This window comes from Pseudomonas sp. SJZ074 (assembly GCF_007828215.1).
GTDB lineage: Bacteria > Pseudomonadota > Gammaproteobacteria > Pseudomonadales > Pseudomonadaceae > Aquipseudomonas.
Genome location: NZ_VIUE01000036.1, coordinates 1 through 56,373 on the forward strand (window position 1 = coordinate 1; position 56,373 = coordinate 56,373).

The 56,373-nt window shown below is 59.9% G+C and carries 55 protein-coding genes; 20 read left to right on the forward strand and 35 right to left on the reverse strand.

Annotation, left to right across the window (positions count from 1 at the left end):
- Together FBX99_RS25575 and FBX99_RS25580 are read left to right on the forward strand one after the other, a co-directional pair.
- Positions 1-1,290, forward strand: a 1,290-nt coding sequence (locus FBX99_RS25575; protein ID WP_145133301.1) for an RHS repeat domain-containing protein, incomplete at its 5' end; no start/stop codon positions are given.
- A 24-nt stretch (positions 1,291-1,314) separates the two neighbouring features.
- Complete coding sequence (locus FBX99_RS25580; protein ID WP_145133303.1) at positions 1,315-1,737, forward strand: hypothetical protein; 423 nt, start codon at positions 1,315-1,317, stop codon at positions 1,735-1,737.
- A 9-nt stretch (positions 1,738-1,746) separates the two neighbouring features.
- Here FBX99_RS25580 and FBX99_RS25585 read toward each other — a convergent pair whose 3' ends face one another.
- Both FBX99_RS25585 and FBX99_RS25590 read right to left on the reverse strand, forming a co-directional pair.
- Positions 1,747-3,522 carry a bifunctional diguanylate cyclase/phosphodiesterase gene (locus FBX99_RS25585; protein ID WP_145133305.1) on the reverse strand — a complete coding sequence of 592 codons (1,776 nt, stop codon included), beginning with the start codon at positions 3,520-3,522 and terminating at the stop codon, positions 1,747-1,749.
- A gap of 118 nt (positions 3,523-3,640) precedes the next feature.
- Positions 3,641-5,722, reverse strand: coding sequence for a carboxy terminal-processing peptidase (locus FBX99_RS25590; protein ID WP_178112075.1), 2,082 nt, complete (start codon positions 5,720-5,722; stop codon positions 3,641-3,643).
- Between the two features lie 139 nt (positions 5,723-5,861).
- Between FBX99_RS25590 and FBX99_RS25595 the strand changes: the two genes are divergently transcribed.
- Positions 5,862-6,824 carry a zinc-binding dehydrogenase gene (locus FBX99_RS25595; RefSeq protein ID WP_145133309.1) on the forward strand — a complete coding sequence of 321 codons (963 nt, stop codon included), beginning with the start codon at positions 5,862-5,864 and terminating at the stop codon, positions 6,822-6,824.
- Positions 6,825-6,891: 67 nt separating this feature from the next.
- Here the strand turns inward: FBX99_RS25595 and FBX99_RS25600 are convergent, their stop codons facing one another.
- Both FBX99_RS25600 and FBX99_RS25605 read right to left on the reverse strand, forming a co-directional pair.
- Entirely contained in the window at positions 6,892-7,893 is a 1,002-nt protein-coding gene (locus FBX99_RS25600; protein WP_145133312.1) for a hypothetical protein, read from the reverse strand.
- A gap of 730 nt (positions 7,894-8,623) precedes the next feature.
- The gene (locus FBX99_RS25605; RefSeq protein WP_145133314.1) at positions 8,624-10,141 is read right to left on the reverse strand and encodes a hypothetical protein; all 1,518 of its coding nucleotides are present in this window, start codon (positions 10,139-10,141) and stop codon (positions 8,624-8,626) included.
- Positions 10,142-10,318: 177 nt separating this feature from the next.
- Between FBX99_RS25605 and FBX99_RS25610 the strand changes: the two genes are divergently transcribed.
- Positions 10,319-10,561: a hypothetical protein gene (locus FBX99_RS25610; protein WP_145133316.1), complete on the forward strand. Its 243-nt coding sequence runs from the start codon at positions 10,319-10,321 to the stop codon at positions 10,559-10,561.
- Positions 10,562-10,939: 378 nt separating this feature from the next.
- The gene (locus tag FBX99_RS25615; RefSeq protein ID WP_145133318.1) at positions 10,940-12,433 is read left to right on the forward strand and encodes an Ig-like domain-containing protein; all 1,494 of its coding nucleotides are present in this window, start codon (positions 10,940-10,942) and stop codon (positions 12,431-12,433) included.
- Between the two features lie 49 nt (positions 12,434-12,482).
- On the opposite strand, the gene FBX99_RS25620 is transcribed toward FBX99_RS25615, so the two are convergent.
- The 6 genes from FBX99_RS25620 to FBX99_RS25645 form a co-directional block, all read right to left on the reverse strand.
- On the reverse strand, positions 12,483-13,136 hold the full coding sequence (locus tag FBX99_RS25620) for an HAD family phosphatase (protein ID WP_144929647.1): 654 nt from the start codon (positions 13,134-13,136) through the stop codon (positions 12,483-12,485).
- Positions 13,137-13,188: 52 nt separating this feature from the next.
- Entirely contained in the window at positions 13,189-14,178 is a 990-nt protein-coding gene (locus FBX99_RS25625; RefSeq protein ID WP_144929646.1) for an ABC transporter ATP-binding protein, read from the reverse strand.
- The gene (locus FBX99_RS25630) at positions 14,175-14,975 is read right to left on the reverse strand and encodes an ABC transporter permease (RefSeq protein WP_047700543.1); all 801 of its coding nucleotides are present in this window, start codon (positions 14,973-14,975) and stop codon (positions 14,175-14,177) included. Before FBX99_RS25630 ends, FBX99_RS25625 begins: the two co-directional genes overlap by 4 nt.
- The gene (locus FBX99_RS25635) at positions 14,962-15,798 is read right to left on the reverse strand and encodes an ABC transporter permease subunit (protein WP_178112077.1); all 837 of its coding nucleotides are present in this window, start codon (positions 15,796-15,798) and stop codon (positions 14,962-14,964) included. Before FBX99_RS25635 ends, FBX99_RS25630 begins: the two co-directional genes overlap by 14 nt.
- A gap of 5 nt (positions 15,799-15,803) precedes the next feature.
- On the reverse strand, positions 15,804-16,610 hold the full coding sequence (locus FBX99_RS25640) for an alkaline phosphatase family protein (RefSeq protein WP_145133320.1): 807 nt from the start codon (positions 16,608-16,610) through the stop codon (positions 15,804-15,806).
- 184 nt (positions 16,611-16,794) lie between these two features.
- Positions 16,795-17,862 (reverse strand): ABC transporter substrate-binding protein, encoded by a 1,068-nt coding sequence (locus tag FBX99_RS25645; protein WP_144929643.1) that lies wholly within the window; start codon positions 17,860-17,862, stop codon positions 16,795-16,797.
- 361 nt (positions 17,863-18,223) lie between these two features.
- On the opposite strand from FBX99_RS25645, the gene FBX99_RS25650 reads away from it, so the two are divergent.
- Positions 18,224-18,952 carry a UTRA domain-containing protein gene (locus FBX99_RS25650; protein WP_047700546.1) on the forward strand — a complete coding sequence of 243 codons (729 nt, stop codon included), beginning with the start codon at positions 18,224-18,226 and terminating at the stop codon, positions 18,950-18,952.
- Here the strand turns inward: FBX99_RS25650 and FBX99_RS25655 are convergent.
- From FBX99_RS25655 to minC, 6 genes are all read right to left on the reverse strand, one after another.
- The gene (locus FBX99_RS25655; RefSeq protein WP_144929641.1) at positions 18,944-19,126 is read right to left on the reverse strand and encodes a hypothetical protein; all 183 of its coding nucleotides are present in this window, start codon (positions 19,124-19,126) and stop codon (positions 18,944-18,946) included. The two genes, FBX99_RS25650 and FBX99_RS25655, sit on opposite strands and share 9 nt — an antisense overlap.
- Positions 19,127-19,263: 137 nt before the next feature.
- Positions 19,264-20,553, reverse strand: coding sequence for a M18 family aminopeptidase (locus FBX99_RS25660; RefSeq protein WP_144929640.1), 1,290 nt, complete (start codon positions 20,551-20,553; stop codon positions 19,264-19,266).
- 203 nt (positions 20,554-20,756) lie between these two features.
- Positions 20,757-21,392 (reverse strand): RluA family pseudouridine synthase, encoded by a 636-nt coding sequence (locus FBX99_RS25665; RefSeq protein ID WP_144929639.1) that lies wholly within the window; start codon positions 21,390-21,392, stop codon positions 20,757-20,759.
- Positions 21,393-21,569: 177 nt separating this feature from the next.
- Positions 21,570-21,824 carry a cell division topological specificity factor MinE gene (gene minE, locus FBX99_RS25670; RefSeq protein WP_007960071.1) on the reverse strand — a complete coding sequence of 85 codons (255 nt, stop codon included), beginning with the start codon at positions 21,822-21,824 and terminating at the stop codon, positions 21,570-21,572.
- A complete protein-coding gene (gene minD / locus FBX99_RS25675; protein ID WP_024779631.1) occupies positions 21,824-22,636 on the reverse strand; it encodes a septum site-determining protein MinD in 813 nt (270 codons plus the stop codon). Before minD ends, minE begins: the two co-directional genes overlap by 1 nt.
- Before the next feature lie 201 nt (positions 22,637-22,837).
- Positions 22,838-23,575 carry a septum site-determining protein MinC gene (gene minC, locus FBX99_RS25680; RefSeq protein ID WP_145133323.1) on the reverse strand — a complete coding sequence of 246 codons (738 nt, stop codon included), beginning with the start codon at positions 23,573-23,575 and terminating at the stop codon, positions 22,838-22,840.
- 118 nt (positions 23,576-23,693) lie between these two features.
- On the opposite strand from minC, the gene FBX99_RS25685 reads away from it, so the two are divergent.
- Both FBX99_RS25685 and FBX99_RS25690 read left to right on the forward strand, forming a co-directional pair.
- Positions 23,694-24,626 (forward strand): lipid A biosynthesis lauroyl acyltransferase, encoded by a 933-nt coding sequence (locus FBX99_RS25685; protein ID WP_144929637.1) that lies wholly within the window; start codon positions 23,694-23,696, stop codon positions 24,624-24,626.
- 36 nt (positions 24,627-24,662) lie between these two features.
- Positions 24,663-25,823: a patatin-like phospholipase family protein gene (locus FBX99_RS25690; RefSeq protein WP_145133326.1), complete on the forward strand. Its 1,161-nt coding sequence runs from the start codon at positions 24,663-24,665 to the stop codon at positions 25,821-25,823.
- A gap of 123 nt (positions 25,824-25,946) precedes the next feature.
- Here the strand turns inward: FBX99_RS25690 and FBX99_RS25695 are convergent, their stop codons facing one another.
- The 6 genes from FBX99_RS25695 to puuE all read right to left on the reverse strand — a co-directional run bounded on the left by FBX99_RS25695 (position 25,947) and on the right by puuE (position 31,469).
- Positions 25,947-26,732: an outer membrane protein OmpK gene (locus FBX99_RS25695; protein ID WP_144929635.1), complete on the reverse strand. Its 786-nt coding sequence runs from the start codon at positions 26,730-26,732 to the stop codon at positions 25,947-25,949.
- A gap of 260 nt (positions 26,733-26,992) precedes the next feature.
- Positions 26,993-28,294: a urate hydroxylase PuuD gene (locus FBX99_RS25700; protein WP_145133328.1), complete on the reverse strand. Its 1,302-nt coding sequence runs from the start codon at positions 28,292-28,294 to the stop codon at positions 26,993-26,995.
- A gap of 52 nt (positions 28,295-28,346) precedes the next feature.
- Positions 28,347-28,850, reverse strand: a complete 504-nt coding sequence (locus FBX99_RS25705) for an ureidoglycolate lyase (RefSeq protein ID WP_047698874.1) — start codon at positions 28,848-28,850, stop codon at positions 28,347-28,349.
- 121 nt (positions 28,851-28,971) lie between these two features.
- Positions 28,972-29,967, reverse strand: coding sequence for an allantoicase (alc, locus tag FBX99_RS25710; RefSeq protein ID WP_144929633.1), 996 nt, complete (start codon positions 29,965-29,967; stop codon positions 28,972-28,974).
- 63 nt (positions 29,968-30,030) lie between these two features.
- On the reverse strand, positions 30,031-30,546 hold the full coding sequence (gene uraD, locus FBX99_RS25715) for a 2-oxo-4-hydroxy-4-carboxy-5-ureidoimidazoline decarboxylase (RefSeq protein WP_145133329.1): 516 nt from the start codon (positions 30,544-30,546) through the stop codon (positions 30,031-30,033).
- Positions 30,543-31,469: an allantoinase PuuE gene (gene puuE / locus FBX99_RS25720; protein WP_144929631.1), complete on the reverse strand. Its 927-nt coding sequence runs from the start codon at positions 31,467-31,469 to the stop codon at positions 30,543-30,545. Before puuE ends, uraD begins: the two co-directional genes overlap by 4 nt.
- 412 nt (positions 31,470-31,881) lie before the next feature.
- Between puuE and uraH the strand changes: the two genes are divergently transcribed.
- Complete coding sequence (uraH, locus tag FBX99_RS25725) at positions 31,882-32,235, forward strand: hydroxyisourate hydrolase (protein ID WP_144929630.1); 354 nt, start codon at positions 31,882-31,884, stop codon at positions 32,233-32,235.
- A gap of 95 nt (positions 32,236-32,330) precedes the next feature.
- On the opposite strand, the gene FBX99_RS25730 is transcribed toward uraH, so the two are convergent.
- From FBX99_RS25730 to FBX99_RS25750, 5 genes are all read right to left on the reverse strand, one after another.
- Entirely contained in the window at positions 32,331-33,686 is a 1,356-nt protein-coding gene (locus FBX99_RS25730) for a hypothetical protein (RefSeq protein WP_145133331.1), read from the reverse strand.
- A gap of 386 nt (positions 33,687-34,072) precedes the next feature.
- Positions 34,073-37,798 carry a calcium-binding protein gene (locus FBX99_RS25735; RefSeq protein WP_178112073.1) on the reverse strand — a complete coding sequence of 1,242 codons (3,726 nt, stop codon included), beginning with the start codon at positions 37,796-37,798 and terminating at the stop codon, positions 34,073-34,075.
- 96 nt (positions 37,799-37,894) lie between these two features.
- Positions 37,895-38,524: a LysE family translocator gene (locus tag FBX99_RS25740; protein ID WP_144929628.1), complete on the reverse strand. Its 630-nt coding sequence runs from the start codon at positions 38,522-38,524 to the stop codon at positions 37,895-37,897.
- 62 nt (positions 38,525-38,586) lie between these two features.
- Positions 38,587-39,936 (reverse strand): NCS2 family permease, encoded by a 1,350-nt coding sequence (locus FBX99_RS25745; RefSeq protein WP_144929627.1) that lies wholly within the window; start codon positions 39,934-39,936, stop codon positions 38,587-38,589.
- A gap of 252 nt (positions 39,937-40,188) precedes the next feature.
- Entirely contained in the window at positions 40,189-40,620 is a 432-nt protein-coding gene (locus FBX99_RS25750; RefSeq protein WP_144929626.1) for a MarR family winged helix-turn-helix transcriptional regulator, read from the reverse strand.
- Positions 40,621-40,702: 82 nt separating this feature from the next.
- Here FBX99_RS25750 and FBX99_RS25755 point away from each other — a divergent pair, with 82 nt between their 5' ends.
- On the forward strand, positions 40,703-41,869 hold the full coding sequence (locus tag FBX99_RS25755; protein WP_144929625.1) for a PLP-dependent aminotransferase family protein: 1,167 nt from the start codon (positions 40,703-40,705) through the stop codon (positions 41,867-41,869).
- 149 nt (positions 41,870-42,018) lie between these two features.
- Here FBX99_RS25755 and FBX99_RS25760 read toward each other — a convergent pair whose 3' ends face one another.
- The 5 genes from FBX99_RS25760 to FBX99_RS25780 all read right to left on the reverse strand — a co-directional run bounded on the left by FBX99_RS25760 (position 42,019) and on the right by FBX99_RS25780 (position 44,781).
- Positions 42,019-42,390 carry a glutathione S-transferase N-terminal domain-containing protein gene (locus FBX99_RS25760; RefSeq protein ID WP_144929624.1) on the reverse strand — a complete coding sequence of 124 codons (372 nt, stop codon included), beginning with the start codon at positions 42,388-42,390 and terminating at the stop codon, positions 42,019-42,021.
- 103 nt (positions 42,391-42,493) lie between these two features.
- Positions 42,494-43,039, reverse strand: coding sequence for a GTP cyclohydrolase I FolE (folE, locus tag FBX99_RS25765; protein ID WP_003204506.1), 546 nt, complete (start codon positions 43,037-43,039; stop codon positions 42,494-42,496).
- A gap of 77 nt (positions 43,040-43,116) precedes the next feature.
- On the reverse strand, positions 43,117-43,674 hold the full coding sequence (locus tag FBX99_RS25770; RefSeq protein ID WP_144929623.1) for a Smr/MutS family protein: 558 nt from the start codon (positions 43,672-43,674) through the stop codon (positions 43,117-43,119).
- A 74-nt stretch (positions 43,675-43,748) separates the two neighbouring features.
- Positions 43,749-44,069 (reverse strand): hypothetical protein, encoded by a 321-nt coding sequence (locus FBX99_RS25775; protein ID WP_139648980.1) that lies wholly within the window; start codon positions 44,067-44,069, stop codon positions 43,749-43,751.
- A gap of 121 nt (positions 44,070-44,190) precedes the next feature.
- Entirely contained in the window at positions 44,191-44,781 is a 591-nt protein-coding gene (locus FBX99_RS25780; protein WP_144929622.1) for a cysteine hydrolase family protein, read from the reverse strand.
- A gap of 253 nt (positions 44,782-45,034) precedes the next feature.
- Here FBX99_RS25780 and prmB point away from each other — a divergent pair, with 253 nt between their 5' ends.
- The gene (gene prmB, locus FBX99_RS25785) at positions 45,035-45,943 is read left to right on the forward strand and encodes a 50S ribosomal protein L3 N(5)-glutamine methyltransferase (protein WP_144929621.1); all 909 of its coding nucleotides are present in this window, start codon (positions 45,035-45,037) and stop codon (positions 45,941-45,943) included.
- A gap of 98 nt (positions 45,944-46,041) precedes the next feature.
- Here prmB and FBX99_RS25790 read toward each other — a convergent pair whose 3' ends face one another.
- Both FBX99_RS25790 and FBX99_RS25795 read right to left on the reverse strand, forming a co-directional pair.
- Positions 46,042-46,830 (reverse strand): hypothetical protein, encoded by a 789-nt coding sequence (locus FBX99_RS25790; protein ID WP_144929620.1) that lies wholly within the window; start codon positions 46,828-46,830, stop codon positions 46,042-46,044.
- Positions 46,831-46,929: 99 nt separating this feature from the next.
- Positions 46,930-47,895, reverse strand: coding sequence for an alpha/beta hydrolase (locus FBX99_RS25795; protein WP_145133340.1), 966 nt, complete (start codon positions 47,893-47,895; stop codon positions 46,930-46,932).
- A gap of 142 nt (positions 47,896-48,037) precedes the next feature.
- On the opposite strand from FBX99_RS25795, the gene aroC reads away from it, so the two are divergent.
- From aroC to mtnC, 5 genes are read left to right on the forward strand one after another with little or no spacing between them, the layout of a single operon-like run.
- Entirely contained in the window at positions 48,038-49,129 is a 1,092-nt protein-coding gene (aroC, locus tag FBX99_RS25800; protein WP_144929619.1) for a chorismate synthase, read from the forward strand.
- 34 nt (positions 49,130-49,163) lie between these two features.
- Entirely contained in the window at positions 49,164-50,309 is a 1,146-nt protein-coding gene (locus FBX99_RS25805; RefSeq protein ID WP_144929618.1) for an MFS transporter, read from the forward strand.
- Positions 50,306-50,926, forward strand: coding sequence for a methylthioribulose 1-phosphate dehydratase (locus FBX99_RS25810; RefSeq protein ID WP_145133333.1), 621 nt, complete (start codon positions 50,306-50,308; stop codon positions 50,924-50,926). Before FBX99_RS25805 ends, FBX99_RS25810 begins: the two co-directional genes overlap by 4 nt.
- Before the next feature lie 18 nt (positions 50,927-50,944).
- Positions 50,945-51,490 carry an acireductone dioxygenase gene (locus tag FBX99_RS25815; protein ID WP_041021543.1) on the forward strand — a complete coding sequence of 182 codons (546 nt, stop codon included), beginning with the start codon at positions 50,945-50,947 and terminating at the stop codon, positions 51,488-51,490.
- Positions 51,491-51,494: 4 nt separating this feature from the next.
- A complete protein-coding gene (gene mtnC, locus FBX99_RS25820) occupies positions 51,495-52,178 on the forward strand; it encodes an acireductone synthase (protein WP_144929616.1) in 684 nt (227 codons plus the stop codon).
- A 128-nt stretch (positions 52,179-52,306) separates the two neighbouring features.
- Here mtnC and FBX99_RS25825 read toward each other — a convergent pair whose 3' ends face one another.
- On the reverse strand, positions 52,307-52,585 hold the full coding sequence (locus tag FBX99_RS25825) for a DUF3509 domain-containing protein (protein WP_041021541.1): 279 nt from the start codon (positions 52,583-52,585) through the stop codon (positions 52,307-52,309).
- 349 nt (positions 52,586-52,934) lie between these two features.
- Between FBX99_RS25825 and FBX99_RS25830 the strand changes: the two genes are divergently transcribed.
- From FBX99_RS25830 to FBX99_RS25845, 4 genes are all read left to right on the forward strand, one after another.
- Complete coding sequence (locus FBX99_RS25830; RefSeq protein ID WP_145133335.1) at positions 52,935-54,761, forward strand: long-chain-acyl-CoA synthetase; 1,827 nt, start codon at positions 52,935-52,937, stop codon at positions 54,759-54,761.
- Positions 54,762-54,856: 95 nt separating this feature from the next.
- A complete protein-coding gene (locus FBX99_RS25835; protein WP_144929614.1) occupies positions 54,857-55,375 on the forward strand; it encodes an ankyrin repeat domain-containing protein in 519 nt (172 codons plus the stop codon).
- Positions 55,376-55,535: 160 nt separating this feature from the next.
- On the forward strand, positions 55,536-56,066 hold the full coding sequence (locus FBX99_RS25840; RefSeq protein WP_145133336.1) for a hypothetical protein: 531 nt from the start codon (positions 55,536-55,538) through the stop codon (positions 56,064-56,066).
- Positions 56,067-56,137: 71 nt separating this feature from the next.
- A complete protein-coding gene (locus FBX99_RS25845; protein ID WP_041021537.1) occupies positions 56,138-56,329 on the forward strand; it encodes a PLDc N-terminal domain-containing protein in 192 nt (63 codons plus the stop codon).
- Positions 56,330-56,373 lie beyond the last annotated feature (44 nt).

A 56,373-nucleotide genomic window follows, 5' to 3' on the forward strand; every position in this document is an offset into this window, starting at 1 on the left:
CACGACCCGGCCGGCAACCTGCTGATGCAGGACCGCCCCGGCCCGACCACCCTCAAGGGCAACCGCCTGCTGATGGAGGGCGACCGCCACTACGATTACGACGCCTTCGGCAACCTGATCCGCGAACGCCGCGGCAAGGCCCAGGTCCTCGTCACCGAATACCGCTACGACAGCCAACACCGCCTGATCGGCGTCACCACGGCGGACGGCCGCGAAACGTCCTACCGCTACGACGCCTTCGGCCGACGCATCAGCAAGACCGTGGCCGGCCTGACCACCGAGTTCTTCTGGCAAGGCGACCAACTCGTCGCCGAAAGCAGCCGCCAGCACCACCGCAGCTACCTCTACGAACCCGGCACCTTCCGGCCGCTGGCACTGCTCGACGGCAAAGGCCTCAACGCCTGCCCGTTCTACTACCACCTCGACCACCTGGGCACACCCCAGGAACTGACCAACTACGGCGGCCAGATTGTCTGGTCGGCGCGTTACCACGGCTACGGCAAGGTCCGTGCGATCGAGCACGGCGGCGGCGAACAGCTGGAACAACCGCTGCGCTTCCAGGGCCAATACCATGACTTGGAAAGCGGCCTGCACTACAACCGGCACCGCTACTACAATCCGGAAACGGGCCGCTACCTGACGCCTGACCCGAGCAAACTGGCGGGTGGGCTCAATGGGTATCGGTACACCCTGAACCCGACGGGGTGGGTGGATCCGTTGGGGTTGGTGGATTGTCCGGGGAAGGGTGGGTGTAGGCCGGCAGTTGGGGAGCAGGATCCGGCTGCCAAGGTTGGGGTGGATGAGGGGGAGCCGCAGCTGCCGATGACGGCGGAGCAGCGGCGGGCTCGGATTGATGAGTTAGCGGAGGCGAATGCTAAGCGACGTGTAGAGGAGTATGAGAGGAAATATGGCATGCATACTATCGCCAAGCACAATCCCGAGATAACAGATAGAGCGATAAGGCAGCGGCCAATTGACGGGAGTCATCCAACGATAAGCGGACAAATAGGCCCCGTGAGTTCCAGCTCCCAATTTAAAAGTTGGAGGATGCAGATGCATGCACTAAATGAAGCACTTACAAGAAAGGCTCGGGGGCTACCCGCGCATACGGGCTTCGACAGAAAACAAAACCCTATTGTTAGGATGGAAATGTCTGGCGCCGGCAGGGGATACAAACCCAACAGAAGAGATAGAGCCAATCCTATCTTGAATGAGCACATGAACGGTGCAGAAGTAAAATTTGACAAAATTCAAACGGATAAACCGTTTACTGCTTTTCCTGTTGACTAAGCTAGTCGAGAAATGGAGTTAATTATGTTGCTCGCCCCCTTTACTGAGTTGCCTTACCGGCCAACTGTTGACTCGCTCTTGGCTGGCATAGATACAGAATATAAAGATAATTTTTTTAGAGAGGAGCTGCTAAAGCTTGATCCAAATAGTACGGCGGATCGACAAATTATAATTAAAAATTACATAATTAAAGAGCAGGAGTATTTGTCGTATAGGCATAAGTTTCTGCTTTTGAAAAAGTTGGAGGAGGCGTTGGCGGATAAACTTTATGATTTTGGTGCGCTTTTTGAGTATGACTATGAGGCAAATGAATCTTCAGCCTCGCCTTGGTTGGCATCTGGCATCCATACACCACGTAGCTTTTTTGAGGATATATATGAATTGGCAAGCGAAGAATGGAAGCAAGATATCAACAAAGCCGCGCTCGAAGATCCATCCACTTGGTAATAGCCTACTTTATACCATTGCTCCAATAGGCTCGACTCCCTCAGCCTCCACCAAATACAAACTCCCCCCCGGCACCTCCTTGGCATGATGCTTAGCCTGCGAAGCCAGTTCCGCCAACTGGCTCGCATCCAGCCCTCCACACGCGTCCGACCTCAGATGCACCACCCCAATCGACAACGATAACAACGCGAACTCCTGCCGAACCCCCTGCCGGTTCAACGCCGTGAAGCACCCAGCCTCCAGATGCTCCGGCCGATAGAACCGGCGGCAATGGGTCTGGAAGTCGCTGAGCAGTTGATTCAGGCGCTTGCGCCAGTCTTCCGGGCCGAGGACCAGAAGGAAGTCGTCGCCACCGATGTGGCCGACGAAGTCGCGGCTGGGGTCGATGCGTTCGTTCAGGCATTGGGCCAGGCACAGCAGGACTTCGTCGCCCCGGCCGTAGCCATAGATATCGTTGAAGGGTTTGAAGCTGTCGATGTCGACGTAGCAGATCACCGCTTCCTGTCGCTGTTGCAGCAGGCGGGTGAGGCATTGCTGGATCGGGACGTTGCCCGGCAGCAGGGTCAGCGGGTTGGCGTAGCGGGCCTGTTGGATCTTCAGTTCGGTGATGAGCTTGAGCACGTCGATCACCCGGCCCAGTCCCAGGTAGTGACCGTTGAGGGTGATGATGAAGTCTTCTTCGATGCGTTGCCGGGCGCGGCTGGTGATGAGGCGGCTGACTTGCTGCAGCGACTGGCTCAGTTCCACGGCCAGGAAATCATCGCTCATCAGGCGGCTGATGGGTTTGCGGGCGAACAGGTCGGTGGCGAAGGGTTTGAGCAAGGCGTCCGAGAGCGAATGGCGGTGGACGATGCCGCAGGGGCGGTTCTGGTTGTCCAGCACGGCCAGGGAGTTGAGGTTGGCCTGGCGCCGAAAGGCGTCCAGGACCCGTGCCGTGGGGGTGTCATGGGACATGGCCGGTTGTTCGTTGAGCAGGGCGCTGAGGTCGTTGATCTCATCGCTTAACGGCACCGCGCCGCTGTCCTGCCGGGGCATCAGCGCCTTGGCATCCCGTGACGGCTGTTCCTGGGGGCGGGCGAGCAAATATCCCTGAACCAGATCGACGCCCATTTCCATCAGCACCGCCAGTTCTTCCGGCAGTTCTATGCCCTCGGCAATCACTTGGGAACGTGACGTTCGGGCGATCTTCAGGATCGAGCCGACGAATTCGCGCTTGAGGGCATCCTGGTGAATGCCGTCGATGAAGTGCCGGTCGATCTTCACATATTCAGGACGCAGTTCGGACCACAGCCGCAGGCTCGAATAACCGGCGCCAAGGTCATCCAGGGCGATGGAGAAACCCATGGCCCGGTAATGGTGCAGCGCATTCTGCAGGAGCTGGAAATCATCGATGGGGGTCTGTTCAGTCAGTTCGATCACCACCTGGCTGGGTGGGATGCTGAAGTCCTGCAGCAGTTGCAAAGTGCGTCCGGTCTGGTGCGCCGACTCCAGCAGCGACTCGGGCGAGACATTGAGGAACAGTTTGCCCGGCAGTTGTTGCTCGTTGAAACGTTGGCAGGCGCTGCGTCGGCAGGCCAGTTCCAGTTCACTGAGGCGTCCGGCCTGGCGGGCCACGGAGAGCAAGGCGATGGGCGAGTGCAAGGGGCTGTTGGACGGCCCGCGGGTCAAGGCTTCGTAACCCAGGATGCGCCGTTCGGACAGGCACACGATCGGTTGGAACAGACTGTGCAAACCGCTTTGAGTCAGGATTGAACTCAACGCACTCAGCTGTTCGGTCGTGGTCATGGCGATCTCTGGCGATAAAAAAAGGACCGGGTGCCGCATTGGGCGCCCAGTCCTGTATTTCACGACAGACTGATGTCAGTTTGATGACACTCCGACGAGAGTTACCATTAAATGGCCATCATCCCTGCTTGGCGACGGCTGTATTGAGTTTCAGGTAATCCAGCAGGATTCGCCCGGTCTCGCTCAGGTACGCATCGTCTTCCGGCTTGGTCTTTTCCGGCTCGGTAATCAGGTCTTCGTCTTCTTTCTTCAGCTCTTTGAGCGGCTCTTCGCCCTTGGCCTTGCGACGCAGGTTTTCCATCGCCAGTTGCTTGGCCTCGATGTCTGCATGCTGGGCGCGACGGTCGGCTTCGTTGAGGCTGACGGTTTTTTCCAGCATCAATTTCTGCGCCAGGGCCAGCTTGTCGCGGATGAACACGAACTCGGCATCCTGGGAAGTGCGGGCATCGTGATCGGACTTGAGCTGGGCTAGGAACGGTTTGAACGGGTCCACCGCCGGTTTGATCGCCGGCCGGATGGTGTCCCACGGCATGGCTTCGGGCAGGGCGCTTTCGCCGATTTCCTTGGTGTCGATGATCGACGGATAATCGATGTCAGGCAGCACGCCCTGGTGCTGGGTGCTCTGGCCGGACACCCGGTAGAACTTGGCCAGGGTCAGTTTCAGTTCGCCGTGGTTCAGCGGCTGGATGGTCTGCACGGTGCCCTTGCCGAAGGTCTGGCCGCCGATGATCAACGCCCGGTGGTAGTCCTGCATGGCACCGGCAAAAATCTCCGAGGCCGACGCCGACAGGCGATTGACCAGCAAGGCCATCGGCCCTTTGTAGAACGCGCCCGGGTTCTCGTCTTCGAGTACATCGACCCGGCCATCGGCGTTGCGTACCAGCACGGTAGGGCCCTTGTCGATGAACAGGCTGGTCAGCTCGGTGGCTTCCTGCAAGGAGCCGCCACCGTTGTTGCGCAAGTCGATGACGACGCCGTCGACCTTGTCCTTCTGCAGCTCGGTCAGCAGCTTCTTGACGTCGCGGGTGGTGCTCTTGTAATCCGGATCCCCGGCGCGGAACGCCTTGAAGTCCAGGTAGAAGGCCGGGATCTCGATCACGCCGAGCTTGTAGTCCTTGCCGTCCTGTTTCAGGTTGAGGATCGACTTCTTCGCGGCCTGTTCTTCCAGTTTCACCGCTTCACGGGTGATGGCCACGATCTTGCTGGTCTGGTCGTTCGGCGCATTGCTGGCCGGAATGACTTCCAGGCGCACCACCGAGCCTTTCGGACCACGGATCAGCTTGACCACTTCGTCCAGGCGCCAGCCGACCACGTCGACCATTTCCTTGTTGCCCTGGGCGACACCGATGATCTTGTCCGCCGGGCCGACCTGCTTGGTCTTGTCGGCCGGGCCCGCCGGTACCAGGCGCACGATTTTCACCTGGTCGTTATCGCTTTGCAGGACCGCGCCGATGCCTTCCAGGGACAGGCTCATGTTGATGTCGAAGTTTTCCGCGTTATCCGGCGACAGATAATTGGTGTGCGGGTCGTAGGACATGGCGAAGGTGTTGATGTACGCCTGGAAGATGTCTTCGGCGCGAGTCTGCTCCAGGCGAGCCAATTGGTTCTTGTAGCGCTTGGTCAGGGTTTCCTGGATCTGCTTGGGGTCCTTGCCGGCGATCTTCATGCGCAGCACTTCGTCCTTGACGCGCTTGCGCCACAGATCATCGAGTTCGGCTGTGCTTTTGAGCCAAGGGGCGTCCTTGCGGTCGACCAGCAGGGTTTCCTTGGTGCTGAAATCGATCTTGTCGACGCCTTTGTTCAGCTCGGCAATGGCGTAATCCAGGCGCGCCTTCACGCGGTCCAGGTAACGCTTGTAGATGACAAACCCGGCGTTCAGGTCGCCGCTCTTGAGGAAATCATCGAACTGGGTTCTCCACTTGTCGAATTCTGCAATGTCGCTGGCCATGAAATAGCTGCGCGACGGATCAAGCAGCTTCAGGTAGCTGTCATAGATGATGATCGAGCGCGCGTCATCGAGCGGTGGCTTGCTGTAATGATGACGTTTGAGCAACTCCACGACATTAAGGCTGGCAATCACCTCGTCGCGATCGGGTTGAAGCTTGTCCCAGCTGTTGGCTGCGAACGTATCGCTCGACATTGGCAACAGACCGAGGCCAATGACAAGTGCGAGGGCGGTGCTGGGGAACAGGTGCTTCATACTGATTCGACGCAGGGACAATTGATAACGCATATTAGGCCGTCTTTGAAGTCGCCGGTTCCATGTGGCCCGGGCGCAAAATGCAAGAAAGCCCGGCGTTACAGCAGCGGGCCCAGTCGAGACTCACTATGGAGGCACCGTGAAAGCATTGCAAGGCGTTGAAGGCCAAGTGGTATGGGCTGATGAGCCAAGTCCTACGTGCGATGTAGGGCAAGTTCGCATTCGTGTGGCGGCTGCCGGCCTGAATCGGGCCGATTTATTGCAGAAAGCCGGACTTTATCCGCCGCCTCCCGGGGCCAGCCACGTTCTAGGGTTGGAGTGTTCCGGGGTCATCAGCGAGGTTGGGCCGGGCTCGGCCTGGCAGGTGGGCGACCGCGTGTGTGCCTTGCTCGCCGGCGGCGGCATGGCCGAGGAAGTGGTGGTCGATGCCGGGCACGTACTGCCGGTGCCCGAGGGCCTGTCGTTGGCTGAAGCGGCCGCGCTGCCTGAGGTCTACAGCACTGCGTGGCTGAATCTGTTCAAGCTGGCAGGCCTCAAGCCGGGGGAGAAGGTGCTGCTGCACGCCGGAGCCAGTGGCGTCGGCTCCGCTGCGATCCAACTGTGCAAGGCGTTCGGCAACCCATGCTGGGTCAGTGTCGGTTCGGCGGATCGGCTGGCTTATTGCCAGGCGTTGGGAGCCCAGGGTGGTGTGGTGCGGGCTGATGACATCGAGCGCTTGAGCGACTTCGCGCCCTTTGACGTAATCCTCGATCCGGTGGGCGCCAGCTATGCCAAACTCAATGTGAAACTTTTGTCAGTTGACGGGCGTTGGGTGTTGATCGGGCTGATGGGCGGGCGCATGGCTGAACTCGATCTAGCCCAGGTGCTGGGCAAGCGAATCCAACTGCTCGGCTCGACCTTGCGCAGCCGCGATGAGCAATTCAAGGCCGACTTGATCAGCGAGTTGAGGCAACACGTGTGGCCGTTGTTTGCCGATCAACGCCTGAATCCGCAGCTGGCCAGGACGTTTGCGATCAAGGATGCCGAAGCGGCGTTTGCTGAGCTGGCGAGTAACAAGGTGTCAGGGAAGTTGGTGTTAGTGATTGATGAGAGCCTGAGCTGATTCTGGGGCGTCGCGCCCAGGCTTGCACGTGCTGCCTGAATGTGGAAAACACTGCTAAAGGGTTGACCTATAGGTTAACCCTCAGGACCTGGGAGAACATTCGTTGCTCGTTGCTGTTTTTACGGACAATCGAGTAGTTGATCAGAACGGTTTTTCCGCTGTTTTCGGATATCCAGGCACTGGGGATGTCAAAAACGTTGGCTTGACCGGACGTCACATCCTGGCTTTCAGTATCGTGGGTTGTGACACCGGCCCAACGAACCCTGACGGTGTAGCCTGTCTCACCGCCGTAGTTCACGCTAACCTTCGAGTTGGAATAACTCGGTGCCGGTAATGGATCCACCGCTTGCGGGTCGATATGCAGCGTCAATCTTGCCGACTCTATCGTCTCACCAACACCTTTCTCCTTGACTGAGTAGCCGACCTGGATAGATCGACCGATATTGTCGACGACTTCCAGACGAGGGATCGGGATCAATCTTTTCCCGGGCGGGTCGCCCACCTCTACTATCCCGCTGTTGTAGTTGACCCGGCCTTGCCAGCGCACCCTGATGGTATCGGTTGCATGCATACCGGTGTAGTGAGGTACTTCAACATCCACATGCGCGTCGGTGTAGATGTCGCTCATTTTCAGATGGTCGCCCGCTGCGTTATATGTTTTGGGAACGCTGGGTTTAAGCTTGTGGGAGGGAAGCACAGCCTGGTCCGCGACATCATAGACAAACGTGGCGTCCTCCGAGGGGGTGCTGGGTAAAGTCAGGCGAATGATTGGGACCACCATGCCTCCGGTGCGGTCGTAATATTTCTGTTGGTCGATTCGGGCATTTGCCAGCCCGGCGCCGAGATAGAAGAAGGCTTGAATCGGCAATACCCCTGGCTGATTCTCAGGCCAGGCTTTGATTCGAAGTTCGTTGTGGTCTCCGAAGGCTACGGTGGGAATCAAGGAGCGTACCCGGATGGCTTGATTGAAGGCGTTTACTGCTTCAGAGCCCAGGTTACTTTCCACCATAAAGGCACAAGAGTGCACCGTTGGATTCCTGGATTGAGGAACCGATTGATAGTGAGCCACCCACTGCTCCGCGGTGGTCACATTTTGTTCTCGACAAGGTTTACTGGTAGGGAACACGTATGGAGGAACAATGCTGTCCCTGCATCCGTACTGTCCCGCCGCGTCTCGATAAAAAGTAGCGCCGTCGAGTGGAAAGTAACAAATGACTTCTGGTCTGATTTTTTCCGCTGGGGCGCTGAAATAAGGGTAGAAGATAAAACCGTTGGCCCCATTCCAGGGCGCGCGGACAAATTTCGTATCGGCTCTTAAATAGGAAAAAGAGACCGCGTCGGTCGTTCTTGAGAAGTCGCTATGATCCCAGGGATCATAATTATTACTGGTTTTAGTGATGCGTAGCGTTACGCCTGAGCAAAGAAAGGCCGGTGTAGTGGGGGTTCCGCAGTCGGTGGCGGTATTGTGATAAGCCGTGGTCAGGTTTCTGGCGGTTTCCTCACCGGAGTGCTCATAAATGTTAGACGTCTGAAGGACGGCGGGTGGTGAGGCTGATTGAGTTGCGCAACCAAGTCATACGGCGAGCGTGAGGGCCGTTAATATCTTTATGCTAGCGTTGATATAAGTCCACCGTTCAAGGCGCTTGTCCATGAGGGCTCCCGTCGTGGAAGAAGTGTCGAGTTGATCAGACGTGGAGTGTATTAACCTGCGGACACAGCATTGCGTCTACTGTCAGAAATAACAGGTCAAAGTAAGAAGGCGCACCATCTGTCGGATACCTGGATGCGCGCCGCGTTGACTACGGAGTCATCCTTAACACCCCAGAGAACATCCGCTGTTCGCCACTGTTTTTACGAACGATGGAGTAGTTGATAAGGACCGGTCTTCCAGTGTTTTCGGTTATCCAGGCACTGGGAATATCGAACACGTTGGCTTCGCCGGTCTTCACATCCTGTGTTTCCGTGTCCCGGGTCGTCACCCCAGCCCAGCGAACCCTGACGGAATAGCCGGTCTGGCCGCCGTAGTTCACGGTGACTTTGGAGGCCGAGTAACTGGGCGCGGGTAATGGGTGAATTGCCTGAGGGTCGATATGCAAGGTCAGTTTCTCGGATTCTATTGTCTCACCCACGCCTTTTTCCTTGACCGAGTAGCTGACCTCAACCGAACGGCCGATATTGTCGACGACCTCCAGGCGTGGAATCGGGATCCGTCTTTTTCCAGGGGGATTGCCCACCTCGATAATGTTGCTGTTGTATCTGACCCGACCTTGCCAGCGTGCCCTGATGGTATCGGTGCCATCCATGCCTGGGTATTGCGGAATTTCCACATCGACGTGATCGTCGGTATAGATGTCGCTCATTCTCAAATGATTGCCCGCTGCGTCATAAGTTTTGAGCACTTTGGGCTCGGGTTTGGCTTGTGGCTCAGGAAGAATGGCTTGATCGGCCTCGCGGTACTCAAATGTCGCTTGCCCTTGGTAAGTGCTGGCCAGGGTGATGCGAATAATGGGTAAAACAATGCCGGTCAACTCATGGAAGCGTTTCTGGTCGTGTTGCACGGAAGCAATACCCGTGTCACGGGTATACATGAACGCTTCAATCGGCAATTTTCCAGGAATACCAGGAGTCCAGGTCTCCAGTTTCATGTCGTTGGGTACGTCGTAGGCGATGGAGAGTACCAAGGGGGCGGTCAATAAACTCTGATAAAAAACCGGTGCCGTTGGTACGGCAGACGACTTACTAACGTCAAAGCCACAACGTTGCTGTCCGTAGGGGTATTGTACGAAATGGGCAGCCCACTGTTCGGCGGTATTGATGCCTTGCAAGCCACAGGGGACACTGACGTCGGGATAGTCCTTATGGGCACCACAGCCTTTGTTGGAACGCAGATCCGATGCGCCGTCGAGAGGGAAAAAGCACAGGATCTCAATCGAGATTTTATCCGCTGGCGCCTCCAGTTTAGGGAAAAAAATATAGCCCTTGTCATAGGTATAGGCGAGGCGCTTTATATTGAAGTCCGAACGTAAATAAGAAAATGAAGTGCCTCCTACACGCACCGCCGTGTCGCTGGGGTCCCAGACATCATAGGGTTTTCCCTCCGCATGATTGGTGCCGCGCAATATAATCCCCGAGCACAGGAAAGCCGGCCTGTTGACCGTGCCGCAGTCTGCTCGGGTGTCTGCATATCGACGGCGTAGTTCGGTTGCCATCGCGTGCCCTTCGAGAGGTTGTGCGAGTGCCAGGACCGAACAACCCATCGACAATAAACTACCGATAATTGCAAAGAACAGTTTTTTAATTTTTTTGTATTCCTCCACGCACCTGAATATTAGGTGGCGGATGCGGCGCTGCGTCTACTGTCATTCCTGACAGTAGATGGATATACACCCTGTCAGGTCTGACAGTAGACGTTGCAGAGCCAGCCCTTCTAAATACCAGCATTCGAGAGCAATGGATCTCTCGCGGGTAGTTTCACTAGCAGAAGAGGTGTTGTGATGGCCAAAAAAGAACTCCGCCTGTCCAAAGAAGATATTGTCGGCGACAGCTCACCTGAAATTCTCTTGGAATTCTATAAAGGCAAGACCTTGCAGTTCGCGACCTTTCTCTCGGCTTCAAAAAAGAACGGCGCCTACGATACGGTCAACGTCAAGACCGACACCGATGGCGACGGTGATATGGACACCCAGGACGAAAAGGCCCTTCTGGAACTTGCCAAGGCCTTTACCCGGTTCAAGTAGCGAGGGACGTTGATGTCCAATTCCGCCGATTCTTGCTTGCGATAGGATCGGCCCCCTTGGCATCCCGGTTGACTGACCCACCGCCATCGCGAGCAGGCTCGCTCTCACAAGGAATCGGCGTTTGGACGCTGCTTTCGTGAATGCCTCGAACAACTGTGGGAGCGAGCCTGCTCGCGATGGCGGCAGCACAGTCAATATCGATGCCGAGGGGGCCGACACTATCGTGAGCAAGCTCGGTTCCCACAAGGTTTCGCACCACAGCGGCACGCAAGCGTTTTCATTGACCAGACAACTGTCCGAACTGTCGTTCCTGACAGTAGGCAGGCCCGGCGTTCGCGCATCTAATCGACCCCAGTATCGCCTGAGTGGAGTCGAGCCATGTTGCTCTCAATAACAGTAAAGAAAATACTGCCCATAGCCTTCGGTATTGCGCTGTTGCTGGGATGCAGCGCGACTTCCCAGCATCTACAACAGCTGCACGCGAATGATGCTGATGAAATAGGCAGGGTGACAGCGATCAATCTGACCGCTCGCTATCATAAAAAAGTATTCGATTGCGGTTCCAACTTGCCAGCGTACTTGTGTTCGGGGGTTGTGTTCAGGGGAACAAAGCCCTCCACGTCCTATTATTTCTGGAACCCCAGCCATTTTTCAGTGGCAAGCGGCGGTGTGTCCTTCTCGTATCTGCGGGAGGATTCGAAATTCACCAAGCTGGTCTATGGCTATAACAATGGCTTCATCTTTCGCCCTTACCAGGATTCCGGACAGACAGCGGTTCAGCCAGAGGTCCTGTGTTCATTTCCCGTGGACGCTTGGACATTCGATAGGGACGATAAAGGTTGTGGACAGTACTACACGTATCCGGACATAAGCCGGGAATGCCAATCCCAGGGGATCACCACCGCAACCCAGTGGCTGGCGCATTTTCAATCCGTTGAGTCGACGCAACGGCCACCTCACCAATGCGGTTTCAATGTGCGTGCGTCACTGGGTACGGCTGCGGCGCGTGCGTTTCACACCAGTCTTGAGGCGCGAACATTGGGCAGTAGCGATCCGGTCCTTGGCCCGATCCAGAACGAATTACGCCTGGCCACCTGGGAACAGAATGCAGGCCGCGACTTACCGATCGAAGCGCTTTTCTACACTTCGGGTGGTTTGCCTGGTGCCCAGCAATATCAGCGTGATTTCTACGCTGAAACCGACCGATGGCTGCCGATTATTATCTTGACGCTACCCACGACAACGACGGGCGACGCGAGATTTGGCTATCGCAGCGCCGACCAGGCATTTTTCCCCGGCGGACCACTGTCCATAGACCGAACGCCGTTGGCATTGGATGGCTTCAGAATCTTCGCTTCCTGGCCCGCGACGGGAGTTGAGGCACCCGGCAACACCGCGATCCGCCGGGCAGTGGGCGGCACTCCACCGTATCGGTACACATCCAGTAATACCCAAGTGGCGACGGTCTCGGGCAACGGTCAGGTGACAGGAATCAGACGTGGTAGTGCGGTGATCACCGTATCTGATTCGAGCACGCCGGTGCAGTCGGCAACGTATACGGCTCAGGTCAGCAACACTTGGCTGCTGGGGGTCGTAGTGCCCGGCACCTTCACTAGTCTTGCGGCTTTCCATCAATGGCTGGGAACCGTCGGCGGATACCTGATCAACAGCAGCGGGCAGTTCCAGACGCTGGAGAACCTGTATGCCCGACCTTTCCCGCTACCGCGTGGTAGATATTGGCTCGGTGAGCATGGCGGCGTTTGTCCGGCGGGTTATTACACTTACTATCATGCTGAAAACAGCCAAGCGCTCGCCTGTGCATTACCTGGCGAAAGCAGCGTGACCGGTGCGCTGTATGTCGTGCCTTATTGAGCAGATGCCATGAGAGCCGCTGCTCCGTGCTCCCCCGGTGAACGTCGGCTTATTTCCAGCTGTGAATTGGCCACCCCGCCAGTTCGGCGTGGGCCTTCAACACCGGGTCCGGGTTCACCACATGGGGGTGGTCCACCCGTTGCAACAGCGGCAGGTCATTGCGCGAGTCGGAGTAGAAGCTCGCCCCCTCCAGGTTTTCTTCCTCTGCGTCCAGCCAGTCCAGCAACCGCGCGATCTTGCCCTCACGGTAGGTCAGGGTGCCCACGGTTTTGCCGCTGTAGGCCCCATGGGCCACTTCAAGCTCGATCGCCAGGATCTCATCAATACCCAGGCGCTCGGCAATCGGCTTGACCAGATGCGTGCCCGAGGCCGAGATCACCAGGATCCGGTCGCCGGCCTTGCGGTGTTCGGCGATGGTCTTGGTGGCGTCGCTGAAGATGATCGGTTCGATGAAGTCTTCCACCCAGGGCGACACCAGGTGTTCGACTTCTTCCGGGGTGCGGCCGATCATGGGTTCCAGGCTGAAGTCCATGTACTCCTCCATGCGCAACTTGCCGTGGCTGTAGGCATCCATCAGCTCGTTGTTGCGACGCATGAACGACTCGGGATCGACCCAGCCCAGGCGCCCCATCTGCTCGCTCCAGAGGGTGGCGCAGTCGCCGTGGATCAGGGTTTCGTCCAGATCAAAAATTGCCAGGGCCATCAGCCTATTTCCCTTCTCAAGATCAGTTTCAAATTCAAAATCAACACAACCATCAGGCTACCTCACACAGGGCCGATGGCTCGATGGAAAGCGCCAGGCGGGCGCCATCGGGATGCAGGTCGGCCGCCGAACGGTTGAGCACGTCCACCACCAGTTCCACGCCGCGGGCCTCGACCCGGTAGCGGATCACGTTGCCCAGCAGGCTGTGGCTGCGGATCAACGCATCCGGTTCGCCGCTGCGACTCAGCTCGATGGCTTCCGGGCGGATGGCAATACGGCTGTTCACCGGCCGTTGCAGCAATCGGCTGGCGCTGTCGGCGTCCAACAGGTTGTAGTTGCCAATGAAGCCGGCGGCAAAAACGTCGACGGGCGCAGTGTAAAGGGTTTCGGCATCGCCGCTCTGTACGATCTTTCCCTGGTTCATCAGGAAAATCCGGTCGGACATGGTCAGGGCTTCTTCCTGATCGTGTGTGACGAAAATCGTGGTCAGGCCCAACTCGCGCTGGATCTGTCGGATCTGTTCGCGCAGGTGTTTGCGAATTCGCGCATCCAGGGCGGACAGCGGTTCGTCCAGCAGCAACAGGCGTGGCCGGGTCACCAGGGAGCGGGCGAGGGCAACGCGCTGGCACTGGCCGCCGGAGAGTTGATGGGGATAGCGGGTGGCGAAATCGTGCAGTTCCACCAGGCGCAGGATCTCCTGCACGCGTTGGCGGCTGTCTTCGGCCTGGATTTTTTGCATGCGCAGGCCAAAGGCGACGTTCTGTTCCACGGTCATGTTGGGGAACAGGGCGTAACTCTGGAACACCATGCCGATGCCGCGTTTTTGCGGGCTCAGGGGGACGATGTCCTGGCCGTCCAGCAGGATCTTGCCGGCATCCACCGCCGTCAGTCCGGCAATGCAGCGCAACAGCGTGGACTTGCCACAGCCGGAAGGTCCGAGCAGGGTGACGAATTCGCCCTTGCCGATTTCGCAATTGATGTCGCTGAACACCGGCGTGCCCGCGTAGCCTTTTTGCAGGTGTTGGACGCTGACGTAGCTCATTGGCTTTTGTCCTTGTTCAGAATGTTCGCCGCCCAGGTCAGGACCAGTACGAAGAAGAAGTAGGAAATCACCAGGGCGCTGGTGAAGTGGCCGCTGCTGTTGCGCATGTTGTTCAGGTAGACCTGCAGGGTTTCATAGCGGGTGCCTACCAGGATGTTGGCGAACACGAACTCACCGAACAGGAAGGAGAAGGACAGCAGCAACGCCACCATCAGGCCCTTGCGCAGGTTGGGCAACACCACCAGCAAGGCCGCCTGGAAGGTGCTGGCGCCGAGCAGTTGAGCGGCGTCCATCAGGTCGCGCAGGTTGATGGCTTGCAGGTTGTTGGTGATGGCGCGGTACATGAACGGCAGGGCGACGGTGAAGTAGCAGCCGATCAGGATCCACGGTGTCCCCACCATGGCCAGCGGGCCGGAGCCATAGAGTTGCAGCAGCCCTACCGACGACACCACCGGCGGCACCGCGAAGGGCAGCAGGATGAGGATGTTCATCAGCGCGTCGAGTTTCGGGAAGTGGTAATGCACCACGAACAGCAGTGGCAGGATCAGCACCACCGAGAGCACCAGCGCGCCGACGCAGACGATCAGCGACTGGCCGAAGGCGCTGAGAAAACGTGGATCGCTCCACAGTTGCACGTACCATTTGAAGGTAAAGCCGGCGGGCAGCACGGTGGCCGACCAACTGCTGGCAATGGAGTAGATCAGCGTGCCGGCCAGGGGCAGCAACAGGATGGCGAACAGCAAGTACACCACGGCCCGATGATAGAGGCCGGCAGGGCTCGATTCAGCGCGAGACATGGTAGCTCCTCTTGAGCAGCAACTGATGGACGACGGTCACCAGGGTCATCAACGCCACCAGCACCACGGCCAGGGCGCTGGCCATGTTCGGGTCGAGAGAGATGTCGCCGGAGACCATGGCGGCGATGCGAATCGGCAGCACGTTGAAATTGCCGGTGGTCAGCGCGTACACCGTGGCGTAGGCGCCAAGGGCGTTGGCCAGCAGGATCACGAAGGTACCTAGTAGCGCGGGGGTCAGCACCGGCAGCCCGATGTGCCGCCAGAACTGCCAGCCGTTGGCCCCCAGCAGCGCGGCGGACTCGCGCCAGTCTTCGCGCAGCGCATCGAAGGCCGGGTAGAGCAGCAGCACGCCCAAGGGAATCTGGAAGTAGGTGTAGAGGATGATCAGCCCGGTTTTCGAGTACAGGTTGAAGTCTTCGATGATTCCCGCCTGCTTGAGCATGAGGGTGATGCTGCCGTTGAACCCCAGCAGAATAATGAAGGCGAACGCCAGGGGCACGCCGGCGAAATTGCTGGTCATGTTGGCGAAGGCGTTGACGAAATTGCGCAGCTTCGAATCGACCCGGCGCAGCGAATAGCTGCCGAGCACTGCGATGATGATCCCGAACACACTGGACCAGAAGCTGATTTCCAGGCTGTGCTGGATCGCTTGCAGGTAGAACTTCGAACTGAAGATTTTGTTGAAGTTGGCCAGGCCCCAACCGAACTCTTCCGACTCCAGGCTGTTGATCAGCACCCAGAGCAGCGGGGCGATCTGGAACACGATGAAGAAAATCGCGAAGGGCACCAGGCACAACGCTGCCAGCCATTTGCCGCGGGTCATGGCATTCACTTGAGCAACTCCTGGCAATACGGTTTGTCGTGAGCCACACCGAGCAACTGGCAGAGGGTGCCGCACAGTTCGGTCTGCCGGGGCTTCGCGGCGGGGTCGAAGCTGAAGCTGTCTCCAAGCACGAACAGCGGTACCTCCCGTTCCTCGGCCAACAGGCCGTTATGGGAGCGGTCGTTGTTCATGCCATGGTCAGAAGTCACCAACACCTGGTAACCGGCGTCGAGCCAGCCTTGCAGATAGACCGCCAGGTTGATGTCCGCCGAACGGGCACTGTTGCGGTATTGCGGGGTGTCGAGGCCGTGCTTGTGGCCGGCATCGTCGATGTTCATCGGATGCACCAGCAAAAAGTTCGGTGAATGGCGCTGACGCAAATGTTCGGCGTCGGCGAACAGATGGGAATCGGGGTAGTGGTCGTTCCAGTAGAAATGCCCGTACTGGATAGGCAGGTCGGGGTTGTCGGTGTGACGATCCCGACCAGCCTCGAACGGTGAAGCGTTGTAAAGCTCGCTGACCCAATGGTACGCCGCGGCCGCCGTGCTCAAACCGCCTTCGGTGGCATAGTGGAAGACGCTGCGCTGGTTCGACAGGCGCGAGACGTTGTTGTGCACGATGCCGCTGTCAATGGGCGGGACGCCGGTGAGGATGCATTCATAGAGCGGGCGGGACAGGGCTGGCAGTTCACATTCCAGTTTGTAGAGAGCCGCGCGTCCTGCGCTGACGTAAGCCTGCAGATGTCCCATGGCATGTCGGGCGACTTCGTAGTTGAGGCCGTCGAGCACTACCAGGATGACGTTTTGCTTCATGGGTACCGGGACTCCGGACAGGAACCAGAAAGTTCGGATTCACCGCAGCCCCTGTGTGGGAGCGGGCCTGCTCGCGAAGGCTGACTGACACTCAACATTGACATTGGCTGACAGACCGCCTTCGCGAGCAAGCCCGCTCCCACAAGGGATTTGCATCGGATATCCGAGCGGGCTAACTACCGCCTCACTGCATATTGATGATCACTTCTTCCTGCCACTTCTGCGGCAGTGCCTTGGAGGTCTTCTCCCAGGCGTCCGCGTCCTTGATCGGCGTCACGTGCTTGTACTGTTCGTTCGGCAGCAGCTTGGCCTTGACCTCTTCCGGCAGTGTCAGGTGCTCGGCGCGGATCGGCCGGGCGTTGCCTTTGGCCAGGTTGATCTGGCCAGCGTCGCTGAAGATGTACTCGCGAGTGAGCTTGGCGGCATTCGGGTGCTTGGCATATTTGTTGATGATGGTGGTGTAGCCGGAGATGACCGAGCCGTCGGACGGAATCAGCACGACGTAATCATCCGGGTTGGCCATCTTGGCCTTGTAGCTCAGGCCGTTGAAGTCCCAGACCACACCGACTTCGACCTCACCTTTTTCCATGGTGGCGATGGTCGGGTTGGCCATGGACAGGCGCCCTTGCTTGGCGAGCTCGGCGAACATCAACAGGGCCGGTTGCAGGTTCTTCTCGTCGCCGCCGTTGGCCAGGGCCGCCGCCAGCACGCCATTGGCAGCCTGGGCCGCGGTGCTCACGTCGCCGATGGATACCTTGTACTTACCGCTCTTCAGATCAGCCCACTTGGTCGGTACTTCGGAACCGTGCAGCAGCTTTTTGTTGACGATGAAGGCGATGGTACCGGTGTAGGCCAGCGCCCAGTTACCTTCCGTATCCTTGGCCCAGGCAGGCACTTGTTCCCACGTGCTTGGCTTGTAGGGCAGGACTACGTCTTGCTTGACCGCAATCGGGCCGAAAGCCGCGCCGACGTCACCGATGTCGGCGCTGGCGTTGTCTTTCTCGGCGGCGAACTTGGCGATTTCCTGGGCCGAGCTCATGTCGGTGTCGACGTGTTTCAACCCGTAGGTCTTGGCCAGGTCTTCCCAGGTGCCTTTCCAGTTCGCCCAGTCATCGGGCATGCCGACGCTGTTGACGGCGCCTTCCGCTTTCGCAGCGGCTTCCAACTTTTTCAGATCGGTATCAGCGGCCATGGCGGCGGTGCACATGGCGATGGTCGAGCCTAACAGTGATGCCAGGAAAAGCTGTTTCATCCGAAGCTCCTTTGGGCGTTTTCAACGCTGCGATTGCGGTTGTGTTGGCGGTTATGTTGGTCTAGGTCAGCAATACCTGAGCCAATGTAGGCGAGCCCTGTGACATTTTGATGTCGGCAGTGGATGCACCGACACCGAGTCGGTTCGCGCGCAGTGACTGATAGCTAAGCGTAGACCATGGTTAAACGGCTGATATGAAAGGACTTGGCTGCAAATTTGCACGGCTGAGCATCGACCGTTCGGCGGTTCTGTCATCTGTCAGTCATGTGCAGTGCCTAGGCTTACAGAGATGGAAAATGGCTCGATGCATGACCGATTCCGCCCCGAAACAGTGCTGGTCTAGTCCAGATAGGTAACGCTGATGCGCATTGAGACAACCAAAGCGGTGACAACCATCGGCCAGGTCCTGCAGGAGCAGCTTGACCATGGGTTGCTGGCTCCCGGCAGCAAGTTGCCGGCCGAGCGCAAGCTTAGTGAGTTGTTCGGCACCACGCGCATCACCGTGCGCGAAGCCTTGCTGCAGCTCGAGGCCCAAGGGCAGATCTATCGCGAGGAACGCCGAGGCTGGTTCGTGTCGCCGCCACGCCTGGCCTATAACCTGATGCAGCGCAGCCATTTCCACGCCATGGTGACCGCCCAGGGACGGGTGCCTTCTACCCAGGTGATCTCGGCCCGTCTGCAACCGGCTTCGGCGGCGGTGTGTGCCTGGCTGCAATTGCCGGCCTTGTCGAGTGTGATCCAGATCTGTCGCGTACGGCGCATCGACGAGCGGCTGGTGCTGTATGTCGAGCATTACCTGAACCCACAGTATTTTCCCGACATCCTCGGGTTTGACCTCAACCAGTCCATGACCGAGTTGTACGCCCGCCATTACGACCTGCACTACGGTCGGGTGAAATTCGAAATCGTGCCCACGTCCCTACAGCCCGAAGCCGCGGCGGCGCTGAAGGTCTCGGTGGGCAGCCCCGGGTTACGGATCGCCCGGGTCAATTATGACCAGCATCAGCGGCTGATCGACTGCGACCTGGAGTTCTGGCGACACGATGCGATTCATGTCGGCGTGGACGTGCTGGAGGCGGCGTCAGATTGACTGGTTGAGTTTGGCCATGATCCTGAACAGTACGGTGGCGAGAATCAGCAGCATGCCGATCCACATGGCGAAGACCCCGACATTCTTGTCACGAAAATTGAAGCCGATGGCCAGCAGGATCATCCCGGCGAGGATGGGCACCAGCATGGCATGGAAGATGGACGAGGGAATCATGGTGACGGCCTTGTCGGGGGCGATAAGGTCAGTCTAGTTGGGTTTTGTGTGAGGTCGCGATGAGCTTGACCCAACGCTGTTGTGACGGGAGTTATCTGTGGCAAGGGGATAAATCCCCTCGCCACAAGGGATGGTAATCAGGGCAACTCCCGGCTGGCGTAGAACGCACTCAACACTTTCACCAGGTGCGCCAGGTCATGGCTGCCGCACAGCTCGCGGATCGAATGCATGGCGAAGGTCGGCAGGCCGATGTCCACGGTGCGCACGCCCAGCTGGCTGGCGGTGATCGGGCCGATGGTCGAGCCGCAGCCCATGTCGCTGCGCACCACGAAGCTCTGCACCGGCACTTCTTCGGCCATGCACAGGTGGCGGAAGAAGCCGGCGGTTTCGCTGTTGGTGGCGTAGCGCTGGTTGCTGTTGACCTTGATCACCGGTCCGGCGTTGAGCTTGGGCCCGTGGTTGGCGTCATGTTTATCGGCGTAGTTGGGGTGTACGCCGTGGGCATTGTCCGCAGAAACCAGCAGGGATTTCTGAATGGTCCGTACGAACTCTTCCCCTTCCGGCAGCAGTCGACGCAGGGTCTGTTCCAGCATCGGGCCGTCGGCACCGCAGGCCGAGCAGGAGCCGACTTCCTCGTGGTCGTTGCATACCAGCACGCAGGTTTCTTCCGAGTCGGCGTTGAGCAAGGCTTGCAGGCCGGCATAGCACGACAGCAGGTTGTCCAGGCGCGCGCCGGCAATGAAATCGTCATGCAGGCCGATGATTGCGGCGCTCTGGGTGTCGTAGAAGCTCAACTCGTAATCGAGTACCACATCGGCGTTCAGGCCGTGTTCGCGGGCTAGCTGGTCAGTGAGCACGGCACGGAAGTCGACGCGCTCGTCGCCGGCGAACTGGGCGAGGATCGGCGGCAGTTCGTTCTGCGGGTTGATGGCCCAGCCCTGGTTGGCTTCGCGATTGAGGTGGATGGCCAGATTCGGAATCGTGGCAATGGGCGCCTTGAAGTCGATCAGCTGGCTTTCGACCTTGCCGTCCCGGCGGAAGGTGACGCGCCCGGCGAGGGACAGGTCGCGGTCGAACCACGGCGCCAGCAGCGCGCCGCCATACACTTCCACCCCCAGTTGCCAGAATCCGTGACGTTGCAGCTCAGGCTGGGGCTTGACCCGCAGGCAAGGGCTGTCGGTGTGGGCGCCGACCAGGCGGATGCCGTCGTGTAGCGGTGCGTTGCGACCCAGCTTGAAGGCAATGATCGAAGAGTCGTTGCGCGTGACGTAATAGCGACCGTTGGCCTCGGTGGCCCAGGTCTCGCGTTCGTCGAGGCGCTGATAACCCGCCGCCTCCAGACGTTGGGCAAGGCTGGCGGTGGCATGGAACGGGGTAGGGGAGGCCTTGAGGAAGTCGATCAGGCCCTGGTTCAACTCTGCGCGCATAAATAGCTCCAGACAGCAATGGGCGGGAGTTTACCGTATTGGGGGGCGATGGGGAGGATGGCAGGCAGGCAACAAATTGTGTTTGTCGCGCAACCTTTGTGGGAGCGGGCTTGCTCGCGAAAGCATTGGATCAGCCAGGATTGATGTGACTGACACTGCGCTTTCGCGAGCAAGCCCGCTCCCACAAAAGTATGTGGCGTATTTCAAAACGGCGCCGGGCACTCGAAGCGCAGGCGTTCGCCGCTTTGCGGGTGGGTGAAGCTGAGCATGCTGGCGTGCAGGCACAGGCGGGGCCAGGCGGCCAGGGCTTGCGGGTGGGCATAAAGGCCGTCACCCAGGAGTGGATGGCCGATGGACAGCATATGCACGCGCAACTGGTGCGAGCGTCCGGTGATGGGGGTCAGCTCGACCCGGCACCAATCGCCACAGCGTTCCAGCACGCGCCAGAAGGTCAGGGCGTGTTTGCCGTGCTCATGGTCGACCACGTGACGAGGCTTGGTCGGCGGGTCGTAGCGCAGGGGCAGATCGATGCTGCCGCTGTCCAGTTCCGGTTGGCCCCAGCACAACGCAGTGTAGGCCTTTTCGGTTTCCCGGTCATGGAACTGACGGGACAGTTCACGATGGGTGTCCGGATCCCGGGCCAGCAGGATGATCCCCGACGTTTCCCAATCCAGTCGGTGCACGATTCGTGCTTCCGGATAGCCGTTTTCCTGCAGGCGGGTGATCAGGCAGTCCTTGTTATCGTCGGCCCGACCGGGCACCGACAGCAGCAAGGTCGGCTTGTCGACCACGAGAACGGCGGCGTCCTGATGAATGATGTGGATGTTGGAAAGGGGCATTGAAAACAGTCTCGGTACAAACGCCAACGGCGGCTCGGGCCCATCCCTGTGTGGAGCGGGCTTGCTCGCGAAAGCGGTAGTTCGGACACATTGTCATTGAATGTGCCGCCGTCTTCGCGAGCAAGCCCGCTCCCACAAAGGGCGAGGCCCGAGCCGCCGTGGCTCCCGCTGGATCGATCAGCGATCCGGCAGGGTGATATTGAGTTCCAGAATCGAGCAGCTACCCTGGCTTTCCAGTGCGACATGGACGTCATCGTTACCGATATTGACGTACTTGCGGATCACTTCGACCAGCTCCTTCTGCAAGGAGGGCAGGTAGTCCGGGGTGCTGCGTTGGCCGCGTTCGTGCGCCACGATGATCTGTAGACGCTCTTTCGCGACCGAGGCGGTACTGGGCTTTTTGTTGGCACGAAAGAAGTCAAAAAGGTTCATTACCTACCTCCAAACAGGCGCTCGAAGAATCCCTTCTTCTCGACGTTGAGGAACCGGTGTTCCAGGTCTTTGCCCAGCAGGCGGTCGACTGTATCGCTGTAGGCCTGGCCGGCGTCGCTCTGGTCGTCGAGGATCACCGGGACGCCCTGGTTGGAAGCCTTGAGCACCGCCTGGGATTCCGGGATCACGCCGAGCAGGCGTACCGCGAGGATTTCCTTGACGTCTTCGACACCGAGCATTTCGCCCTTTTCCACGCGCTCCGGGTGGTAGCGGGTGATCAGCAGGTGTTCCTTGATCGGCTCCTCGCCCTTCTCGGCGCGACGGGATTTGCTCGCCAGCAGGCCCAGCATGCGGTCGGAGTCACGTACCGACGACACTTCCGGGTTGGTCACGACAATCGCTTCGTCAGCGAAGTACATCGCCAGGTGGGCACCTTTCTCGATACCGGCCGGGGAGTCGCAGACCACGAACTCGAACTGCTCCTTGAGCTCCATCAGGACTTTTTCCACGCCTTCCTGGGTCAGCGCGTCTTTGTCGCGGGTCTGGCTGGCGGCCAGCACGTAGAGGTTCTCAAGGCGCTTGTCCTTGATCAGAGCCTGTTGCAGGTTCGCTTCGCCATTGACGACGTTGACGAAGTCATAGACCACGCGCCGCTCGCAACCCATGATCAGGTCCAGATTACGCAGGCCGACGTCGAAGTCGACGATGACAGTCTTGTGGCCGCGCAGTGCGAGGCCGGTACCGATAGCGGCGCTGGTGGTGGTCTTACCCACACCACCCTTGCCGGATGTAACCACGAGAATCTTGGCCAAGGTGTTTCACCCCTAAGGAAAAAGGACGTTGTCGGTCCCTGAAAAACATCTCTTTAAAACTGCTGCAATTGGACAGGCTTGGCTGGAATAGGACACGGGGCCGGGTTTACCTCCGGTAAACACTGCCTGATCCTTTTTCCTGCGTCGTTTTTAGCCGTTTTCGCTAGTTTTAGAGATGTTTGGAAAATGCGGCAGTATCCGTTAAAGCCGAATGATGTTCAACACGTCGCCCGACAGGCTGACCTGGACGCCGGCCCCCCACAGCGGGTCGCGGCGTAAATCTTCGGAAACCTTGTACTGCCCTGCGATGGAGAGCAGTTCAGCGCTCAATTGCTGACAGAAGATCCTGGCTTTCGTGTCGCCCTTGACACCGGCCAGCGCGCGGCCGCGCATCGGACCGTATACATGGATGTTGCCATCGGCCAGAAGTTCCGCGCCCGGGCTGACCGAGGACACCACCACCAGATCGCCACCCTGGGCATAAATCTGCTGTCCGCCGCGCACCGGCGAGGTAATGACCCGGGTCGGCTTGATTTCGGGCTCCGGTGGTTTTTCCAGTTTTTTGGCCGCTTCGGCCGGGACCGGTTCCAACAGGCGCTCCCGGGCGCCGGACGGCGGCAGCACTGGAATGTCCACGGCGATGGCGGCGGCGATGTCTTCAATGCGGCTGGCGCGGATGGCCAGGGTGCGCAGGCCGTGCTGGCGGCAGACGCGCATCAGGCCCGGCAGGTCCACCGAGCCTTCGTGGGCCGGCAACTTGTCCAGTGCCAGCACCAGGGGGGCATTGCTGAAGAAATTCGGCGCCTGGGCGACTTTGGCCGAAAGCTGCCGGTCAAGGCCCTCCAGGTCATTGCGGGCCAGCTCCAGCACCGTAATGGCGAGCATGCTGCCCTTCAGCTGGAACACGGGATCTTGGTCTAGCGATTCGGTTTGGCTCATGGTCGGCGTACAACGGCTTGTCACTGAAAGTGCCGAGACTTATAACGAGATCGTCCGCGAGCCGCAAGCCGGGTCGAACGATGTAGAATGCGCGGCCCATGTCTTTATGGAAGCTGTAATGGATCGCCCGCGTTTTCGAAGTGCTTTCTTTCACCCGCGTTTCTGGCTGCTATGGTGCGGCCTGGGGCTGTTGTGGCTGATCGTTCAGTTGCCTTACCCGTTGCTGTTGCGGGTCGGTCGTGTCCTGGGGGCGCTGATGTACCGGGTGGCCGGCGACCGACGGCGCATCGCCAGGCGCAACCTGGAGCTGTGTTTTCCACAAAAATCCGCGGCGGAACGCAAGCGTCTGCTCAAGGAAAACTTTGCCTCCACCGGTATCGCCTTCTTCGAAATGGCCATGAGCTGGTGGTGGTCGCGTTCGAGGCTGGCCAAGCTGGCTCATGTGGAAGGTCTGGAACATCTCAAGCAGGCCCAGCGCGAGGGCAAGGGCGTGATCCTGATGGCCCTGCATTTCACTACGCTGGAAATCGGCGCGGCCTTGCTTGGCCAGCAGCACACCATTGACGGCATGTACCGTGAGCACAAGAATCCGCTGTTCGACTACATCCAGCGTCGGGGCCGTGAACGGCACAATCTCGACTCCCTGGCGGTGGAACGTGAAGATGTGCGTGGCATGCTCAAGTTGCTGCGTGCCGGCCGGGCGATCTGGTACGCGCCGGATCAGGATTACGGCGCCAAGCAGAGTGTGTTCGTGCCGTTGTTCGGCATCCAGGCGGCCACGGTGACCGCCACCAGCAAGTTCGCCCGCCTCGGCAAGGCGCTGGTGGTGCCGTTCGTCCAGGAGCGCCTGGCCGATGGCAGCGGCTATCGTCTGGTGATCCAGGCGCCGTTGGACGATTTTCCAGGTGAGACCGAGGAAGCCGATTGCATCCGTATCAATCGGTGGGTAGAGCAGTCGGTGAGCGACTGTCCCGAGCAATACCTCTGGGCCCACCGGCGTTTCAAGAGTCGTCCGCCGGGCGAGCCGAAGCTGTACGGCAAGCGCGGTTGAGCCAGCAGTTCCCATCCCTGAGCACGGAGTGTTGCGATGATCCCAGCTGAACCGGTCACAGGTTTGATTCTTTCCGGCGGCGGGGCTCGGGCGGCATATCAGGTGGGGGTATTGGCGGCAATCGCCGAATTGTTGCCGGACGAGGCGCAGAACCCGTTTCCGGTGATCGTCGGCACCTCGGCAGGGGCGATCAATGCAGTCAGCCTGGCGAGCGGGGCGATGCACTTCAAGACGGCCATCGAGCGGTTGACTGCGTTCTGGCAGGCGGTGCGAAGCCATCAGGTCATGCGCAGCGACTGGTGGGGGGTTATTGCCCAGGCGAGACGTTTCCTTGGCCATGGCCTGCTCGGCCTAGGCGCCAGGTTGCCGGTGGCGCTGATCGACAGCTCCCCGCTGCGTGAGTTGCTTGAGGCACAGTTTCAGGCTTCGGGTATCGAGCAGGCCATCGCAGAACATCAATTGCGTGCAGTGGCGGTGACTGCGTTCGGTTATGAGTCCGGCCAGGCCGTGACGTTCTACCAGGGGCGCGGGACCATTGATGCCTGGTTGCGCCACCGTCGGATCGGCGTGCCGACGGTGTTGTCGGTCGAGCATCTGCTGGCCAGTTCGGCGATTCCTCTGCTGTTCGCGCCGGTCAAGATCGGCCCGCAGTATTTCGGCGACGGTGCGGTGCGCCAGTCGGCGCCCATCAGCCCGGCGTTGCACCTGGGGGCGAATCGGGTGCTGGTCATCGGAGTCAGTGGCAACCCCCGTGGACCCGCTGCGGCGGAGCCGGTGGCGCGCAGCTATACCGGTCTGCAACCGACCCTGGCGCAGATCGGCGGGCACTTGCTCAACAGTACCTTCATCGACAGTCTGGAAAGCGATATCGAGTTGCTTCAGCGTCTGAACGGGTTCAGTCATTTGCTGCCCGATGATGTGCCAGCCCACACCCTGGGCGCGGCACCGGTAGACGTGCTGGTGATTTCGCCGAGCCAGCCGATTGACGAAATCGCCGCCCGCCATCGCCAGGAGCTGCCCCGTGCGCTACGGCTATTCCTGCGCGGGCCGGGCGCGACGAAGACCAGCGGCGCCAGTGTGTTGAGTTATCTGCTGTTCGAGGCGGGGTATTGCAACGAACTGATCGAGCTGGGTCGCCAGGATGCGCTGGCCCAACGCGAGGAGTTGCGGCGGTTTTTGGGGTTGGCTCAGGGTTGATGCCCACTGAGCCATCGCCATCGCGAGCCTGCTCGCGATGGCGGCTTATCATTCAACATCAACGCCGACTGACCCACCGCTTTCGCGAGCAAGCCCGCTCCCACATGGCTTGCTGTGGATCAATCAGAAATGATACTTCAGCAAGAAGCTCGTATTGCTCTGGTTGGTCTTGAACCCTTCGTTGTCCTCGATCCCGTATTTGTTCTTCCAGTAGTCATATTCCACACCGATATACAGCTGCTTGGCACCCAGGTTCAGCGCCTTGCCCAGGTCATACTTGATCTGCGGGTTGATGTGCAGGTTGGCGTGGGAGGTACCCTTGGCATTGCTGTCGTTGTCCACCACCCAGTCGATGAAACCGTCGATCAGGATGTCGGATGAGCCCACGGGAATCGTATATGCCCAGACCGGGGTGATCTGCCAGACGTTGTCGCCAGCGCGTGGGCCTTCGGTCTGGCGGTTGTAGAAGTTCAGCTGGAAGTAATCGAAGCCAGGGATGGCCAGGTCGAAGCCCGGGCCGATCAGATAGGACTCGTTGTCGCCTTCACCGAACTCATAGGTCATGGCCAGCAGGACGTCCTTGATCGGTCCCGCTTCCAGTTTCTGGTCGAAGATCTTGCCGAACGACAAACGCGGGCTGAACTCGCCATAGTAGGTGTTCGGTCCCGACTGGCCGTCCTCCTTGCCGTTGTAGAAAATCCGGTCGAGGAAAAAGAAGTTATCGCCGTATTTCCAGGCATCGGCGTGTTCGAAGGTCACCGTCTGCTGGATGCGCGGGTTGACCTGGAAATCCTTACCGTACAGGTAGGTCAGGCTATTGTTCTGCCATTGGAACAGATCGTCGGCCATGGCCTGGCCGCCGGCCAGCAAGGATCCTGCGAGTGTCAGGCAGGTGCACGTACGTTTCATTCGGTTTGCTCCCAAGGTAAGTGGTACCGCTTTTTTGTCAGCGCTCTGGTGTGGCGCCTTTTTTCTCCAGTAAAACATCCGTTCGGTCAGGTTTTTGCTTGTGGCAAATCCTGGTGGCCGAGCCCAGGGAAAGATTCCCGAAGGGCTCGTTCAGCTGTCTGGAGCAATATTTGTCGAGATGCAGGGAGTGGCTGACAGGCGACCGGGTCGCCTGTCAGGTAGTGCGTGTAACGGGTTCAGTCGGACTGGGTAGGGGGGGCTCAGTTGGTCGGCGCGCCCTGGGTAATCCACGCGCCGATCAGGTCCCGTTCCTGTTGGGTCATCTGGGTGATGTTGCCCAGGGGCATGATCTGCGTGGTCACGGCCTGGGCCTGGATACGCGCGGCCTGTTGCTGGATCTGCTGTGGCGTATCGAACATCACCCCGGCCGGTGCCGCGCTGAACAGCGGACTGGTGGGCTTGGCCGAATGGCAGACCGAGCAGCGTTCCTGAATCACGCTGTGCACCTTTTCGAACGAAGGGCCCTGGGCGTTGGCGGCCTGGGCCGGCGCTGCGGCAGGTTGTGCCGGCGCGGTTTGCGGCTTGGCGCCACCGCCCACGGCGGTTTCCGGCAGTGGCTGGTACTCGATGACCGCTGGTGCCTTGGCCACGTCGGGGGCGGTAGACACAGGCTTGGGCCCGGTGACATACGCCAGGCAGATCATCGCCAGGGCGCCGACTGGCAGCGTCCAGGCAAACCGGTTGCTGTCGTGACGGGTGTTGAAGTAATGACGCACCAACACCGCCGCCACCGCGATCCCGGCGAGGATCAGCCAGTTGTACGGGCTGCCGTAGGTGCTCGGGAAGTGGTTGCTGATCATGATGAACAGCACCGGCAGGGTGAAGTAGTTGTTGTGGCGCGAGCGCAGCAAGCCCTTGGCCGGCAACGCCGGATCGGGCGTGCGGTTCTCGGCGATGGCGGCGACCAGCGCACGCTGTGCCGGCATGATGATACGGAACACGTTGCCCACCATGATCGTGCCGATGACTGCCCCGACATGCAGGTAGGCACCGCGACCGCTGAACACCTTGCTGAACCCGTAGGCCGCGGCGATCAGCAGCACGAACAGGATCGCACCGAGCAGGGCCGGGCGCTTGCCCAGGGCCGAGTCGCAGAGAAAGGAATAGACGAACCAGCCGACGAACAACGAGCCGATGCCCAAGGCGACGCCTTCGGGACCGCTCAGGCCGCTGCCGGGGGCCAGCAGGTAGACGGTCGGGTTCCAATAGAACACCACGCACAGCAAGGCGATGCCCGACATCCAGGTGAAGTAGGCTTCCCATTTGAACCAGTGCAGGTTGTCCGGCATGGACGGTGGCGCAAGTTTGTATTTCTCCAGGTGGTAGATGCCGCCACCGTGGATCGCCCACAGGTCACCGGCCAGGCCGCTCCTGGGGTTGACGCGATTGAGGTTGTTTTCCAGCCAGACGAAATAGAACGACGCGCCGATCCAGGCCACGCCAGTGATCATATGAACCCAGCGGATGCTCAGGTTCAGCCATTCCAGCAAATGTGCTTCCACAGTCGTTACCTCTCGCCCGTCACGCTTGTTCTCGCGTGATCGGACGCTTCTCTTATTGGTGGGGATCGAGGATCAAACACTCATCCTCTTCAAAGAAATGCTCATCGCAGTTATTGCCTGTGCCACTGCGATCAACCACCAGGAAGTCATCCCGCTTTTCGATCGTCAGCACCGGGTGGTGCCAGACGCCGCGATGGTAATTAATGCCCTGCCTGCCGTTGGTGACGAAGGCGCGGACCAAGCCTGATACAGGTGCATCGCCAAGTGGCGCGACCACGATCAGAAAGGGGTTGCCGAGCAGCGGAATGAACGCCTGGCTGCCCAGCGGATGGCGCTCCAGCATGCGCACGGTCAACGGCATCTCCAGTGCGTCGGCGCGGAAAATGCTGATGATCGCCTTGTCGTCCGGCGTGGCGGTTTCAACCGTTGCCAGGCGATGGAAGCGCATGGTCGAACCGTTGTTGATCATGAAGTGATCGCTGCCGTCGGTTTCGATCACGTCACCGAAGGGGGCGAAGGCTTCTTTGGTCAAGGGTTCGATCTTGAGTGTGCGCATGCTGGTCTTCTTAATCCAAAATTTTGTGTTGTTTGTTCTGGCGCCTTCGCGAGCAAGCCCGCTCCCACATTTGAAATGCATTCCCCTGTGGGAGCGGGCTTGCTCGCGAAGGGCGCGCCGCTTACTTCGCGACCTTGCCCAACACCCGCAGCCGACTCACGCCCCCATCCGGGAACACATTCAGGCGGATGTGGGTAATCGGGCCCAGGGCCTTGATCTGCTCGGCGAAGGTGTGTTCCGCGTGCATCTCCAGTTTCTGGCTGGGCAACAGCTCGCGCCAGAACAGCGACTGGGTTTCGATCTGGCTGTCGGTGCCGCCCTTGACGAAGGCACCCTGGATCGAGCAGCTGTCGGGGTAGTTACCCTTGAAGTGCAGGGTGTCGACGATGATTTTCTCGACCTCGCCAGCATGGCCCAGGGCGACGATGACCCAGTCGTTGCCTGGCGTGCGGCGGCGGGCGGTTTCCCAGCCGTCGCCCATATTGACGCCACGGCCCGGGTTGAGGATGTTGCTCATGCGCCCGAAATGTTCGTCGGAGCATGCCAGGGCACGACCGCCGTTGAGGGCGGCAGCCAGGTCGATCTGTTCGTTGTCGCCGACGGCCGACCAGTCGCGATACGGGATGCCGTAGACCCGCAACCGGGCCACGCCGCCATCGGGGTAGATGTTGAAACGCAGATGACTGAAGGCCTGGTCGTTGCTGATTTCGTGGTAGTGGTGGCTGTTGCCTTGTAGCTCGACGGCCGACAGTACTTCGGTCCACTGGGTGTTGTCGTCCGGTTCGCCCTCGGCCAGGAAGCAGGCTTCCAGGGACGCCGACGGTGGATAGTTGCCGGTGAAGAATGAAGTGTCGATGTCCACGCCCTTGATCGAACCCGGTACGCCCAGGCGAATCACGGCGCTGTCGTAGCCTTCGAAGCGCTTGCGACGCGACTCCCAGCCGTCCATCCACTTGCCGTTGTCATCGAACACGCCTTCCTTCCACACGGCCGGCGTTGGTTGGAACAGACGGTTGGCATCGGCGAACCAGTCATCGGTGACGCTGATGATCTTCGTGCCGAGACGGGCGTCGGCCAGGTTGACGAACTTCTCGAAAGGTACGGCGTAAGCTTTCATTCTTCTTGTCTGCCTTTAATAAGTTGGCTGGGGATGCTTGCAGGCCTGGACTCAGGCTGCTCGCTAAAGGGTCAGTAGTCGGAACAGCGCGATCTTGTTGATCTCCGCCAGCGCGCATTTGAACTCGGTGTCCACCGGGTTATGGATGCGGGTTTCGAACGCCGCGAGGATCTGGTGCCGGTTGCTGCCTTTTACCGCCATGATGAAGGGAAACTTGAACTTGGCCTTGTAGGCCTCGTTCAGCTCGGTGAAGCGTTGAAACTCTTCGACCGTGCATTGGTGAATACCGGCGCCGGCCTGTTCGTTCGTGCTGGCTTCGGTCAGTTGGCCCTGGACGGCGGCTTTGCCGGCCAGGTCCGGGTGAGCGTTGATCAGTGCCAACTGACTGGCATGGTCGGCGCTCAACAGGATGTCGCTCATGCGCTGGTGCAGGGTTTCGATCTCGTCGATCGACGGGTCCTGGCCCAGGTCGAAGGCCTTTTCGGCGACCCATGGCGAGTGTTCGTAGATGTCGGCGAAGGCATCGACGAACGCCTCGCGGCTCAAAGTCGACGGCTTGAGGGTCTGGAACGCGGTCATTGGGCGGCTCCAGGGTGCGGATGGGTCTGCTGCCAGTGGCGGGCGATGTCGACGCGACGGCTGAACCAGACCTGCTCATGGCCCCTGGCGTACTCGAGGAAACGCTTGAGGGAGGCGAGGCGGGCAGGACGGCCGATCAGGCGGCAGTGCAGGCCGATGGAGAGCATCTTCGGCGCCTCGGCACCTTCGGCATACAGCACATCGAAAGCATCCTTGAGGTATTGGAAGAAGTCGTCGCCGTTGTTGAACCCCTGTACCTGGGTGAAGCGCATGTCGTTGGTATCGAGGGTGTACGGAATCACCAGGTGCGGCTTGCCGTTGGGGGTGTTCGGTTCCCAGTAGGGCAGGTCGTCGTCGTAGGTGTCGCTGTCATAGAGAAAGCCGCCTTCTTCCATCACCAGCCGGCGGGTGTTGGGGCCGGTGCGGCCGGTGTACCAGCCCAGCGGGCGTTCGCCGGTGATCTCGGTGAGGATGCGGATCGCTTCGAGCATGTGCTCGCGTTCCTGGGCTTCATCCATGTATTGGTAGTCGATCCAGCGATAGCCGTGGCTACAGATTTCGTGACCGGCGGCGACCATGGCGCGGATCACGTCCGGATGGCGCTGGGCGGCCATGGCCACGGCGAAGATGGTCAGCGGGATATCGAATTGCTTGAACAGCTTGAGGATCCGCCAGACACCGGCGCGGCTGCCATACTCGTACAGTGACTCCATGCTCATGTTGCGCTCGCCTTGCAGCGGTTGCGCCGCGACCATCTCGGAAAGGAACGCTTCGGACTCCTTGTCGCCGTGCAGGATGTTGCGCTCGCCGCCTTCCTCGTAGTTGAGTACGAAGGACAGGGCGATGCGGGCATTGCCCGGCCAGTGGGGATGGGGAGGGTTACTGCCGTAACCGATCAGGTCGCGTGGGTAGTCAGCGCTCACTGCAGTCTTCCTTCTTGTTCGTACCATGTAGGTGGCGCCTGGGCGATGAGGCACAAGCTGGCGTCACGACGATGGGTTGATTGTATACAACTTTATGCGCGATTTGTAAGCCCGTTTTTCTGCATTTTTCATCACCCCCCTGAATGGTCCTACACTGCAAGAAATCTGCCGGTTTGGTCAATTAATCATTAGAAGAGCCGTGTATCCTTTGGTCTGGTTCGAACCTGAGCTTAAGGGCGAGCGGGCAAAGGGCAGGGCAGGTGTGTGTTTTTTATTGTGTACAATTTCTATTTAAAGTGTCTTAATTCGTCCATCGCCGCGGTGTTTCATGCTCTGAAACGGTGCGGCTTGTCTTTCAACTGATTCAGGAGGCGTCGGGCCGGGCTGCCCAGCAGCGAGGCGCGCACAATCAATGGGACGTTTGACTACTCACGTTTTGGATGCTGCACACGGCTGCCCGGGCAGCTCGATCAAGATCGAGCTGTACCGCGTGGAAGGCCCACAGTTGCACCTCGTCGCCAGCGCGTCGACCAACAGCGATGGCCGTTGCGATGCGCCGCTGCTGCAAGGGGAGGACTACCGTTCGGGGGTCTATCAACTGCAATTCCATGCCGGCGATTACTACCGCGCCCGGGGCGTGCAATTGCCCGATCCGGCCTTCCTTGATGTGGTGGTGCTGCGCTTCGGCATCTCGGCCGAGCAGGAGCACTATCACGTGCCCCTGCTGATTTCGCCTTACGCTTATTCAACCTATCGCGGCAGCTGACCCCAGGCGGCCGCTTGCTCCTGGAAGCGCCTGCGCATGGCGCGTCCTTGGTTTTTTTGCCCGCTCACACTGCGGGCTTTTTTTCGCCTGCCCGTTTACAGCCGGGCATTGTCGTCCCGGATGATAAAGACGGTGTCGGCGTAGCCTGGCAGGATCTGGGAGCCGCCCTTGAGCCAGATGATCTTGTTGGCCGCATGGGCGTCCTTGACGGCTTGCGCGGCGGCGTCGCCGACCTGGGTTTCCAGGTTAATGCCGGTCGTGTTGGGGTTGGTGTGGGTGGGCAGGGACAGCTTCGGGATCCGAGTGCGGTGCAGGCTCATGAAAAACAGATAGTCGTGCCCTGCGCGCCGAAATACCAATGCCGGAAAACTGTTGAAGTTGTTGGGCCCCATGACCGTATAGCCATTGCGGCTCAGAAGGCCGGCCATGAAGCGTTTGAAGTCCACTGTCGAATAGGTCGAGAGGAAGAAATCCCACTGTCGTCGGAATCGCATGGGGTCGAAATCCAGCCGACTCAAGGTGCCCGTCGTGGACGGGAAGGGCAGTTCGATTGCGCGCGAGGTGCTCGTAACGCCTGAAGAGGTTGGAAGAGTCGGAAGCATCAACAATGGATCGCTCCATTGCGGGTGCGGCGAAGGGGTACCCTGTTGCCAACTGTGAAAAATCTGCCTGAGGGCGGTCAGCCCCGCTGCGTCAGCGTAGGTCGAGCTGTTGACCAGTTCGAATTGCTTTCTGGCGATGTTCTCCAGGGTGACGGTCGTGACCTCCGGGAAAACGTCCCTGACGTAAGCCGTCAGTGGCTTTTCGAAGGGCAGCCTGGCGTCGATCTCCCAGTGATTATCCGGCGGAACGCGTATGACAGCCCTGGGTTGCTCGTCAGGCGTATGCCTGAGGATGGCCTCCAGCACGTCGAAATCATAGGCGGGATGGCTGGGAGGCTGGATGTAGGTGATCGGGTAATCTCGCGCTTGCATGCGGGTCATCACCTTGTAGTGAACATCGTTCACGGTGATGAAGTGCGGCCGTGTCAGCGTGGGCTCGAACGCCCAATCCCGTCTGAATACCGCCGGGCTTTGTACAGCGGCTTCACTTTGTGCGGGCGACGTCGTGCGCTGGCGTTTGGGCGCGCTGGCTTCGGACGATTCATCGTCCGACAGGCTGTGGAGGGTAATGGTCTGAGGGGAGTCACTGCTGTCTGGCTCGACCAGCTGGGGAGCCCGCCGCCACAGGAGACTGTCTTCCACTTGTTCCAGGCGTGGTCCGGAGGCAATAAGCTCGGTGCTCAATCGCGCCCGGTAGTTCTGTTCGGCATCGCGCCCCAGCAATACCGTTGCACCGTCTTCAAGCTCGACGTATGTGCGTGTCCTGAACGTCCGGATGCCAGAGGTCGGGTCTGGCGCCGATAACAGGGGGACCAGTTCGGGTGAAAGGTGGTAATTGTCCAGTGACACCGGGGCGGCTTCTCCTTGGGCGGCCCCCTGTTGGGGAATTTCAGATACCTGGAAGGTCGTGGGCTGGGATTCAGGCGCTTCGGTGTGTCTTCCCGACGGCGAGACGGATGCCTGGCCCGTTCCTTCCGTCCTCATGGGACTTCTGGGCGAACTTTCCGGCGTTGTATCGCGACTGGTACGGGATGTCTCGGAGGACGAAGTTGAAACATTGGGTCGGGTGTTTTTTCTTGGACTCATTGAATGTTCGGCTCTTGAATATCAATAATGAATATGACTTGTAACGGGTGGCTGATTGTCGCCTTGAAGATGTTCATGGAAAAAAACCGCACAGGTGCACTACATATATATTGCGTTGGAACTAAATATCAGGAAAAACCTGCATGAGGTTATGTTGGGTCGGAAAGGAGCTTGTCCGGCGAGAGTATCCAGTTCATATAAGGTAACTCTCTGGCAAACGTCGGACCCAAGGCGATCGCCTGGGCGAGCATCAACGACCTGCTCAGCGTTAAACCTTCTACCAACCTGGTACATTGTTCCCGCAATGAACGCAGGGCCTCGTCGCTCAGCGGGGGATGTTGGCTGAGGCCTTCCCGGGCCACCTCCTGATAGATCTTGAGATGATGGTCGCACAAGTTTGTTTTTCTAAGATCCAGTGCCGTGATGACACGGGACTTATTCGTGTCCAGGGTCCACTTGCGTGTTTTGAAGTGATAGCTGAGGGTGCCGGGAGCGCCATCTTTGACGGCAACATTGAAGACTCTTAGTTGTTCGGACGACAACTTGGAAAGTTCCACGGGTAACGTGACATCGGGGTCGAGTGGGGGCGCAAAGTACCGACCGTCCAGCGCTTCTACATAAACGCTTTCGAACAAGCTATCGACCGCATACACGATACCCTGTGCAGTGATGACGCGTATCTGGTCCACAAGGTCGTCCACTTCATAAGTGGGAAGATGAATGACCGTTCCGCCGATTTGCAACAGGTTGGATGCCAGTTTTATCTCGACCTGGCCGAGCTGCGTGGCGTCGAATTCCCACCGGGAGGCCTGGGGTAACCGGGGATTGGCGCTGGCCAGTGCGCCTGGCGTGGAGAGGCGTAGTGTCATGTTCGGGCCCAGGTGGACAAGGTAGCTGGAACCTTGGCCAATCAGGACTTCGACACCCGTTTGTACAGCGGCTGAAGTGAGCAGGGCGCAGGTCGCCCGGTTGCCCATGTAATAGGGCTTTTTATCCAAGGGCTGAAGATAGGCGTATTTCCTTTTTGTCGGCGTGAGTGGCAGTGGTATTTCCGTTTTCCACTTCACCGGATCCTTGTCTATGAACGTATTGTCCAGCAACAAACCATAGTCGGGAGACGGTAGGGCCAGACGGTAGGAGGACCCGTCATTCAAAATCAGGATGACCGTATGATTCGGACCGAGGGCGGAAAATGCACGTCGCCCCGTAGCGGGTTGTCGAGCGGTATAACGCTCATCGGAGCTGGCCAGGTTATTCACGATGATCCGGCGATTGCCACAGTGCAGCGTCAGGCCGCACGCTCCATACTTCACCGTGTCCGATTCGTCTTCCCGAATGACATGGGCGCTGTAGTGGGCTTCGATCCGTGTCAGTTCGGAGTGGGCGTAGTCCAGATGGAGTGTGGTGGAGAATTCACTTTTTCGTTTGACGTTGAGTGTGGTCAGTTCGATCAGACGGGAAACGTAATAGCTCGTATCTTTGTCGTGGGCGATCGATTGCTCGCTTTTGTCATTCAGGATGGCCGGGTTTCGTGGCGTTCCTTGTTGCACCATGACGGCTTCGATGGCGAGCCAGTTGCCGTTTTCGATGTTGTCGGGCAGGTCAGGTACCCAATGGAAACCATCTTTTGTGATGAACGTCAGTTTGTCGTTTTGTAAGGACCGCGGGTATGCAGTGTCGCCATAGACGTTGTTGACGGTGACCTTGCGCGCGTCCCAATCGTTCGAGTCGAAGCCCGAAACCAGCACCAGGTCGCCTGCTTCAATTGCCCAGCTTTCAATCAGGTCCGCTCGCCAGTCCAGTGCGATGACGCTGTTACCTACGCCGTCTTCGGTGATCGATACATGTCCCGGTTTATGAGCGATGGTGTAGACGTCCTCGCCAGGGCCTCCAGCGGCCTCGCGGTTATTACCCCCGAGGATGGAGATCTGGTCATCACCCGCGCCGGCCTCGATCGAATCGTTACCGCGGGATTTGATGATGTTCGGACCATCCGTACCCTTGATGACGTTCGTCCCGCCCTCAAGCAGTTCGACATGTTCAATGCTCTCAAGGACGCTAGAGCGATAGGCGCCGCTCGCTGTTCCATGAGCGGCTTGGGTGATGACGCTGACTTGCCCGGCGGCCAGGTCTACCTGATAACCCAGTGGTGGCTGCTGATTGTCGCTGGGACCGCCCGCTAGAATCAGCGTGTCATTGCCTGCTCCACCTACCAGGCGGTTAGGTCTGGGCGCCGCGTTCCCGGCGACGATCTCGGGCGCTCCCTCGAAAATGAACACATCATCCTTCGTGCCGCCGGTCAGTGCCTTGACGCCTCTTCCGTAATGGAAGACGTTGGGCTTGTTTTCAACGCCCAGAACAGTATCGTTGCCGCCGCCGATGGACCAGTGAATGCCTTTGTGGTCTGCCGTCGCTCCCATGACTGCGCCGGGTGTCTCGGCCGTAACGCCGCTGCGTGCATCGATCCAGTCATCGCTGTCCTTGAGCCGGGGACGCACGGCGGTTGCCTGATACCCTTCCCCGGTCCACCAATTCCAGGTGTTGTAGGTGACCCGTTCGAGTTCTACGGTGAACTTGCCATTTACGATCGCTTCAGTGCTGTCCTTCAATGGTCCCCTGAGGAGGTGCAAGGCATTGGCCTGGAGTCGCTTCGTCTGTTCTGCGGTGGCCTTGGCGACGGTGTAGCGCTCCTGGATATCGTCATCGGGGCTGATCGTCCAGAAGGCGAACCAGCCCGTGCGAAGGCGCTCGTGGACGGTGAGTTGTATGTAATCGTCGATTTCATCGACTTGGCGGATCGCGCCCCAGATCTGTGAGCCTATCACCAGGATAAGCCCGGCGGCCAAGCCCGCGGGACCCGCTGATGTGAACCCGGCCAGCGCCGCGACACCGAGGGTCACGGCCATGGCGGCACTGGTCACGCTCAAGGCTGCGTTGACGTAGTGGTCGGTGGCCTCGCGGCCGGTGGAGCCGGCGGCGGCCTTGAACGAGTCGACCGCAGCGATGATATCGAAAGGCAGTGTGAGCACGCTGGCAATCAGGCCGCTTCCACGCGCCAGCCGGATGGCAAAGGTCGTTTTGGCGAAATCCCCGAGGGAACGCTGGCCGGCCTTGATCATCTGGGTGGCTTGGCGAGTGACCAGTGCTTCGACACCGATGGACGCCACTTCGGCGGCCACGCTGGCCCCGTTGAAAACCGTCTGGTAGGCATCCTTGTCTCGGATGGCGTCTTGCAGACCCCGCAAGCCGCTGTAGATTCCGAAGGCTTGCAGCCCCAGGCCCGTGGGAATGAGGGCCTGGCTCTTGGCCTGGTTGATCCAACTGGATGACCGTTGCACCAGCGCTTGGGTGTCGAGGTGTCGGGCCGCGCTCAACAGCCTTTCAAGTGTGTTTCGATAACGCCCCGGCTCAGTCTGGGTTTCAGGTTCTTTGCGCAACAATGATTGCGCGGAGCGTGACCTCTGGCTGGCCAGTTCGAACAGCAACGTTGGCAGTCGATAGTCGTTTGCGTCGCCGGTGAGTCTTATACGGGTTTCGATGTCACTGGCATTGAACTGCAGTGAGTTCAGGAAAAAGCGATTGGGGATGCGAAAAAAAGTATTCTCGCCGTTCAGGGGCTGTCCGTCGGTTGTTGCGCCGAGTGCATTCAAAGCTGAACGGGTGACCGCCACGGAACCGATATGGAACGGGCCGTAAAGTTTATCCACAACTTCAAGTTGCGCCTGTCGTTGCTTGAGTTCTGAACTGAGCTGCGATTGATTGGCAACTTTGAAGTCGAGCGTTTCGGTTGTGCGCGCATTGGCGTGCAAACCTATATCCGTAATGACGATGCCTTGCTCGGCAAACACGGAGGGGGGTTGAATGACCTTGGCCATTGTGAACGTCCTTGTTCAACGATGATTGAATGGCCCTCTATGTAAGATGTTTTCCTGGACGGTGTATATCGATGGGTTGTTGCCTCGTTTTGCCACTCAGTGGGCGGACAATAACGACGCTGCGCCCGCGCCGCCAAACAAGCCTGCACTGATGCGATTGAACCAGCTCTGGCCTTTACCGGTACGCAGGTACCGCGCCGCGCCATGGGCGCCGAGGCCGTAGGCCAGCTTGCAGAGCAGGTCGAGGACGGTCCAGGTGGCGATCATGATCAGCAGTTGGGGCAGCAGAGGTTGCCCGGCGCTCAGGAACTGCGGCAGGAACGCGGCGAAAAACAGGATGTCTTTCGGGTTGCTGGCGCCTAGCACGAATGCCCGGCCAAACAGCGCGCGAAAGCGCGGGACGGTGGCGGCCTGGGGCACTTCGGCGCCTTGGGAGGGTTGTCGCGATTGCTGCCAGCTCTGCCAGGCCAGGTAGAACAGGTACAGCGCGCCGACGATCTTCAGGGCACTGAACAGTTTTTCCGAGGCCAGCAGCAGTGCCCCAAGCCCCAATGCCGAGGCGCTCAACAAGCAGATCGAGGCGATCACTCCACCCAGGAATGCCGGGTACGAGCGACGCAGGCCGTAGTTCAGGCTGTTGCCGATCATCAACAACGACAGGGGGCCAGGGATGAGAATCACCACCAGTGCGGCGCCACTGAACAACAGCCAGGTTTCCAGATTCATTGCTTTGCTCCTGATATACAAAAGCCTCACCCGATGGGTGAGGCGGGTGGACACGGTGTCGCTTACAAGAAGATGAACTTGGCGATAAAGATCGCGCAGAGCACCCACAGGCTGACGGAAATTTCCTTGCGTTTACCGGTGCCAGCCTTGAGTACCACGTAGGTGATGAAACCCAGTGCGATACCGTCGGCGACCGAAAAGGTCAGGGGCATCATGATCGCCGTGACGATGGCCGGAATGCTGTCGGTCGGCTCGTCCCATTCGATATGGGCCATACCGCCCATCATCAGCATGGCGACGTAGATCAAGGCACCGGCGGTGGCGTAGGCGGGGATCATCCCGGCCAGCGGCGCGAAGAACATAGCGGCAATAAATAGCACGCCGACGGTCACTGCGGTAAGCCCCGTGCGGCCACCTGCCGCGACACCGGCAGCGCTTTCCACGTAGCTGGTCACCGGCGGCACACCGACCATGGCGCCGAACACGCTGGAAGCGCTGTCGGCCTTCAGGGCGCGGGAGAGGTTCTCGATCCGGCCATCGGCCTTCACCAGCCCGGCACGCTGAGCCACGCCCATCAAGGTGCCGGCGGTGTCGAACATATGCACGAACAGGAAAGCCAGCACCACGCTGATCATGCTGACGTTGAACACCCCGGCCACATCCATCGCCATCCAGGTCGGCGCCAGGCTCGGTGGCGTCGACATCACACCGTTGTATTGCACCAGGCCCAGGCCCCAGCCGGCCAGGGTCACAGCGATGATGCTGATCAGGATCGCACCGAATACCCGGTGATAACTGAGCACGGCAATCATCAGAAAGCACACGGCGGCGAGCAGCGGGCCGGGTTCACGCAACGAGCCGAGCCTGATCAGGGTGGCGGGGCTGTCGACGATGATCCCGGCGGTCTTCAGGCCGATCAGTCCGAGGAACAACCCGACCCCCGCGCCCATGGCGAACCGCAGGCTCACCGGAATGCTGTTGAGCAGCCACTCACGGACCCGTGACAGGGTCAGGATCATGAACAGCACGCCGGAAATGAACACCGCGCCCAACGCGGTTTCCCAGTTATAGCCCATGGTGCCGACCACGGTGTAGGTGAAAAAGGCATTCAGGCCCATGCCCGGTGCCAGGCCCACCGGCCAGTTGGCATACAGGCCCATCAACAGGCAACCGAGGGCGGCGGCGATGCAGGTGGCGACGAACGCCGCGCCGTGGTCGATACCGGCATCGGCCATGATGTTGGGGTTGACGAAAATGATGTAGGCCATGGTGATGAAGGTCGTCAGGCCGGCGATCAGCTCGGTCTTCACCGTGGTGCCATGCACGCTGAGTTTGAAGATGCGTTCCAGCCAGCCACTTCGTAGTGGCGGCGAGAGGTCCAGCGTCCGGGCTTCGGGTTTGCGGCTTTCCACAGCGAGTACTCCTCAACAGTTTTATTGTTATTTCCGGCGTTGCAGGCCTTGCGGGGGGAGGCTTGCGCGCCTTGAGGCAGGTAAGGCTGGCGAAGTAGTTGACCTTTTGGTCAGAAACTCGCACGAAGCGGATTATGCTTTTGTATACAAATAAAGCAAATAATGTTTTATGGTTTGTGGGCGAAATGTCCGGCGATAGAGATATATCGCCTGGTAGGACGCTATCGCGAGCAGGCCCAGGCAATACCTGAGCTAAGCCTTCCCCAACCCCAGGTTCACCGCCAACCAGCCATTCACCGCTTCCTCCCCCGCCTCGGCAAACACCCGTTCCAGCAACTTCACCTGCTCGCGCCGCAACGCCTGTTCGAACCGCGCGCCTTCCTCCGTCAACGCCAGCAGCCGCTTACGTTTGTCGGTCTCGGAGGCGACGCTGTTGACCAGATGCATTTCCATCAACTGCCGCAACGGCATGTTCAGGGCCTGCTTGGTGACCCCCAGCAGGGCCAGCAATTCTTTCACGCTGAGGGACGGATACCGGGCAACGAAGAAAACGATGCGCTGATGCACCCGGCTCAACCCACGACGCTCGAGCATTTCATCGGCTTTGGCGGTGAACGCCTGGTAGCCGAAGAAAAACGCTTCCATGGCCATTTGCTGGGAAGTCGGGTTTTTAAGGTCAATCATATTGACGTATCCAGAGAGGTCGGAGTAATTTCAGTCAACAAGTTTGACTCATTTCCCCAATGCCTCGCTACAGGTGGTCCCCATGGCTTTTTCCGAACGTGTCTCGCGCCTCAAAAGTTCTTTGATTCGAGAAATCCTCGCGGCGGCCCAACGCCCTGAGGTGATGTCGTTCGCTGGCGGTCTGCCCGCCGAAGCCATGCTGCCGAAAGTGGAGTGGGACGCTATGCCCCTGACCATGGGCCAATACGGCATGAGCGAAGGGGAGCCGGCCCTGCGCGAAGCCCTGGCGGCGCAGGCACGGGCGTTGGGCCTGGCTTGCGAGGCAAGTCAGGTGCTGGTGGTCAGCGGCTCGCAGCAGACCCTCGACCTGGCGGCGAAGCTGCACATCGACGTCGGTACCGAGATCATGTTGGAAGCGCCGACCTACCTGGCGGCGCTGCAGATTTTCCAGCTGTTCGGCGCCGACTGCATCACCGTTCCCTTGCAGGCCGATGGGCCGGACCTGAGACAGTTGCGGGCACGCCTGGAACAGCATCGACCGGCGTTCATCTACCTGATCCCCACGTTCCAGAACCCTTCGGCAGTACGCTACAGCGAGGCCAAGCGCGACGCGGTGGCGGCCTTGCTGGATGAATTCGACGTGACCCTGATCGAAGACGAACCCTACCGCGAACTGACCTTCGACGGCGGCAGCGCCACGCCGATTGTCAGCCGCTTGAAGAAAGCCAGTTGGATCTACACCGGCACCGTTTCGAAAACCCTGTTGCCGGGGCTGCGGGTGGGTTACCTGATTGCCAGCCCGGACCTGTTCCCGCACCTGCTGCGGCTCAAGCAATCGGCGGATCTGCACACCAATCGCATCGGCCAATGGCAGGCACTGCAATGGATCGGCAGCGAGAAGTACCGCAGCCATCTCGGCGAGTTGAGGGATTTCTACCGGGATCGTCGTGACCGGTTCCAGGCTGCATTGCACACGCATTTTTCCGACATCGCGGACTGGAACATGCCCCAGGGCGGGCTGTTTTTCTGGCTGACCCTCAAGCAACCGCTGGACACCCGCACGTTGCTCGCTGCTGCGCTGGCGGCGGATGTGGCGTTCATGCCGGGAGAGCCGTTTTTCCCTGAGCCGGATCAGCATCCGGGGCACTTGCGCTTGAACTTCAGCCACATCGACCCGGCGCGGATGGATGAAGGGCTCAAGCGGTTGGCGGGGGTGGTGCGGGCGGCTATGGCTGCGCAAGCTGCCTGATATCAGGAAATCTTACAGTGGTTTTGCTGGCCCCTTCGCGAGCAAGCCCGCTCCCACAGTGGACAGGGTGAACACGAATGTGTATTCAACGACGATCCCTGTGGGAGCGGGCTTGCTCGCGAAGAGGCCCTGAACACACCACTCATCTATCAGGCTGCCGAAAACCGCTTGTCCAGGTAATCAATGATCACTTTGGATTCATACATCCAGGTGGTCTGCCCATTCTCTTCGATACGCAGGCACGGCACCTTGATCTTGCCGCCTTGCTCCAGCAGTGTCTGGCGATCCTGTTCGTTGTTCTTCGCATCGCGCAGGGCCACCGGCACGTTGAGGCGGCGCAGGGTACGGCGGGTTTTCACGCAGAACGGGCACGCGTGGAATTGATACAGCGTCAGGCTGCGGGCGGCCTGGTCGACCTGCGCCTGGGCATCGGCCGGGCGTTGTTTCTTGCCAGGACGGGTGATGAAGTCGATGAAGATGATCAGTTGGCCCAAACCAACTCGAAGCGCTTTGACGATCACGGTATAAGCCTCGCGGCAGGGAAGAAGAGGGCGCGCAGCTTACCTGATTTTTCACGGGCGAAAAAAAACCGGCGATCGATGCCGGTTTTTCTCGAACGACAGCTTACTTGATGAGGCTGAGGAACTCGCTGCGGGTCGCGGCGTTTTCACGGAACTCACCGAGCATCACCGAGGTGATCATCGAAGAGTTCTGCTTTTCCACACCGCGCATCATCATGCACATGTGCTTGGCCTCGATCACCACCGCCACGCCCAGAGCGCCGGTGACCTGCTGGACCGCGTCGGCGATCTGGCGGCTGAGGTTTTCCTGGATCTGCAGGCGACGCGCATACATGTCGACGATCCGCGCTACTTTCGACAGCCCCAGCACCTTGCCGCTCGGGATGTAGGCCACATGGGCCTTGCCGATGAACGGCAGCAGGTGATGCTCGCACAACGAGTACAACTCGATGTCCTTGACCAGCACCATTTCGCTGTTGTCGGAGCTGAACAAGGCACCGTTGGTGACTTCTTCGAGGGTCTGTTCGTAACCACGGCAGAGGTACTGCATGGCCTTGGCAGCGCGCTTGGGCGTGTCGAGCAGACCCTCGCGGGAAACGTCCTCGCCCAGTTGGCCGAGAATCGCGGTGTAATTCTGTTCCAGAGACATGAAACTACCTGTGGGATTTTACGCAAAGGGCAAGGGTACGGTGGCGGACACGGCGCTGCAAGCTCGGCAATCGAGGGCTACTCGTCGCGGCCTTCCATCATGGTGCGCTTGAGCATCACGTACACCGCCCCGGCGCCACCGTGTTTCGCCTGGCAGGAGGTGAAACCCAGCACTTGTGGATGCTGGCGCAGCCAGGTGTTGACGTGGCTCTTGATCATCGGCCGCTTACCATCCAGTCGCACGGCCTTGCCGTGGGTGACGCGCACGCAGCGGATCTCGAACTTCGTGGCTTCGGCGAGGAAGGCCCAGAGGGTTTCCCGGGCTTTTTCGACGCTCATGCCGTGCAGGTCGAGGCTGCCTTCGAAGGGAATCTGGCCGACCTTCAGCTTGCGCATCTGGCTTTCCTGGACGCCGTCCCGGGCCCACATCAACTCGTCTTCGGGACCTACGTCGATCACGAACTGATCGGACAATCCGTCCACGGCCGTGGCATCGGCGCGCACGGTGGCGGCCTGGCGCAGCTTGGCGATCTGTGCGCGGTCGGCTTTGGGTTTGCCGGTGTCGGCGCGATCGTGTTTGATCGGTTTAACGCCCTGGATCGCACTTTTGAACAGGGAAAAATCGTCGTCTTGCATGTCAGCCTCCGCGAAGGCCGATCAGTTTACCGAAGTCCGGCGGGATCGGGCGCGACAAAACGTCGGATGGCGGGTCAGTCGTGCTTTTTCATCAGGTGCGGAGCCATGGCCAGTTCCAGGGACTGGCGGGCGCGACGGCGGCAGCGGCGCCAGAACCAGACACCCAGCCACAGGACCAGGAGACCCACGGCCAGAATGATCGCCGAACCAAGCGGGGTGGCATTCAAGTCGCCCAGCGCGGGCGGGCGGCCCAACAGGCTGGCGGCACCGGCCATGGCCAACAGGACGCCGAGTGTTGCCAGAAGCGCCGCGATGGCCGCGCCAAAACGAAACCGCCAGTTGCTCGGGCCTTTGGGCCGCAAGCGACGTGCGTCAAAACCATCGGATAACTTCATTCCGATCTTCCTCAGTGGGTATCGGCCCTTCGACCGGAAGATGTTCGGGTTGTTCCTGAGGCTAGAGCTAATGAGAGTCTTTTGCGGATGAGCGGCGGACGCGGCCGCTCATCGAGGGCAATCAGATCAAATCGTGGGTCAGGGCCAGGGTGGCGAAGTTATCCGCCATGATCGCCATTTCGGTCTGATGCACGTGTTCGGCGCTCAGGACGCCGCCCTTGTGGGGCAAGTCGCGGGTGGCGCAGGCGTCTTCAACCAGGGTGCAGCGAAAGCCCAGGTTCTTGGCGGCGCGAACGGTAGTGCTGACGCTGGAATGGCTCATGAACCCGCAGACGATCAGGTCCAGGGGGCCAAACTCTTCCAGGCGCTTTTTCAATTCGGTGCCATGGAAGGCGCTGGGCAGCAGCTTGCCGATAATGGTTTCGTCACCCTGGGGTTCGAGGCCTGGAATGAATTCGCCGCGCTCACCCTGTGGATCGAACAGCCCGCCATGGGTGCCCAGGTGGCGCACGTGGACGATCGGCCGGCCGGCGGCACGGGCCGCGCCGAGCAATTGCCTGATGTTCGCAACCGCTGCATCCATGCCGCTCAGGGCCAGGGGGCCGGCGAGGTATTCTTTCTGGGCATCGATGATGATCAGGGTCGCTTGACTCAGGTTGGCCGCTGCGTAACCACGACCGCTGAGTTGAAACATCGTTTTTGGAACGGACATTCTGGGGCTCCTTCGGGTGGGGCTTTTGCGACATTGTCCTCTGGCTGAGCGGTTCTGTGAATCGCTTCCATCGCAAGCGCCGTCGTTGCTGGCCTACAGCCTTGTCAAGATGGCTGTCTTGTTCAATGGTGAGTGCAAAAAACGGAAGGTTCCTACGAGTGCTCTGGCGTTTTCAGTCGTCCTTGAGGCACGTTTGGGTGGCGGCGCGTTTGGCTGTTAGACTCGCCAGTCGTTTTTTCTGGAGTTTGCCGCCGTGATCACTTCCCGTCTTCGTACCCTGCGCGACCATATCCGTTGGGCCGTCAGCCGTTTCCATGGGGAGGATCTGTTTTTCGGCCATGGCACCGACAATGCGTGGGATGAAGCCCGCCAGTTGGTGTTGGGCGCGCTGCACCTTCCGTGGGAAATCGCCGACAGCTACCTGGATTGCAGCTTGGAAGACGACGAATTGGTCCATGTGCAGCGCCTGTTGCAGCGACGTATCGCGGAGCGGATCCCTGCGGCCTACCTGTTGGGCGAGGCCTGGTTCTGTGGGATGTCATTCATTGTCGACGAACGCGTGCTCATTCCGCGCTCGCCCATCGGTGAACTGATCGAAAAACGCTTCGAACCCTGGCTGGCCCAGGCCCCTGCGCGAGTCCTCGACCTGTGCACCGGTTCCGGCTGCATCGGTATCGCTTGTGCCTATGAGTTTCCTGAGGCCGAAGTGGTGCTGGCCGACCTGTCGTTCGAGGCGCTGGAAGTGGCCAACCAGAACATCGAGCGCCATGGCGTCGATGAGCGGGTATTCACTGTCCAGGGCGATGGTTTCGACGGTCTGCCGGGGCAGCGTTTTGACATGATCGTGTCGAACCCGCCCTACGTCGATGCGGAAGATTTCGCCGACATGCCCCAGGAATACCAGCATGAGCCGGAGCTGGGTCTGGCCTGTGGCGATGACGGCTTGAACCTGGTTCGCCGGATGCTGGCCGAGGCGGCTGATCATCTGACCGAGAAGGGGTTGCTGATTGTCGAGGTGGGCAACAGCCAGGTGCATGTCGAGGCGTTGTACCCCGAAGTCGATTTCGCCTGGCTGGATTTCGAACGCGGTGGGCATGGCGTGTTCATGCTCAGCGCGGAGCAGTGCCGCCAGCATCAGGGGCTGTTTGCTTCGCGGGTTTGATCCACAGCTTTTGGGATTTATCCCAAAGCCTACTGGCGGAACACAATACCTGTGGGAGCGAGCAGGCTCGCTCCCACAGGATCACCCAGTGCGCCGTCTTAATGCCGCGTCGCAATCCAGATCAGCAAACCCGCCTGGAACATGGCGAACGCCACAAGGCAGGTGATGGTGAAACGCAGGCCGGTGTCTTCGCGCTTGAACTTGTTGACCTTCTCCTCCTGCTGCTTGAGCTTGACCTCCTGTTCCGCCAGGTTCTGCTCGGCCTGTTGCAGCATTTGCGCGGCTTCGAGGATTTCCACGAACTGCAGCTTTTCGGTATTCCAGTCACCTTTCAGGTCACCGACCTGGGCATCCTTGACGCTGCCCTTGAGGTGCTGGGCGTCGGCATACACCACCTCGAAGCCATGGGCTTGCAGGAATCGGTCGCGGCGCAGTCGGGTGTCTTCGTTCAGCGCGTCCTTGTTGTTCAAGTCGGTGCCGTCGACCCGGTAGCTGGACCAGCGCTTCTTGGCCCACGTAATGGCCTGGGCCGCGAGGAAGCGGCCGATGCCGCGGTTCATCGGCTCCGTCTGCAGGCTGTCCGGGGAAAAATGCAGGCGCTTTTCGACGTGATCGGCCCAGACATCCAGGTGGTTCTGTTCCTTGCGCACGCGCTGGCCCGGCAACTGGATGCTCATGCGCAACAAGCTGCGTTCCTTGCTGTGGCGCTCGGCGTAGCTGAATTCGACAAACCGCAGCGGCCGCGCGCCCGTGGCACGGTCCGTCTTGAGCGGGGCCAGCCGGAGCATCTTGTGGTGCTCGGCTTGCACGTCCGCCCATGGCAGCTCCGCCGCCGGTGTGGCGGGCGTTTCGGCGGTGGTGTCGGGTGAAGTTTCAGTCTCAGTCATAACGGCGAAATCCTGTCCTGGCCGGCTCGTCGGCAGCCAATGCGCTGTCCGACACCGGTCTATCGGCCGTTTTTTCCAGGACTGGAGGGCTAAAAGCGTTTAACGGGCCGCTATCGAGTCAATAAAGGTCAGGATATGAGTGCCGAGCGCCGCCGCCAGGGGCAGGTCGGGGCTTTTATAAGATGCCAGTTGCTGTTTCTCGTCGTTGGGCACGATACGCAACACGTGGTTCATGCCCCCGATCAGCGCCAGTTCGGCGTCGGGTTTGGCCGCCTTCAATTGCCGGGCGTCATCGACGCTGACCTGGATGTCATGACTGCCCTGGATGATCAAGGCCGGCACTTTCAGCGCCGCGAACGCTTGGGACGGATCCTGGCGGAACAGCGAGATCAGGTACGGCTGCACGCTGGGGCGGAAAATGAACTGCAACTGCGCCGGCACGTTCGCATCGACGCGACCGGCCTTGAGGCTGTCCAGCAGTTCATTGCTGCGCAACATCAGCGGCGGTGGCAGGCGGCTGCCCAATTGCTGGCGCAGCACCTGGTCGATGGGGCGGGCACTACCGGCCACCGAGATGACCGCTGCCGCATTGGCCTGGGGCGCGGCGAGGCTGGCGATCAATGCGCCTTCGCTGTGGCCCAGCAGGATCAATGGGCCCAGCCGTGGGTCGGCGGCCAGCTTGCGGCTCCAGGCGACGGCGTCGGCGACATAGGCCTCGACGCTCAGGTCGCGTTCGTCCGGTGTCGCGGCCAGGCTGGCGGCCACGCCGCGCTTGTCATAGCGCACGCTGGCAATGTTGTGCTTGGCCAGGACCCAGGCCAGGCGCTTGAGACTGTCGTTGCGCCCACCCTCGGGGTTATTGCCGTCGCGGTCCGTAGGCCCAGACCCGGAAATGATCAGGACAACCGGCACCGGCGTGTCGGATTTAGGCAGCAACAGTGAACCGAAGAGTTCCCCATGGCCGGTGTCGAGGCTGATCGGTCTTAACAGGACCGTCGCCTGGGCCAGGCTGGAAAACAGACTGATGAACAGGGTAAGGCTCAGGACACGCAGGTTTAGCATCATCACGCCACTGGTTGCGAAGGTGCCGGTTGGACTGACGGCCACCGATAAGGTTCGAGGATGAACTACGCAGTCAGCCTGCGTATACTGGCGCCGATCAAGAATCCCAGATTGAGTTTCTCAGCGATTTCACGGAGCACCCTGCATGTCCGGCAATACCTACGGCAAGCTGTTCACTGTCACCACCGCGGGCGAAAGCCATGGCCCGGCGTTGGTCGCCATTGTCGACGGCTGCCCGCCGGGCCTGGAGATTGCCCTGGAGGATCTGCAACGTGACCTGGATCGCCGCAAGCCCGGTACCAGCCGCCACACCACCCAGCGCCAGGAAGCCGATGAAGTCGAGATCCTGTCCGGCGTGTTCGAAGGCCGCACCACCGGTTGCGCCATCGGCCTGCTGATCCGCAACACCGACCAGAAGTCCAAAGACTACTCGGCCATCAAGGACCTGTTCCGTCCGGCCCACGCCGACTACACCTACCACCACAAGTACGGTGAGCGCGACTACCGTGGCGGCGGCCGCAGTTCGGCCCGGGAAACCGCGATGCGCGTGGCGGCCGGGGCGATTGCCAAGAAATACCTGGCCAGCCAGGGCATCGTGATCCGTGGCTACATGAGCCAGTTGGGCCCTATCGAAATTCCGTTCAAGACCTGGGATTCAGTGGAGCAGAACGCCTTTTTCTGCCCCGATCCGGAAAAAGTGCCAGAGCTTGAGGCCTACATGGACCAACTGCGCCGGGACCAGGATTCGGTCGGTGCGAAGATCACCGTGGTGGCCGAAGGGGTGATGCCCGGCCTTGGCGAGCCGATCTTCGACCGCCTCGACGCCGAACTGGCTCACGCGCTGATGAGCATCAACGCGGTGAAAGGCGTGGAAATCGGTGCCGGTTTCGCCTGCGTCGCCCAGCGTGGCACCGAGCACCGCGACGAACTGACCCCGCAGGGCTTCCTCAGCAACAACGCTGGCGGCATTCTCGGCGGCATTTCCTCGGGCCAGCCGATCGTGGCGCACTTGGCATTGAAGCCAACGTCCAGTATCACCACGCCGGGCCGCTCCATCGACATCCACGGCAACCCGGTCGATGTCATCACCAAGGGCCGCCACGACCCGTGCGTCGGTATCCGTGCCACGCCGATCGCCGAGGCGATGATGGCGATCGTGTTGATGGATCACCTGCTGCGCCATCGCGGCCAGAACGCCGATGTACGGGTCAGCACCCCGGTGTTGGGTCAGCTTTGATGGCTGACCTGCCGACCGCCGTGGCCTGACGACCATGGCGGCACTGCCGTACTGGCGGCTTTCCAGTTTCTATCTGTTCTATTTCGCCCTGCTCGGTTCGACGGCGCCGTTCCTGGCGCTGTATTTCGATCACCTGGGATTCAACGCGGCGCGCATCGGCGAGCTGGTGGCGATTCCCATGTTGATGCGCTGCGTGGCGCCGAACATCTGGGGCTGGCTGGGGGACTACACCGGCCAGCGCCTGGCAATCGTGCGGTTTGGCGCGGTCTGTACATTGCTGACCTTTTCCCTGATTTTCATCGACAAGAGCTACGCCTGGCTGGCGATGGTCATGGCCTTGCACGCGTTCTTCTGGCATGCGGTGCTGCCACAGTTCGAAGTCATCACCCTGGCCCACCTGAGCGCGCAGGCCTCGCGCTACAGCCAGATCCGCCTGTGGGGCTCCATCGGGTTCATCATCGCCGTGGTCCTGCTGGGCCGGTTGTTCGAATGGCTGAGCCTGGACATCTACCCGCTGGCGCTGGTGTTGATCATGGGCGGCATCGTGTTCGCCAGCTTCTGGGTGCCCAATGCCCAACCGGTGCAGGGGCCACGGGTGGTGGGCGACGGATTCCTGCGCCAGCTGCGCAACCCCGGTGTGCTGGCCTTCTACGCGTGCGTCGGTCTGATGCAGATGAGCCATGGGCCGTATTACACCTTCCTGACGCTGCACCTTGAGCGGCTGGGTTACAGCCGTGGGGTGATCGGCGTGCTCTGGGCCGTGGGCGTGGTGGCCGAGGTGCTGGTGTTCCTGGTGATGAGCCGGATCCTGGCGCGGTTTTCCGTGCGGCGGGTGCTGCTGGCGAGTTTCCTGCTGGCGGCTTTGCGCTGGTTGCTGCTGGGCTCATTGGCCGAATTTCTCTGGGTGCTGTTGTTTGCCCAGGTGCTGCATGCGGCGACCTTCGGCAGCTTTCACGCCGCTGCCATCCATTTCGTGCAACGTAGTTTCGGCTCCCGCCAACAAGGCCAGGGCCAGGCGCTGTATGCCGCGCTGGCCGGTACGGGCGGGGCATTGGGCGCGTTGTATTCCGGCTATAGCTGGAACGCCTTGGGCGCCACCTGGACTTTCAGTATCGCCAGCGTCGCAGCCTTCGCTGCAGCCGTTATCATTGCCACACGTATGCAAGAGGACAGGCCATGAGCCTTACCCGTGAACAGCTTGCCCGGGAAATCATCGACGCCGGGCGTTTTCTGTATGGCCGCGGTTGGTCCCCGGCCACCAGCAGCAATTACTCCGCCCGTCTTGCCCCTGACCAGGCCTTGCTTACGGTGTCTGGCAAGCACAAGGGGCAGTTGGGCGTTGACGATGTGCTGGCCACTGACCTGGACGGCAACAGCCTGGAACCGGGCAAGAAACCCTCCGCCGAAACCCTGTTGCACACCCAGCTCTACCGCTGGCGCCCGGAGATCGGCGCGGTGCTGCATACTCATTCGGTGAACGCCACGGTGCTGTCGCGCCTGACGGCTGAAGCGTTCATCGATTTCGAAGACTATGAACTGCAGAAAGCCTTCAGCGGCGTGTCGACCCACGAGTCCCGGGTGCGCGTGCCTATTTTCGACAACGACCAGGACATCGCCCGCCTGGCCGCCAAAGTGCAGCCGTGGCTCGACGAACATTCCGATTGCGTGGGCTACCTGATCCGTGGCCACGGCCTGTATACCTGGGGGACACGCATGAGTGATGCGTTGCGCCAGATCGAGGCGTTCGAATTCCTGTTCGAGTGCGAGCTGAAAACCCGCGCACTCCTGAACCGTTAATTTGCTGGAGCCATTGCCATGAGCAGCCTGTCCGTTTACCACGTCTCGAGTCCCGACATCCCGAACAAGGTGTTGACCCACTTCGAAGACATCGCCGCGACCCTGGCCGAACAGGGGGTTCGCTTCGACCGTTGGGAGGCCGCGACGAAAATCCAGCCAGGCGCGACCCAGGACGAAGTGATTGCCGCCTACCGGAGCCAGATCGATCAATTGATGACCGAACGTGGCTACATCACGGTCGATGTCATCAGCCTCAATAGCGATCATCCGCAAAAAGCCGAACTGCGCGCCAAGTTCCTCGATGAGCATCGCCACGGCGAGGACGAAGTGCGCTTTTTCGTCGCCGGGCGTGGCCTGTTTACCCTGCACATCGATGACTACGTTTACGCCGTGTTGTGCGAAAAGAACGACCTGATTTCCGTACCAGCGGGCACACCGCACTGGTTCGACATGGGCGAGCATCCGCACTTCGTTGCCATTCGCCTGTTCAACAACCCGGAAGGCTGGGTCGCCAAGTTCACCGGCGACGACATCGCCAGCCGTTTCCCACGCCTGGAGGACTGAGCCCGTGTCGATCAAAGCCATACTCACCGACATCGAAGGCACCACCAGCGCGGTCAGTTTCGTCTTCGACGTGCTGTTTCCCTACGCTGCGCAGCATTTGCCGGCGTTTGTCCGTCAGCACGCCGACCGCGGCGACGTGGCCGAGCAACTGGCGGCGGTGCGCCAGGACAGTGGCGAGCCGGACGCTGACGTCGAGCGGGTCATCGCGATTCTGCTGGGCTGGATTGCCGAAGACCGCAAGGCCACGCCACTCAAGGCGTTGCAGGGCATGGTCTGGGAGCAGGGATATCAGGCCGGGCAATTGAAAGGACACGTGTACCCGGATGCGGTCGAGGCCCTCAAGCGCTGGCATCAGGCAGGCTACGGGCTCCATGTGTATTCATCGGGGTCGATCCAGGCGCAGAAGCTGATCTTCGGCTGTTCAGAGGCCGGCGACCTGTCGTCGTTGTTCAGCGGTTACTTCGACACCACCTCAGGGCCCAAGCGCGAGGTGCAGTCCTATCAGCGGATCAGCCAGGCCATAGGCATTGCGCCGGATGAAATCCTGTTCCTGTCGGACATCGTCCAGGAACTGGACGCGGCCCGGGGGGCTGGCATGGCGACGTGTGGATTGGCTCGGGAGGGAGGAGCGCTGGAGGGGCATGTCACGGTAAAAAGTTTCACCGATATAAATCCCGAGGGTTTCTAAGGACCACCGCAAACCCTGTGGCGAGGGGATTTATCCCCTGGTTTTAGGGCTGCCATGCAGCCCAGCGGGGATAAATCCCCTCGCCACAAAAGCCCAGTTGAGGGAGCCCAACTGGGCGAACTTCAAGCTCAAGCGCTGTGGTAAGTCGGCAGCGCGAAGCGATGCTGGCTTTGCAGCATGGTGATCTGCGGCAGCTCGCTGGCCTGTTCGGCCAAGTCACGACGGATAGCACTGATCACCCAGGACAGCTGGTCCCCTGCGTGCAACTGGGCGTAGGAAATCGAGCGTTTGAACTGTTTGCCTTCGCTATTGCGCAATGTCAGCAGGATGCCGCCGTCCGGGCGAGCTTGTGTAGTCACTTCGTAGTTGGAAAACAGGGACGCGAATTTCTCTTGAATCATATTCATATGACTGCTCCTTGGTGGTGGCAAACCGTGGAGGAGCAGTTGCACTGACCATGCCAGCATTGGATTCGTTATAAATTCCTTTAAAAACAATAAGTTAATTTTATGTAGCTTTTTTGCTTTCGTGCATCTTGCATGAATAGCCATCGTGCATCCTGCATTTTGCGTGGTCGGGCAATCATTTTTGGAACCAAATCGATTCCTGACGCTCACGCTTCGCCTGTCCCCGGCAGCGGATACAAAACATTGCAAAAACCGCGTGTACAGCAGAACAACCGCTGGGTACTTTCGACCGACCATCGCTGCCAGCCGAGAGCAGGAACCGAGACCCGCAGGTTGAACGGGGAGTTTCATGAGTCGTACACCCAGCGACGCCATTACCTGGGGCATGATGCTGCGCAAGCTGCCTTCGCTCTTCAGAGTCGTTCCCCGGATCATCAAGGGCCACAAGCTCGCCAATGTCCGGGACCCGGCCCAGCCCTGTGGCCTGGGCTGGAGTTTCGAACAGGCCACGCAACGTAATCCCCAGGGCCCGGCGTTGCTGTGCGGCGACATTTCATTGAGTTATGCACAGGTCAACGAGCAGGCCAATCGCATCGCCCACTACTGGTTGGCGCAGGGCATCGACAAGGGCGATTGCATTGCGATCTTTCTCGAAAACCGTCCACAACTGCTGATCACACTGCTGGCGGCGGCAAAGGTCGGGGCGGTCAGCGCCATGATCAACACCTCGCAAACGGGCGACGCGCTGGTCCATAGCTTGGCGCTGGTTGCGCCGGCCGCTGTGGTGGTGGGGGACGAACGGGTCCCGGCTTTCGAGGCGGTGCGCGGCCGGACCGCTTTGCCGAGCGTTCGCACCTGGTGGCTGGCGGACGAGCACGGCGCCGCTGTTCCTTGCGGTTTCGTCGACCTGCTGGGCAACAGCGAGGACTACCCCAGTACCAACCCGGCCAGCAGCCGCCAGGTATTTTTCGACGACCCGTGTTTTTATCTCTACACCTCGGGCACCACTGGCCTGCCCAAGGCCGTGGTGTTCCGCCATGGGCGCTGGATGCGCACGGCCGTCCATTCTGGCCTGATTGCCCTGGACATGCAGCCCGACGATGTCTTCTATTGCCCTTTGCCGCTGTATCACGCCACGGGACTGTGCGTGTGTTGGGGAGCGGCGATCAGCGGTGCGTCGGCTTTTGCGATCCGGCGCACCTTCAGCGCCGGTCGGTTCTGGAGCGATGTACGCCGTCATCGGGCGACCACGCTGGGTTATGCGGGGGAGTTGTGCCGCTACCTGATTGACCTGCCGGCCAGCGGCGAAGACCGGCACCATGATGTGAAGAAGATGATCGGCACTGGCCTGCGGCCGGGCGCCTGGGCTGCGTTCAAGGCCCGCTTCGGTGTCGAGCACATCTGTGAACTGTACGCGGCCAGCGACGGCAATATCGGCTTCAGCAACCTATTGAATTTCGACAATACCGTCGGGTTTTCCCTGACGGGCTGGGCGCTGGTGCGGTACGACCAGGGCAGCGGGATGCCGTTGCGCAACCTGCAAGGGCGGCTGCAGAAAGTGCCGAAGGGCCAGCCTGGCCTGTTGTTGGCGCGGATCGATGACAAGGCGCCTCTGGATGGCTACACCGACGCGGCCCGGAACGAAGAAAGCCTCTACCGGGATGCCTTCACCCCGGGCGACCTTTATCTCAACACCGGCGATCTGCTGCGTGACCTGGGTTTTGGCCATGGCCAGTTCGTCGACCGTCTCGGCGACACGTTCCTCTGGAAGGGCGAAAGCGTATCCGCCACGCAGGTGGAGAACGTCTTGCTTCAGCACCGGCAAGTGGCCGAGGCGGTGGTCTATGGGGTGGAGGTCAACGGTGTCGACGGGCGCGCCGGTATGGCGGCGATCACCCCGTCCGAATCGCTGGCAACCCTGGATTTCAGCGAACTGTTGCAGTTTCTGCAATCCAGGCTGTCGGCCGGTGCGGTGCCACTGTTCCTGCGAATCAAGGTGAAGATGGACATCACCGACACCTTCAAATACCACAAGACCCGGCTCAGGCGCGAAGCCTTCGACCCCTGCGTCATAGACGATGAGCCGATCTACGCCTGGCTGCCCGGCACTGGAACCTATGTGCGGGTCGACCGCCAGTTGGCGATGCAGATCCAGGGTGGGCGGTTCTGCTATTGATTGTGGCTATAACAGGTACAGAGAAAAAGGGGATGACAGGCCCTGCGTCGCTCGGGAAACTAGCCGCATTCTCGAAGACTCAAGTGGAGTACCCCATGTCCGATACAAGCCGCCAGATGACCCCGGAAGAGGCCGCGGAATTTGCCGAACAGGTGTTCAACGTGGCGCGCCAGGGGGACGCCGCGATGATGGCGGCCTTGCTGAGCAAAGGCTTGCCGCCCAACCTGCGCAACCACAAGGGTGACACCTTGCTGATGCTGGCCGCTTATCACGGTCACGTGGAAACGGTGAAAGTGTTGCTGGAACACAAGGCCGATCCGGAAATCCGCAACGACAACGGCCAGAGCCCGATTGCCGGTGCGGCATTCAAGGGCGACCTGGCGGTGGTTTCGGCGTTGGTGGACGGTGGCGCACAGGTGGAAGGCGCGTCCTTCGATGGCCGCACGGCGCTGATGATGGCGGCGATGTTCAACCGGGTGGCAATCGTCGACTATCTGATTGGCAAAGGCGCGGATCCGAAGGCCAAGGACGCCAACGGTGTCTCGGCCCTCGATGCGGCTCGGACCATGGGGGCGGTGGATACCACGGCGCAGTTGGAGAAGTTGTTGGGTTGAGGCTGCTTTTGTGGCGAGGGGATTTAGCGAAATGTCGCCCGCCCCGCACCCTGACCACTCGGTGTGTCAGAATTGGGGGCTGCTTCGCAGCCCAGCGGGGCCGTGTGACGCTTCGCTAAATCCCCTCGCCACAGTAATCCCTCGCTAAAGGATCCACCCAATGAAAGCCGCACTCGTCGAACTCATCAGCAAAATCAGCTCCGGCTGCCTGGGCGATGCCGACATTGAAAGGATTGCCGACGAAGCAGCCCAGGCCTATGCCGATCCGGCGGCTTTCCTGGCGGCCAACCCGGACATCAACTACGACGACACCTTTCCGATTCCCCTGGGTGAATGGGTGGTCGTCGGCAGCTTGCCGGACACCGTACTGTTCCAGGCCGACACCTATGTGCAGTTGTTCGAGCAGATCGTCGCGTCTTTCGGCCCCGGCGTGGCATTCAATCTCAAGCCCACGCAACTGGCGAAAACCGAAGCGCTGACGGCGCTCAACCGCATCCAGATCCAGATGAGCAGCCTGAACAAGGAAAACGGCGGCTACGTGCTGATGAACTTCAGCCAACTGCTCGACGATGAATTGCAGATGGTGTTGGTGTACGGCAACGACGTGCCGCGGGTGCTGGAGTTGGGCGCGCAAGTCGGCATCGCCGTGGCGCCCGCCCTGGAAGCCCTCAAGATCGCGGTCCACGTCTGAAGCAATCCAACGGAACCCTCGCTGGAGGCGGACTATCCTAAGTGTGCATGTCATCACTTGGGAGCGACACCATGGGTTCCACCTTCAATGGCCTGGTTGGCCTGATCATCCTGGCGCTCGATATCTGGGCGATCATCAATGTACTCAAGAGTGGCGCGGAAACCGGGATGAAAATCCTCTGGGTACTGCTGATCCTGCTGTTGCCGGTATTGGGTCTGATCATCTGGGCGATTGCCGGGCCGCGAGGCAACGTGCGGGTTTGACGGTTCCGCTGCGGCGCCCGGCAGGTTTCGCCCGCCGGGCTTCT

Excerpts from the sequence above, each read along its gene's own strand:
- FBX99_RS25580 (WP_145133303.1), top strand. The coding sequence starts at position 1,315 with ATGTTGCTCGCCCCCTTTACTGAGTTGCCTTACCGGCCAACTGTTGAC.
- FBX99_RS25585 (WP_145133305.1), bottom strand. The coding sequence starts at position 3,522 with ATGACCACGACCGAACAGCTGAGTGCGTTGAGTTCAATCCTGACTCAA.
- FBX99_RS25590 (WP_178112075.1), bottom strand. The coding sequence starts at position 5,722 with ATGAAGCACCTGTTCCCCAGCACCGCCCTCGCACTTGTCATTGGCCTC.
- FBX99_RS25610 (WP_145133316.1), top strand. The coding sequence starts at position 10,319 with ATGGCCAAAAAAGAACTCCGCCTGTCCAAAGAAGATATTGTCGGCGAC.
- FBX99_RS25615 (WP_145133318.1), top strand. The coding sequence starts at position 10,940 with ATGTTGCTCTCAATAACAGTAAAGAAAATACTGCCCATAGCCTTCGGT.
- FBX99_RS25620 (WP_144929647.1), bottom strand. The coding sequence starts at position 13,136 with ATGGCCCTGGCAATTTTTGATCTGGACGAAACCCTGATCCACGGCGAC.
- FBX99_RS25625 (WP_144929646.1), bottom strand. The coding sequence starts at position 14,178 with ATGAGCTACGTCAGCGTCCAACACCTGCAAAAAGGCTACGCGGGCACG.
- FBX99_RS25630 (WP_047700543.1), bottom strand. The coding sequence starts at position 14,975 with ATGTCTCGCGCTGAATCGAGCCCTGCCGGCCTCTATCATCGGGCCGTG.
- FBX99_RS25635 (WP_178112077.1), bottom strand. The coding sequence starts at position 15,798 with ATGACCCGCGGCAAATGGCTGGCAGCGTTGTGCCTGGTGCCCTTCGCG.
- FBX99_RS25640 (WP_145133320.1), bottom strand. The coding sequence starts at position 16,610 with ATGAAGCAAAACGTCATCCTGGTAGTGCTCGACGGCCTCAACTACGAA.
- FBX99_RS25645 (WP_144929643.1), bottom strand. The coding sequence starts at position 17,862 with ATGAAACAGCTTTTCCTGGCATCACTGTTAGGCTCGACCATCGCCATG.
- FBX99_RS25650 (WP_047700546.1), top strand. The coding sequence starts at position 18,224 with ATGCGCATTGAGACAACCAAAGCGGTGACAACCATCGGCCAGGTCCTG.
- FBX99_RS25655 (WP_144929641.1), bottom strand. The coding sequence starts at position 19,126 with ATGATTCCCTCGTCCATCTTCCATGCCATGCTGGTGCCCATCCTCGCC.
- FBX99_RS25660 (WP_144929640.1), bottom strand. The coding sequence starts at position 20,553 with ATGCGCGCAGAGTTGAACCAGGGCCTGATCGACTTCCTCAAGGCCTCC.
- FBX99_RS25665 (WP_144929639.1), bottom strand. The coding sequence starts at position 21,392 with ATGCCCCTTTCCAACATCCACATCATTCATCAGGACGCCGCCGTTCTC.
- minE (WP_007960071.1), bottom strand. The coding sequence starts at position 21,824 with ATGAACCTTTTTGACTTCTTTCGTGCCAACAAAAAGCCCAGTACCGCC.
- minC (WP_145133323.1), bottom strand. The coding sequence starts at position 23,575 with ATGAGCCAAACCGAATCGCTAGACCAAGATCCCGTGTTCCAGCTGAAG.
- FBX99_RS25685 (WP_144929637.1), top strand. The coding sequence starts at position 23,694 with ATGGATCGCCCGCGTTTTCGAAGTGCTTTCTTTCACCCGCGTTTCTGG.
- FBX99_RS25690 (WP_145133326.1), top strand. The coding sequence starts at position 24,663 with ATGATCCCAGCTGAACCGGTCACAGGTTTGATTCTTTCCGGCGGCGGG.
- FBX99_RS25695 (WP_144929635.1), bottom strand. The coding sequence starts at position 26,732 with ATGAAACGTACGTGCACCTGCCTGACACTCGCAGGATCCTTGCTGGCC.
- FBX99_RS25705 (WP_047698874.1), bottom strand. The coding sequence starts at position 28,850 with ATGCGCACACTCAAGATCGAACCCTTGACCAAAGAAGCCTTCGCCCCC.
- alc (WP_144929633.1), bottom strand. The coding sequence starts at position 29,967 with ATGAAAGCTTACGCCGTACCTTTCGAGAAGTTCGTCAACCTGGCCGAC.
- uraD (WP_145133329.1), bottom strand. The coding sequence starts at position 30,546 with ATGACCGCGTTCCAGACCCTCAAGCCGTCGACTTTGAGCCGCGAGGCG.
- uraH (WP_144929630.1), top strand. The coding sequence starts at position 31,882 with ATGGGACGTTTGACTACTCACGTTTTGGATGCTGCACACGGCTGCCCG.
- FBX99_RS25735 (WP_178112073.1), bottom strand. The coding sequence starts at position 37,798 with ATGGCCAAGGTCATTCAACCCCCCTCCGTGTTTGCCGAGCAAGGCATC.
- FBX99_RS25740 (WP_144929628.1), bottom strand. The coding sequence starts at position 38,524 with ATGAATCTGGAAACCTGGCTGTTGTTCAGTGGCGCCGCACTGGTGGTG.
- FBX99_RS25750 (WP_144929626.1), bottom strand. The coding sequence starts at position 40,620 with ATGATTGACCTTAAAAACCCGACTTCCCAGCAAATGGCCATGGAAGCG.
- FBX99_RS25755 (WP_144929625.1), top strand. The coding sequence starts at position 40,703 with ATGGCTTTTTCCGAACGTGTCTCGCGCCTCAAAAGTTCTTTGATTCGA.
- folE (WP_003204506.1), bottom strand. The coding sequence starts at position 43,039 with ATGTCTCTGGAACAGAATTACACCGCGATTCTCGGCCAACTGGGCGAG.
- FBX99_RS25770 (WP_144929623.1), bottom strand. The coding sequence starts at position 43,674 with ATGCAAGACGACGATTTTTCCCTGTTCAAAAGTGCGATCCAGGGCGTT.
- FBX99_RS25775 (WP_139648980.1), bottom strand. The coding sequence starts at position 44,069 with ATGAAGTTATCCGATGGTTTTGACGCACGTCGCTTGCGGCCCAAAGGC.
- FBX99_RS25780 (WP_144929622.1), bottom strand. The coding sequence starts at position 44,781 with ATGTCCGTTCCAAAAACGATGTTTCAACTCAGCGGTCGTGGTTACGCA.
- FBX99_RS25790 (WP_144929620.1), bottom strand. The coding sequence starts at position 46,830 with ATGACTGAGACTGAAACTTCACCCGACACCACCGCCGAAACGCCCGCC.
- FBX99_RS25795 (WP_145133340.1), bottom strand. The coding sequence starts at position 47,895 with ATGATGCTAAACCTGCGTGTCCTGAGCCTTACCCTGTTCATCAGTCTG.
- aroC (WP_144929619.1), top strand. The coding sequence starts at position 48,038 with ATGTCCGGCAATACCTACGGCAAGCTGTTCACTGTCACCACCGCGGGC.
- FBX99_RS25805 (WP_144929618.1), top strand. The coding sequence starts at position 49,164 with ATGGCGGCACTGCCGTACTGGCGGCTTTCCAGTTTCTATCTGTTCTAT.
- FBX99_RS25810 (WP_145133333.1), top strand. The coding sequence starts at position 50,306 with ATGAGCCTTACCCGTGAACAGCTTGCCCGGGAAATCATCGACGCCGGG.
- FBX99_RS25815 (WP_041021543.1), top strand. The coding sequence starts at position 50,945 with ATGAGCAGCCTGTCCGTTTACCACGTCTCGAGTCCCGACATCCCGAAC.
- FBX99_RS25825 (WP_041021541.1), bottom strand. The coding sequence starts at position 52,585 with ATGAATATGATTCAAGAGAAATTCGCGTCCCTGTTTTCCAACTACGAA.
- FBX99_RS25830 (WP_145133335.1), top strand. The coding sequence starts at position 52,935 with ATGAGTCGTACACCCAGCGACGCCATTACCTGGGGCATGATGCTGCGC.
- FBX99_RS25835 (WP_144929614.1), top strand. The coding sequence starts at position 54,857 with ATGTCCGATACAAGCCGCCAGATGACCCCGGAAGAGGCCGCGGAATTT.
- FBX99_RS25840 (WP_145133336.1), top strand. The coding sequence starts at position 55,536 with ATGAAAGCCGCACTCGTCGAACTCATCAGCAAAATCAGCTCCGGCTGC.
- FBX99_RS25845 (WP_041021537.1), top strand. The coding sequence starts at position 56,138 with ATGGGTTCCACCTTCAATGGCCTGGTTGGCCTGATCATCCTGGCGCTC.